Below are 57,671 nucleotides of genomic sequence, written 5' to 3' on the forward strand. Positions count from 1 at the left end.
AGTTAAGCGCATAGTTGTAAAACCAGCGTACACATCCAAACGACTTGGCAAGCAATATCGCTTGCTCACTGGTTGGATAGATTCTGTACTTGTAGGCTTTTAACATTGTACTTACCAAACTATATTGACTATGGTAAGCTAAAGCCTTACTAATGTGAAGTCCCCCTAGAAGGGGGAGGTTTTAAACCCATTTTTCTGATAAATTTAAAGCGGTCAATATCTATGTAGATTAAACATACAGAGTCTTCATCTTCTTTGGAAGTGAGAAGCGCGATCGCATAATCTTTGAACTTCTGAAAATTCGCAACACCTGTGAGTTTATCAAGATGTAAGGAATACTTGTGCTGACTATGCCAAAAACTACGCTGTAAACGCAAACCTATTTGCCGCTCGACTGCTTGACGGTGACAGGTTTCATCTCCTGGTTGTAACCAATCAAGCACAGCAGATTCTTGCTCAATTGTGTCTACCAAAATTACTGTTGGTAAACCTATGGTGCTGTAAAGATATTTGACTTGCTCTAAGTTGTGAAAACTTTTGATGTCAAGTACAAGAATGTCAAAACCTTTTGCCGATAAAGCTAGAGCATCAACTCTAATCCATTCAAACTGGAGAGGCCAATCTTGTGCTTGGGGCAAATCCATCAGACTGCACCAGGCAACTCTAATCACTTGCACCTGTTCAACCATTTATTCTACCTTTGTCAGCCAACATCTTGAAGATAGGTTTACCAAACAAGCAATTATGCTTATATGGGTAACTTAAAGTTTAGCAACCAAATTCAGCATTGACTATGGCTGTGATTACCGTACTATCTACGGATGGAAACGGGAAAAATATCTGTCTGTAAACGTTCGGCTAAGTTTTAAAGCTGGTTATAGGAATTTACTTGTATAAGATTTATTAATAAAATTCGTAGGATTCCTCACAAGTTCCTCAAATTCTTTGCTTATAACATGGTTGATGGAGATGAGTAGCAGTGAAAAAACGCCCTTATCTCCTCGTTAAGTCAAATTTGACCAAGAGAACTTAAGGGTTGTTAATTTTATGAGTAACTACTTGTTTCACGATCCAATTAGTCTGGCAGAGCAAGCAGAAGAATTAGGTAAAAAGGCTGTAAAATTGGGGCTTATTCCTTCTTTTAGCGTTCATTATTACTCGGATAGTCCAGAATTCTTTCTACCTGATGAAAAGACTGCTCTTTCTCTTACGGCACCAGAAGCATACATGAAATTTAAAAAATTAGTTGAAGCTTCTTCCTGTCAAGGATAAATTTATCTTTCTCAACTCCCATAATAAAGCGATCGCGTAACTCTGATTGAGAAGATCGCTTTTTTATTGCGCTTGGGGTGTCAATAGTTAACACTCAACACTCAACACTCAACACTCAGTAGGGGCGGGTTGATGGGAGATATTCATGAATCAGTGAGGATATCTGTGAACCCGCCCCTACAACAGTCAACAGTCAACAGTATTTTGTTCTTAGACTTTTTCCTCTGTAACCAAGGTAAGACTCACCCATTCACCTTTATCGCTATAACTGCGAATCATTCGCTGGCGAAGATTAGGCTTAATTAACCAACCAACTTCTAAAATAAAACTTTGGCGTAAATTTACTTTTAATGGAAAAGTAGCGGAAGCACCATGAGGTAAAAGTAATACCTGCATTTGCTTTTGTGGATCTTGATCGAAATGAATTATCGACCCTTTAATAGTAGCGCTGGAGGTAATTGTATTTTGACCAAAAGACAAAGTTTGGACAAATCGCCCAGCTGCATCTAATTCTAATTTTAAAGTTGTAGGAGTAGTTGTAGGCGATCGCAAATCTGTATAGCTGGTTATTGCTTCACCCCGCCATTCTCCTAATAAATCATTTACCTGTACAGTTGGACTGGATGTGGTTTCAGTACCAGCTAGATGTTCTGGTATCAAGGTAAGTTGACTAAGTTGACCGTTTTTATCAAATAACTGAACTAGTCGCAAACGGCGATTTTCATGAATTAAACCTAATTCTGCACCAAATTCGCTAAATGGTGCAAGTTGGATGGAACCTTGAGAAAATGCTCCATTTTCCAAAAACAGAGTACTCTTACCCAAGGAACTATATTCTAGAACTAAATCTTCTTGTCCTTGACGGCTGACAATCTGGCGAATTGTTTGATTATTGTTCAATTTTTCCAAGGAAACAACGCTTTTGACATCTGCTAACAGTTCACCTTGAGGAGAGAAGCGAATAAATGAACCTTCCCAAGCACCGAGATTTAGCAGTAATCTTTCCCATTGAGATGTCATAATTATTTATCCTTTGTCAGAGACGCGATTAATCGCGCCTGTACAATTGACTGTGGACTATTGACCATTGACTATTGACTATTGACTCTTGACTAACTTTTAGCAAACCGGCGAACAGCAAATAAACTGCCCATTAATCCTACAGTTGCACCAAAGCTTAAGAGAATCAAGGGTAATAGTAAAATTTGTATGGGTGTGAGTTGTAAACCCTTGCTAATAAATTGAATAAACTCCGGTTGGTTAGCTAGGAGGTTATTAATAAACTGTTGAGTGACGCTAATAAAAGACCAAGCGATCGCGCCACCAATTAAGCCAAACGTTATACCCTGGAAAATAAATGGCAAGTAAATCCACGCAGTAGTTGCGCCAACTAATTGCATAATTTCAATTTCTTGCCGACGTGCCATGACAATCAGGCGGATTGTGATGCTGGTGACAGCGATCGCAGTTAAGGTAAGAATAATTGTAATTGTCAAGCTAATCCAGTTCAGACCTTTGTGTAACTGAGCTACCCGTTGAACTACTTCATCAACATACTGGACTGTACTCACTCCCGGTAACTTAGCTAGCTGCGTCGCTAAATTGGGCACAGCTTGAGAATTACGTGCTTTTACCTTGATTTCATCAACGAGGGGATTTCCACCTAATTGTTCGTTAGCGCCTTCAATATCAGAAATTCTCAGTTCGCTAACTAAGTTACTCCAAGCTTGCTCTTTGGTAATAGTTTTCGTGTCTACCACCTCTGGCATATCTGTGATTAGTGGTTCAAGGGTGACAGATGATACACCAGAATCAAGATAAACGGATACTTCCAATTGGCTACCAAACTGATAAAGTAGTTGTTCTAATTGCCAGGAAGTTTGTAAACTCATGCCAAATAAAAATAGTAAGACTGTGACAGTACTTACAGCAGCCCAATTCATCCAACCGCCGCGCAGCAAGCCGAGGAAAGTTTCTTTGAGCAGATAGTCAAATTTAGTTAGAAATTTCCACACAAAATTTTTGGTCAATAATTATTTGTCATTTGTCATTTGTCAATAGTCATTTGTCAATAGTCATTGCTCAGAGACGCGATTCATCGCGTCTGTACAATTGTCCTCCTTGTCCCCCATCCCTTAATCCCTAACCGATTGATAGAATTAGACTAGTAGGAATTTTCACAATCTAGCCCATAAGGAATCATGCCCTCTGAAATTGCTGTCGAGAAAAAAAAGTTAAAAAATCCTCCTTTGCAACTTCACTATTTAGGCGATCGCGTTCTTCGTCAACCAGCAAAGCGCATCACTAAAATAGATGATGAACTGCGTCAGTTGGTACGCGAAATGCTGCAAACCATGTACAGCAAAGATGGGATTGGTTTGGCTGCACCCCAAGTGGGAGTTCATAAACAATTAATTGTCATCGACTTGGAACCAGATAACCCTGCTAACCCACCCCTGGTATTGATTAACCCAACAATTAAACAGGTAAGCAAAGAAATCTGCGTTGCTCAAGAAGGTTGTTTGAGCATTCCCAACGTTTACATGGATGTTAAGCGTCCAGAAACAGTGGAAGTGTCCTATAAAGATGAATATGGGCGTCCTCAAACATTAAAAGCTAAAGACTTACTCGCACGTTGTATTCAGCACGAAATGGATCACCTCAATGGCGTGGTTTTTGTAGATCGCGTAGATAATTCCTTGACTTTGGCACAGGAACTATCTAAAAATGGCTTCTCGTATCAAGCGGTGAAACCTGTAGCATAGGGTGTGTAGTAGTGTATTTAACTCCGAAAAGCGGTTTATTTTTGGCTGGATCTTGTGTAAGTGCGATCGCGGCTGTAGGTTCGATTTTTGAACTCAGTTACGGACAACCAGATTTTGGTGTCACAACCACAACAATTATCCTCATATTAAGCATTCCTCTGACAGGATTATTTTTCTTTGCTGCAGTGAGGGACGCAAAGGATAACATTAAATAAGCATCAGGTACATAAAAAGGTAAAGGGATGGAAGCGTCATCACGAAATTCATCCTTTTGCCTTTTATTTTTCTGCACTTGGATGTCAGAGAAGAGGACAAGGAGCAGGGAGCAGGGGGCAGGGAGCAGGGGGACAAGGGAAGGGGGACTATTGACTATTGACTATTGACTATTGACTATTGACTAAATTTTAAACTGCTATTTCTGGGGTATTTGCTATACTTCTCAGGAAAATATTCAATCCTTGGGATGTTTATTTTAAAATATATTCGTACATTTGTACCATATTGGGTTTAGGTGGTCAATTAAGAAAAGATATGGCTAGAGCAATAGAGAGAATTGATCGGGATATTGCATCGCTGAAAGAAGCGATAAATGCGATCGCAGCAGAACTACAAAAAGCTTACGCTATTTATTTCACCCTTTTAGGTCAAGCCTTGCGCCAGCAGTTAATTCTGGCAACTTACCACCTGTGTACTCAAGGATATCCCGAAAAATTCCTGAGTTTGTCATTAAATCAACGGCACCATTTGCAACAGTCCATCCGCAAGATGGGTAAACAAGCAGCCGAAAATTTACTGACTATTACTAGTAGCCAAGAAGCGCAGCATCCAGTCAGCGAGAATGAAGAAGCAGAAGTAGAAGATACTGATGAACTAGAAGATACTGAGGAATTAGAAGATATCGAGGAAGAAGAAGATACAGAGGATGAAGAGGCTCAAATCCATTCAAAATACCAACTTTCGGTTTTAAAACTGACTGACTCTTCTAACCCGATGGAACTAGTAGCATGGCAACAGAGTGTAGAAAAGTTAACACACCACATAATTAAAAAACTCTCTTATGATGCTAATGCTGTGTTACAACAAGTCAATCTTTTACCCAGAAAGATACCAGAACCAATTTTAGAAGTAGCTGCGGCGGCATCAGAAGCATCTGCCGAAGTTATGCCAGGGCCACCTAATCTATTAAACGTGGTAATTGAAATTGAAAATGAGCAGGATGCAGAAGAACCAAACCTGACAAAAGTTATGGCGATAAACCTCCGTTTAGGAGAAATTGAATTTGCCGATCCGAAACTTTCTTCAGCACGCAAACAGATACGCAACACTCTGCTGCAGTTAAACAAACTAGGACAAGACTATCAAAGAAAGCATCGCGAACGCACCATTGCCGAAGCCGAAGCCGCATGGCGGGCGATTTGGGATGATGAATAATTAGTCATTTGTCATTTGTCATTTTTCATTTTTCATTTGTGAATAGCTAGTGACTAATGCCCAATGCCCAATGCCCCATGCCCCATGCTCCATGCCCAATGCCCAATGCCCAATGCCCCATGACTACTGACAAACCAGATTGGATTAGATTGCAAAAAGCCTTGGCTGTAGAAGCGGAAAGCGGTTTTACAGATTTGATGGGTAGGCAATATCGCTTTAGTGAATTTCTCAGTCTAACTCTGGGTAAATTCCCCATTGGTTTACCCGCAATTGAACGCCGTCGCTGGCAAGAATTGGCGGTGCAATTTGCGAAATATCCCGATTTGGGTTTGGAAGAAAGGCAGCATTTAGTCGCAGAAACTCGCAGGTATCTGTATCAATTACAGCAGGATGATGGCAAGCCGCCAGAAAAAGTAGGGGTAGCGGAGTCACAGCCAAGAAATTATCAATCGAAAAATCAAATTGCCACAACGCCGATTGTGGCTGAAGTGAGTCGGAGACTTGCGCCCAAAATTGACCAAAAACTCAGCGATTTACCCGAAATTGGGATTAGAAGGGCTGATAATTTGGCGCGTCTGGGTTTGTATACTGTGCGTGATTTACTTTACTATTATCCCCGCGACCATATTGACTATGCGCGTCAGGTAAATATCCGCGAGTTACAGGCGGGTGAGACGGTGACGATAGTTGCTACCGTGAAGCGCTGTAACTGTTTTACTAGTCCGAAAAATCAGAAATTATCGATTTTAGAACTGGTACTGAAGGATAACACCGGACAAATCAAAGTTAGTCGCTTTTCGGCGGGTACGCGCTTTACTAGTCGCGGTTGGCAAGAAAGTTTAAAACGCCGCTATCCGGTGGGTGCTGTGCTTGCAGCTTGCGGTTTGGTGAAGGAAAGTAGATATGGTTTGACGCTGGATAACCCAGAATTAGAAGTATTGGCAAATCCCGGCGATGCGATTGATTCTTTGACTATCGGTCGAATCGTGCCGATTTACGCCTTAACTGAGGGTATCGCGGCGAATATGGTGCGACAGGCGGTAATATCGGCTTTACCTGCGGCGGCGAATCTCAAAGATCCCTTACCTAGTGGGTTGAGAGAGAAGTATGGGTTGATGGAATTGAAAGATGCGATCGCTAATATTCACTTTCCCCCAGATAGCGATCGCTTGCAAGTCGCCCGTCGTCGTCTGGTTTTTGATGAATTTTTCTATTTGCAATTGAGTTTACTGCAACGACAATATCAAGCAAGGCAAGTCCAAACCAGTGCTATTCTCGCTCCTAAAGGGCAATTATTAGAAAAATTCTACGAAATACTCCCATTTAAACTCACTGGGGCACAGCAGCGAGTAATTAACGATATTCTCAAAGATTTACAAGAAACTACACCCATGAATCGCTTAGTGCAAGGCGATGTAGGTTCCGGTAAAACTGTGGTAGCTGTGGTAGCTATTTTAGCGGCGATTCAATCAGGTTACCAAGCTGCCTTGATGGCTCCCACGGAAGTTTTAGCAGAACAGCATTACCGCAAGTTAGTCAGTTGGTTTAACTTGCTGCATTTACCAGTAGAATTACTGACAGGCTCCACCAAAACAGTTAAACGGCGACAAATCCATTCCCAGCTAGAAACAGGAGAATTACCTTTATTAGTTGGCACTCACGCCTTAATTCAAGACCCCGTAAACTTTCGCCAATTGGGGTTAGCGGTGATTGACGAACAGCATCGCTTTGGGGTGCAACAACGGGCACGTTTGCAGCAAAAAGGCGAACAACCCCATGTATTAACGATGACAGCTACCCCCATTCCCCGGACATTGGCATTAACCATACATGGGGATATGAATGTGAGTCAAATTGATGAGTTACCACCAGGTAGACAAAAGATACAAACTACCATGCTCACAGGTCAACAGCGCAGCCATGCTTACGACTTGATGCGGCGAGAAATTGTCCAAGGAAGACAGGTATATGTAATTTTACCTTTGGTGGAAGAATCAGAAAAGCTAGATTTACGTTCAGCCGTTGAGGAACATCAAAAATTACAGGAAAGCGTTTTTCCAGATTTTCAAGTCGGCTTGCTACATGGGCGCATGAGTTCCGCCGAGAAAGACGAAGCAATTACCAAATTCCGCGATAACGAAACCCAAATTTTAGTTTCTACCACCGTTGTAGAAGTCGGCGTAGACGTACCCAATGCTACAGTAATGCTAATTGAAAACGCGGAAAGATTTGGTTTATCACAACTGCACCAACTTCGCGGACGGGTGGGAAGGGGTGCGGCGCAGTCCTATTGTTTATTAATGAGTAGTTCTAGAAGTCCCGACGCGCAACAAAGATTGAAAGTGATGGAACAATCCCAAGATGGCTTTTTCATCTCAGAAATGGATATGCGTTTTCGCGGCCCTGGGGAAGTCTTGGGAACTCGGCAATCGGGTGTGCCGGATTTTACCCTAGCAAGTTTGGTGGAAGATGAGGAAGTTTTGCTGTTAGCGCGACAAGCAGCAGAGAAAGTTATTGAGATGGATGCTACTTTAGAACGCTGGATTTTGATGAAGGAAGAATTGAAGTATCGGTATGAGCGATTAATGGGTGGGGCGATTATGACTTAAATTTGCCACTATTAACTCAATTGACGGCGGAATTGGTTAATGCTGATAGATAAGAGTAAGGTAGCAAAGATAAAAAGTGCGATCGCATTCCACCAAAGTACCTCTAAACCCACACCTTTGAGCAAAATTCCCCGCACAATCTCGATATAATGGCGTAGCGGATCTAGTAGAGACAAATACTTAAAGAATTCCGGCATACTTTCAATCGGTGAGATAGCGCCAGAAAGTTGAATCAACGGTAAATTGATAAAAAACGATGTCAGCACAACTTGCTGTTGAGTACGGCAAATTGTCGCCAGCATAATCCCAATACCGATACCAACAAATAAATACAGTCCTGATAAACTCAAAAATAGTAGCGCATTCCCGCGAAAAGGGACGCTAAATACTAATCTGCCGATACTTAAAGCCAAAATTACATCGCCCATTAACAATATAAATAAAGGCACAATTTTCGCCAGTAAAATTTCCCAAGCTTCGGCGGGAGTCATTAATAATTGTTCGAGAGTTCCGGTATCCTTTTCGCGCACAACTGTGACGGAAGAAACCAAAGAACTAATCAGCGTTAAAACTAAACCTAAAACACCGGGGATGAAAAACCAACTGCTGCGTAAACCTGGATTATATAGGAAAGTCGTCTGCGGATTAATTAAGGGAGGGGCTTGATTAGAGGAGAGACGGCGGCTAAATTGATTAATCATTTGATTGAGATAACCTTGAGCAATTCCCGCCGTATTTGCATCGACTGCATCAATTAATATCTGTACCTCACCCGATTTATCTTCCGCTAAATTGCGTTTAAAGTCTGGGGGAATGATTAAACCGGCTGTAATTTTACCTTGGCGTACCTCTTCACCTAAATCTTGGGGACTAAATAGATATTTTTCTAAAGTAAATACCTTATTAACTGTTAAGACAGAAACTAATTCTCGGCTTTCATAGGTATTGGCGTAATCGACCACGCCTAACTTGAGATAATGGACATCGGGATTAAGTGCAAAGCCATAAAGCAGCATTTGCACTGTGGGAGGAATGATTAACAAAACTAAAGTCTCTCGACTCCGTAAGATTTGACGAAATTCCTTAATCGCCAAACTCCAGAATCGACTATTCAAGAGATTTTGAATAAATTTCATAGCTATTACTTTGATGGTAAAGACATCCCCCGCATTTCTCACAAACTGTAGGGGCGGGTTTACAGATATGATTCAATCATCCACGACTATTTGGCTGAACCCGCCCCTACAACTCCTACTTCTCAACGCGAATACAAATAATTCTCTTGACAAGCAAAAATCAAGTATGCAGGTAGGGGCATCGGCATTGCCGTGCCCTGACAATTATCGGGTACGCCAAAATATTTATAAATACCCTCAAATGACAAGCAAAAATTAAGTATACAGGTAGGGGCATCGGCATTGCCGTGCCCTGACGCTCATCGGGTACGCCAAAATATTTATAAATACCCTCAAATGACAAGCAAAAATCAAGTATGCAGGTAGGGGCATCGGCATCACCGTGCCCTGACAATCATCGGGTACGCCAAAATATTTGTATACAGCATATTTCAGCTAAATGAGGTACGCGCTTCAGGGCATGGCAGTGCCAGTGCCCCTACATCCCATTCTTTTCTTAAATTGCAATTACTATTGTGTGAATCGCTCATCGCAGTGATATATATCAGTAAGTGAGCGACTGTGGCAATGTGGATATATAGCGATTCTCATGTAGATGCAATACACAATCGGGCATGGCACTGCTATGCGCCTACGAATGGTTTGTATTTTATCCAATAGAGAATGCTATCGGCACAGCAGAAAAATTCATTTACAGGAAAGCCTAATGGAACGCTCAAAAATAATTGCCATTATTACAGGTGCGATATCGATTATTTTAGCGATCGCATATCTCATCATAGTCCAAATCCTCGACTACCGCGACATGAAACCCGCACCCATTAGCCAACTCAACCAACCACCAGCAATTGTGGCTACTAGTTGGTACTAAAAATTTACTCGTTTCATCTTCCTCAAGATATAAACATCGATCGAGACGCAATTAACTGCGTCTTTTGTCATTTTTGTCAATTGAAATTACTAATGATAACTATTGATTTGTCTCCTAAATTATCCATAGATAAAAATCAATAGTTGTTATTGATTAATTAAATAAAGTCCATCTATAAGAATTAATTAGAGGAGTTATCGATCATTTATTTATTTGAAGTATTTCCTTTTTGCCATAGATAAAGGTAAGCTATTTCTAACAAAATTAAGTAAAAATAAAATTGAAGTATTGGTGATAGCTGGGTTGGTGGGGATCAAAGCTATTTGATTCGTAACCCCAGAGTTGTGCTGGATGTTATAGAGGTAAGTTCATGGCTCAGTTTCTTGTGGAGACTGTGTGGCTAGTTCCGTTATATGCATTAATAGGTGGGCTGTTAGCGGTTCCCTGGTCGCCAGGGATCATTCGCCGCACTGGCCCTAGACCGGCTGGTTATGTCAATTTGGTCATGACATCTCTGGCTTTTTTGCATAGTGCGATCGCATTTATCGCCATTTGGAATCAACCAGCAATAGAAGTATTTATACCTTGGCTGTCTACAGCAGGTTTAAATCTTACCATCGCTTTAGAAATTTCTTCAATTACTGTAGGCGCATTGATTGTAATCACAGGCTTAAATTTCTTAGCGCAAATTTTCGCCATTGGTTACATGGAGATGGATTGGGGTTGGGGACGGTTCTATTCGCTATTAGGACTGTTTGAAGCGGGATTATGTGCCCTAGCTTTGTGTAATAACCTGTTCTTCAGTTATGTAATTCTCGAAGTTCTGACTTTAGGAACTTATTTGCTAGTTGGGTTGTGGTTTAGTCAGCCGTTGGTGGTAACTGGTGCTAGAGATGCTTTCCTCACCAAACGGGTAGGCGACTTATTTCTGCTGATGGGTGTGCTGGGGTTATGGCCTTTAGCGGGGACTTGGAATTATTCAGAATTATCTGAATGGGCAGCAACTGCCAATGTTGACCCCACTGTCATCACCTTGGTAGGTTTAGCCTTAATTGCCGGGCCAATGGGTAAATGCGCTCAATTCCCCCTGCATTTGTGGCTAGATGAGGCGATGGAAGGGCCAGTTCCCAGTACGATTTTGCGGAACTCGGTGGTAGTAGCCAGTGGTGCTTGGGTACTAATTAAACTGCAACCGGTATTAACTTTATCACCTTTCGTTTCCTCAGCTTTGGTAGCAATTGGTGCAGTTACAGCCGTTGGTGCTTCTTTAATTGCGATCGCGCAAATTGACATTAAACGCTGTCAATCCTATTCTGTCAGCGCTTACATGGGCTTAGTGTTTATCGCTGTAGGTACAAGACAAGATGAAGCCGCACTGTTATTAGTACTGGCTAATGCTGTATCAGCCGCACTCTTGGTGATGAGTACTGGCGGTATTATCTGGAACAGCATTACCCAAAATGTTACACAGTTGGGTGGATTATGGTCACGCCGTCCAATATCTGCGATCGCTTTTATTGTGGGAACTTTAGGATTAGTTGGTTTTCCACCTCTAGGCGGCTTTTGGGCGTTGATGGAATTAATTGATGGACTTTGGGGAACTCAACCTGTATTGGTGGGTGTAGTCATAGCTGTGAATGCTTTAACTGCTGTGAGTTTAACCAGAGAATTCGGTTTGATTTTTGCTGGTAAACCTCAACAGATGAGCGAGCGATCGCCTGAAGTACATTGGCCAATGTCTTTTCCGATGGTGATTTTACTAGGCTTTGTGTTACATCTGCCATTAGTGTTACAAAGCTTATCATTACTACCATCTTGGGCAACCTTAAATAAAGATGTTGCACTGTTGTTAATTTGGTCAACAATTTTTGGTTGTGGTATTAGTGGCGTAATTTATTTAGGTAACATTCCTAAACCAGTTCGCCTACCTTGGAAACCTTTACAAGATTTATTCGCCTACGATTTCTACACTCCCAAGCTTTATCGGATGACGATTATTTTCAGCGTCGCTCAAATTTCCAAATTTGCCGATATGTTGGATCGTTTTGTCGTTGATGGCATCGTCAATTTTGTGGGTTTATTCTCACTATTAACTGGTGAGGGATTGAAATACAGTACATCTGGACAAACCCAATTTTATGCTTTCACTGTGCTTTTAGGTGTTGGCGTATTAGGAATGTGGGTAACTTGGCCATTTTGGGGCGTGCAGTTTCTCAATTTGATGTTTTAGTAATTAGGGGCTAGACAGTAGGGACAAAAAAAGAGAGATTTTTTCGTCGGATTATTGATTTAAAAATTACATAGATTCGCTAAAATTTCTCAAATCTAGCCCCAAAAACCTATCTTTGTTGTCACGCGCGATCGTACAATTTTTAAAACCATTAAAATATTCGATGATTTCCATTTGTCGGGGGACAAACCATGAATAAACAATATCGCCAAACCAATGTTTCTCGGAGAAATTTACTGAAACTCGGTGCAGGTGCAGTTGGTGCAGGCCTAGTAACAGCCGGATTAGGTGCAAATTTGGCTGCACCTGAAAAAGCCTCAGCAGTAGATAAAAAAGATATTACTCCTGATGCAGCACTCAAAGAATTATTAGATGGAAATGAGCGATTTGTCAAAGCTAAAAAACGCTACCCAAATCAATCAATAAAACGCTTGCAGGAAGTTGCAAAAGGTCAAAAACCGTTTGCATCAATTCTCGGTTGTGCCGATTCACGAGTACCTTCAGAGATTGTTTTCGATCAAGGTTTAGGCGATTTATTTGTTTGTCGTGTAGCAGGTAATATTGCCCCTCCCGAAGAAATTGGTAGCCTAGAATTTGGTAGCTTAGTTTTAGGCGCTAAAGTAATTATGGTGTTAGGTCATGAAAGATGCGGAGCTGTAGATGCAACTATTAAAGGTGCCTCAGTACCAGGACAAATTGGTAGTTTACTCGAAGCAATTAAACCTGGTGTAGAAAGAGCTAAAGGGCAACCAGGCGATCCATTAGAAAATGCTTGTAAAGCTAATATTTTAGTGCAAGTTGAGAAGCTACAATCATCACCAGTTCTGGCTGAGTTAATCAAAGAGGGTAAACTCAAAATAGTTGGTGGTTATTACGATTTAGATACTGGCAAAGTCAGTTTAGTTAGTTAGGTTTTGGGCGTGGGGCATGGGGCATGGGGCATGGGCAATAGTCAATAGTTATTTCTCCTCTGTCTCTTTGTCTCCCTTGTCCTCCCATCCTTCTCATCTATTTTGACCATTCACATATTTAAGAACTTCTTCTTTTTACTAATTTACCCAAATTGCCATGTTAAGTGTTCTGATTTGGCTCCCGATTTTAGCAGCAGCTATTATAGCGTTAATACCTAAAAATCTGCCTACCAATACTGTGCGGTTAAGCGCATTATACTTTGCTGCAATTGTATTGCTGTGGAATATTTTTATTCTGTTCAAATTTGATATCAGCAATCCAGGGATGCAGTTTCAAGAGAATATTCCTTGGAATGAAACTCTTGGTTTGAGCTATCAATTAGGAGTTGATGGGCTGTCTATTTTGATGTTGGTGTTAAATAGCCTCCTCACCTGGATTGCTATTTACAGTAGCAGCAAAGAAACCCAAAGACCAAGGCTTTTTTACTCCCTCATTTTATTAGTTAGTGGTGGGGTAGCAGGGGCATTTTTAGCACAAAATTTACTGCTGTTCTTCTTGTTCTACGAACTAGAATTAATTCCCTTCTATTTACTAATTTCCATTTGGGGAGGAGAAAAACGCGGTTATGCTGGTATCAAATTCCTAATTTACACTGCTGTTTCTGGGGCTTTAATTTTAGCAACATTCTTGGGTACTGTATGGCTAACTGGTGCTAAAAGTTTCGCCTTAGATGCAGTTTCTACCCAAACTTTATCTGCTGGGTTGCAAATCATTCTCTTAGCAGGAATTATCTTAGGTTTTGGCATCAAAATTCCCTTGGTTCCCTTCCATACTTGGTTACCTGATGCTTATGTTGAAGCTTCTGCACCAATTGCGATTCTTTTGGGTGGCGTGTTAGCTAAACTGGGAACCTACGGATTGTTACGATTTGGTATGGGGATGTTTCCCCAAGCTTGGAGTATTTTCGCACCGACATTGGCAATTTGGGGTGCGGTGAGTGCAATATATGGGGCTGTAGTAGCGATCGCGCAAAAAGATATCAAGCGCATGGTAGCATACAGTTCTATTGGTCACATGGGTTATATCTTGCTAGCTGGTGCTGCGAGTAATCCCCTGGCGTTAGTTGGTGCTGTCGCCCAAATGTTTAGTCACGGTTTAATTCTCGCTATCTTGTTCCATTTGGTGGGAGTTGTGGAAACCAAAGTTGGAACTCGCGAGTTAGATAAACTCAATGGTTTAATGAGTCCGATTCGGGGTTTACCGTTAATTAGTGCCTTGCTAGTATTAAGTGGAATGGCGAGTGCTGGTATTCCCGGTTTAACAGGTTTCGTGGCTGAATTTATCGTTTTCCAAGGAAGTTTCTCAGCGTTTCCTATCCCCACAATTTTGTGTGTAGTTGCTAGTGGTTTAACTGCGGTTTATTTCGTCATTCTGCTTAACCGCACCTGCTTTGGTAAACTCGACAATAATTTAGCCTACTATCCCAAAGTGGAATGGTTTGAGAAAACACCTGCGTTAATTTTGGCAGTTTTAATCATCTTTTTGGGAGTTCAACCTACTTGGTTAGTGCGTTGGAGTGAACCCACAACTACAGCAATGGTAGCTGCAATTCCCCCAATGGAAAGAACCGTTAACTCAGAAATCGCTTTGAAACCATAACTCTTATCTTCTTTGCGCCTTTGCGCCTTTGCGTGAGATTTATTTTGATAAATGAACCGCAGAGACGCAGAGTACACAGAGAGAAGAGAGAATTTTATCAAATGATTTAGGATTGCTATCAGGAGTTATGCACCAAGATTAGGAGGAAGGATGAATTTGAAATTAATTCCCAGTGCTTTAGTAGGATTTCGCTTTTTAATTTCTCCCTTCCTCCTCTGGGATGCTGTTGATGGTGAAACTAGTATTTGGTTCATTGTTGGTTTTGTCGCCGCCTTTCTCTCGGATATTTTTGATGGCATAATTGCCCGCAGACTTGGTGTGAGTACTGCCGAATTAAGACAAGCTGATAGCTGGGCTGATGTTTGTCTTTTTAGTTGCATATTTGTGAGTGCTTGGTTAGTACATAAAGAAGTTTTAATTGCTTATCGAATACCTTTACTCACAGTAGTTTTTGCCCAGGTGATATGGTGGATAGTTAATTTAGTTAAATATGGTAAACCTGCTAGCTATCACACCTATTCGGCTAAGTTTTGGGGTATCACTCTGGCAATTGCGATTATTTCTTTATTTGGCTTTAATTATGCAGGAATTTCTCTTTGGCTAACTTGTATTGCTGGTTTGATTTACAGTATCGAAGAAATAGCCATGACAATGATTCTGCCAGTGTGGACACACGATGTTTTAAGCATTTTTCACGCTCTAAAATTACGCGAACAATTATTAATACAACCAGACGAAATTGGATCATAGTCATCACAAATGACAAATGACAAATGACAAATGACAGCCTTCACCAAAAATATTACAACTCAAGCAGGATTATTAAATGACAGCAACTTTTGATAAAGCTACTAAATTACCTCCCTCAAACCATGAATTTGCCGAAGTAATTCATCGCCTAGAAGCTGGCGGTTCCATGTTACCTGATACGCCAGAAAATTTGATGCAAATTATCGGCTTGTATAAGGCTTATGCTGTGCCGATGGATTTTTACTGGCGGGATTTACTTTATATTGCCGAACAAGAATTTTTAAATCCGTTTCCTTTCTTTAAATACTTCTTGCCTAAAGAGTATTTAGACCGTCATAATCATTATGCTGGTGATGATGCCGATTTAAGAATTTGGCGGGGACAAGCTACAGCCCATCCTGAGTTATTAGCATTTATTGAAAAAGGTGAAACTGGGAACATGCCTAGATTATTTCACCATTTATTCCACGATCGCATTAACATGGAATTTGCTGAGGCTTGTATGCGGGCTATGCTTTGGCATCGTCAGATGTACGCGCCAGTAAACCAGTTTGACGCTTACCTGGATTCGGAAGAATATAAAGCTAACGCCGATAGGGCAATTAAAGCTTACTTCAAAGGTAACCCGGTAATGTTGGGGCTACATAAGCTGTTCCCGGATATGTTCATCGAACAATGTCGCCAGATGTCTTACTATGCTAACCTGGGTTTATTCTGGGAAGTCATGGCACCCGTGTTCTTTGAAATGTCGGATATCTACGACGAAGGCGGGTTTAAAGGTGTCCCCGATGCAATGAACTTTTTGGTAAATGGAATTTTTGCGATCGCCGGTCGTCCCATCTATCATCATGTATATATAGATGGCGAATGCTACGAAATCATTCCCAAATCTAAGGGTTTCACTTGGTTATACGAAGCCGCATTACCTTATGTAGAAGCAGTTTTCTACCGTACCGCACCTTTTAGAGGCACAAAATCTTATAATGCACAAGCAGGTCAAGTACCTGACGATCAAAAAGACTTCCACTATGGCATTCTTTACGCTGATGTGTTTCCTGTAGGTACAGCCGGTATTCCACCCACATTGTTGATGCAAGATATGTTACACTTCTTGCCTCAATATCTGCTTGATTATTACAAACAATATTGTCGTGGCGAGGAAGATATGTTGATTCAGTTAGGAATTAGTTTCCAACGGTCAATGTATAATGTAACATCGGCGGTAATTCAAGCATTACGCACTGCACTGTTATATCCTTTAGATGACACCAATCCCAAGCATTTACAAGCAAACCGGGAGTTTTTTGAAGCGCAGTTAAGCCGCTTTACCCGTGCTGATTACAATATGCGAGATGCGGCGCGGTTACGCAGTATTCAAAGTCAAGATTACAGGTAATATCAATTCAAAATTCAAAATTCAAAATTCAAAATTACGGAAGTAATTTTTTGGTAGGGTGTGTTATGCCGTAGGCTAACGCACCTTATATTTTTGTGAATGCGAAATTAATATTAATTTATAGCAGTTTTCACCTATTTGAAGCACATCTGTGGTAGTAGGGGCACGGCATCCACAATCTTTTCATATATACAATAATTTTACTGATGCCGTGCCCCTACAGCGTGGTCTATTTACAGGAAGATGGTGTAAATAGGATTTGCGGCGTACCAATATATTTTAGAGGGCATGGCAGTGCCAGTGCCCCTACAGTCTTTCGCATTCTTTTTTTAAATTGGTATAGCTTCCGGGAACCCGGAATCAACTTCAGGGTTCCCGGAATCAACTTCAGGGTTCCCGGAATTAACTTCAGGGTTGACGTTTCCGTGTTTCGCGTAGTCTGAATTAACTTCAGGGTTCCCGGAATTAACTTCAGGGTTGACGTTTCCGTGTTTCGCGTAGTCTGAATTAACTTCAGGGTTCCCGGAATTAACTTCAGGGTTGATGTTTTCGTGTTTCGCGTAGCCTGAATCAACTTCCGGGTTTCTGTTTGCGTGTTTCCCGTCAGCTGTACTTACAGCATATTTCAGGTAAATGAGGTATGCGCTTCGGGGCATGGCAGTGCCAATGCCCCTACAATCAACTATAAATCAATTCAAAATTCAAAATTCAAAATTCAAAATTAAAGACAGCCACCCACAAGGGGTGGGGTTTCTACCTAGGGACATCCAATTTTTTAAATACCCAATGAATCAATTCAAAATTCAAAATTCAAAATTCAAAATTAAAGACAGCCACCCACAAGGGGGAGCCAGTCTCGTGGGCGGGTGTCCCGACTTGAGAGAACTGGCGTTGGGGTTTCTACCTACCTTGCGAAACAAGGATTTTTTCGCCCACTAGGGGCGAGGTTTTAAACCTAACTTTTTCCAATAAATCTGTACCTCACCAAGTAGCAATTTGCTGTATGTTTTCTGTTGGTGCGTTGCGCTGCGCGACAACACTTTAACTACTTGAGAGATAATTGCCCGTCAAGATGGCGAAATAGAAATAACCAAATTGGTAGGGAACTGTTAATGGCAATTAATCTGATTAAATGACCTGTGGTGACAACCTCTACATTATGATTTAAGACTAGGGAGACAAGAATCATTTCTGCTGCACCGCCTGGCGCTGTTACCAATAGACAAGTTAACCAATCCCAAGAAGTTAATTGCATAGCTAGGATAGCAGCGATCGCACCAGCGATCAAAGTCATGATGACAGACAAAACCGCATAGACTATGGTGCGTTTCCCAAAGCTGGGTTTTTCTCCCCAATATTCACCGATGGTAATTCCTAACAACATTTGCCCAATTATATTGATAAATGATGGTGGGGTAAAGTGAATGTCTTGGACAAACGGTAGCAAATTAATTATCGGGTTAAACCCTATCCCAATTAATAAAGCGCCAAAAAAATCCCCGGCGGGGATTTTAAATAATATCGATAGATAAACAATTAATCCGATTATTCCCAATACTAACAGCAGTAATCCTAATTGAGAGATATCAAAATTAAATAAATTACTTGGAGTGGGAATTATTGACGGATTCCAAGCATTACCAACTGTCGTTCTGACAATAAAAGGAATCAGCAAAACTACAGTTGTGACACGCAAAGCTTGGACTAATGCAACTAGGGTAACATTTTTGTTATAGTCAGCAGCAATAGAAGCCATTACTCCCACACCACCGGGAACTGTCGCCAGCATTGATGTTAATAAATTCGTTTGGCTGAGGCGGGAATAAATGTAGCCAATAACAGTACCACAAATTAACAGAAAAAAGGTTAATAAAACAAAAATGGGAATACCATTAGCTACAGTAGCTAAATCGCTGTAATTAGTTGAGGCTCCAACTGTTAATCCTACCAATGCCATGCCAATTTTTCTAGCGGTGCGGTTAGGTTTGGGAGAATATTGATAGAAAATCCGGCATCCCTGCAACACTACAGTACCCGCCGCAACTCCGCCAAATAACCAAGCCATTCCGCCTAAATGCAATTTAGTTAAACAGAAACCAAAGGGCACGGCTAAAAGCATTTCTAAAAATACGATCGCTAGTTGCTTGATAAATGGATTTTGAACAGCAACAGCAGGATTTTCCGTGGTCGATTCCTCTACAATGGGAAGAATACTCAAGGTATGATTCATTGATAAAGCGCTTTTCTCATTAGTTTAACTATGCACATAAGCTAATGCGATCGCGCAATACCCCAGACAGGATATAAATTTAAAATTTCCTATCAATGATAAAGGATGTATGTATAGCACATTGAGCCTCAGTACAATCGCCGACAATTTATAAAAATTTTGCAGACGACAATATTATAGTAGGGACACAACCTAAGTTATGTCCCTACCAACAAACTGTATTTTTTTCCAGAGTCTAATTGTTGATTACTTCAGCTATCAAGGCGGATTTGAGAAATTAGTCTTCATCAAGTGCTGGGAAAGCTTCTTCAAATTGCCATAACTCATCTTTGTGTGCCATAAACCAAATCCGAGTTTCTGGTGTCAATTTACTCCAAATATTTTCCACAGGAACATGGGGAGATGCATAGCGATACTCTTCTCCCAAAGATTTGAGATTATCTGCTACGTCAAGAGGAATCCCAAAATCGCGCCAGTCAACTTTTATATTTCTACCAGAAAGTCCGGCTGCGGGGTCAAAAATTAATTGTGCAGTTCTGATTAAATCAGCAAAATGGTTTGGTTTCAGTCCGATGATTTGCTGAATTTGGGAAGATTCATTATGCTGTTGAGACATTGTCGCTGGAGTGGTGAAGATATATGGTAGGTAGAACTTACCGCCAGAGATTTTTATCCCAATTCTCTGATTTTAATCTCCAGCCACTCAGGCAAATGGTTTAGGTTGGACAAGTCGTGATTTTTAAAACGTAGCGCCGCTACATACAGTATATTTCAGATAAATGAAGTACGCGCTTTGGGGCATGGCAGTATATTCTAGAGGGCTAGGCACTGCCCATTGGTGTGAACTTAAGGGAACTCCAAAAAATAAATTATGCCAAATTGTAGGGGCGGGGTAACCCCCATTGGTGTCAACTTAAGCTCAAAACTTTTCTCTATCTCGTTTCCAGCCTCCGGCTGGAAATGCGTATTGCGAGGCTCCGCCTCGTCTTCTGAATAAATTGAGGCAGAGCCTCAGGATCATCGCTCCCACGCAGAGCATGGGAGCCAGTTAAATCGAGTCTTGGCAAGAGTTTCGCGTTAAGTTGACACCAATGGGCAGTGCCTTGTCCCTACTGAGGTTGGCTAAATCTACTATTTAATGCCACAGTTATTCATTGATCAATAAAAACGGTAACAGCCGCAACGGCTATTAACATTTCGTCATTTTTATCGTTAAGAGAGGGAATTGCTCGTCCCTGCACTACCATGCCTCCAGATTCTACAGTCAGAGTTTTGCGCCCAAAGGGAAGCACAGCTAATACTTCCTCTGAGTTGACTTGTTCTGGGTATGGTACTGCTACTTGTACTTCTACAATCATCTCATTGGGGTCGGTTAAACCTGCTACTTCCCAAACTCCAGGTAAAGCATTATGAGCGATCGCATTTCTTACCGCTCTGGCTGCTGCTACTGTTGGTTCTTGTCCATGTTGATCAATTCCCATCCCCATCTCAATTATCAACCGTTTTTTGACCATTGATATTTCCCAAGCTCATTTACAGTATATTTTCAGATAAAGTATCCGGGTAAAAGTCAACTTAACGCAAAACCCAGTTACCGCAAGGAACTGAAGTTCCTTGCTCATAGCCAAAGTCATCTCAAGATGACTAAATATCCTCAAAATCTTGAGTCTACTTCAGTAGGGGCGGGTTCACAAATATGCTCCAATAATTCACGACTATCTCACTTAACCCGCCCCTACTTGGGCTATGAGCCTGAGAATTTATTCTCAGGCGGGCAACAAAGCTAAGACAGAGGCTATTTTTAGCTTAAGTTAATACCCATGCCCAATGCCCAATGCCCAATGCCCAATGCCCCATGCCTAATCGCCGTCAATTCCTCACAAACTTCGGACTTGCTACCTTAGCGACTCAATTACAACCGTTAACTGCTCAAGGTAAACTCTCTCCCCAGACTATGCTTAAGCCCCCACGCTTGCAAACAGGCGATACTGTAGGCTTAATTGCCCCTGCGGCTGTTGTGGATGCAAAACATGTAGAAACAGCACAGCGCAACTTTGCAGATTTAGGTTTAAAAGTCAAGTTAGGCAAACATATTTTAGATCGTTATGGTTATTTAGCAGGGAAAGATAGCGATCGCGCTTTTGACATAAACTCTATGTTTACCGATAAATCTGTAAAAGCGATTGTTGCGATGCGAGGCGGTTGGGGTTGTAATCGCCTTTTACCTTTACTCAACTATACTAATATCCGCTCCCATCCCAAAATTTTGATGGGCTACAGCGATATTACTTCTTTATTATTAGCTATTAACGCTCGTAGTCGCATTATTACTTTTCACGGCCCGGTGGCTATCTCTACCTGGAATCAGTTTACCCTAGATTACCTTCACCGTCTTCTGTTTACCGGGGAAGCAGTGACAATGCAAAACCCCATTACCAATACTTGGCAATTTTCGCCCATTGCACCGGGGAAAGCTCAAGGTAAACTTGTCGGCGGTAATTTATCGGTACTAGCCGCAATGGTAGGTTCGCCTTATCTTCCGGCGTGGAACCAAACCATTCTTTTTTTGGAAGACATCGGTGAAGATATCTATCGTATAGACCGAATGCTCACTCAGTTAAAAAATGCTGGTATACTACATCGCATTGCTGGCTTGATTTTTGGACAATGTACTAATTGTAGTCTAGGCGATGAACCAAATTTTACTTTAATGCAAGTATTACAAGACCACATTGGCCCCTTAGGTATTCCTGCTTGGTATGGTGCGGCAATCGGTCATATTCCAGATAAATTTACTTTGCCAGTTGGTGTCAATGTGGAAATTAATGCCAATGTTGGCACAATTGAGATGTTAGAACCAGCCGTTGCTTAGGGAACGCCAAAAAATGAAAAACTCCATCCCCTTGTGGGTGAAGTTTTTGGGCATGGGGCATGGGGCATGGGGCATGGGGCATGGCGAAGAAATCACCAATGACATGATGTTTAGGGAACTCCAAAAAATAAATTATGCCAAATTGTAGGGGCGGGGTAACCCATTGGTGTCAACTTAACGTCAAACCCTTATCCTACCTTGCTCCCATGCTCTGCGTGGGAGCGATGATCGTGAGGCTCCGCCTCAATTTATCAACTTCCGAGGCGGAGCCTCGCAATACGCATTTCCAGCCGGAGGCTGGAAACGAGATAGAGAAAGGCTTTGAGCTTACAGCAGTTTTCACCTATTTGAACCACATCTATCGTAGGGAACACCGACAATCTTTTGGTACATACAATAATTTTACTGATGCCGTGCCCCTACAGCGTGGTCTATTTACCTGAAAATAGCTGTAAGTTGACACCTATGGGGGTAACCCCGCCCCTATGAGTTGCGGGTTTGGTAAGTTAATGATTGGAATATTTTTTTATTTGGAAGTCCCTTATTAAAAACTTATTGACTCAATATCAATACTTATACCAATTTGAAAAATGATGGCGACAGATGGAAATCTGAAATGCTTATCCAATAGATGTTTCACAATCCAAAATCTAAAATCTAAAATCCAAAATGGTATTACAGCATATTTCAGGTAAATGAGGTAGGCGCTTCGGGGCATGGCAGTGCCAGTGCCCCTACAATCAACGAATTAATTGCCTCTATTGTAAATCAAGGCTTTTACGTCATTTTTGCGTAAGTCCTGTATCTAACCCAGGACTAATCACTAATGACTATTGTACAGACAAGGGTTATCGTGTCTCTAATGACCATCTTTTCCAGAGAAATTTAACTTTACATTATAAAAAACCTAGATAAATTCATAAAAACTTTATTTATTAGGTAAAAATAAGTGCATTCCCCATTGTTTGGTTAAATTAGACAAAAAAACTAGCCATTTTGGCTAGATTATTTGGCAATATGAATTATGCTAGATATAAGCGAGCATAAAACAATACTTGCTAAACAATATTTGTGCAAATTAATTTAGCTAACAAAATCTCAAAAAGAAACTAAATATCAAATAATTTATTTGTAGAAATAAATTTGTCCTATTGATGTGTAAATACTAGCTTTTGGTGATTCATCAAGTTGTCAAATATATAGTTAAATCACTTATTTAATTATAAATAGGTGAAAAATTAACTGCATATATATATGCCTGAGTTGTGGCGATTAAGCCACATCTTAAAAGTGGTGCAGCAAATTAAAATGAGAAGGATTGTTTTATGACCAACATAAACTTAGCTAAAGTCTGGTTTAGTAATAATTCTGATATCCTCAATCCACGTGAGGCAATATACAATCCCAAATCCTCTTATGTAGATACTTTTGGTGGCGACGATAAAATCACTGGTACTGCTAATGTAAATCGTGGTTTTGAAGTTTATAGCTTTGTTGGAGCTAAAGCTAGCAGAGGACAATTCGCGATCGCTTCTGCTGAATTGAGAGGTAAGGCTGATGTTGAAGTCTATGGGATTCAAAACGAAGGAACTATCAATACAAACACTGGCTTAGATGTCATTAAAGGTAGTGCCAAGGCTAACATTAGCGCCACAGCAGAGTCAGTATCTCAAGCCATAGCTTTTGCCAGGAAAGCAGATGCTGTAGCCATCACCAATGCTTTTGCCTCTATTAACATCAAAGCTACTGCTGAAGGAATTGATAACTCCTGGGCTACTATTTACACTGGTAAGGATAGCGATAGCATAATTGGGGATGCTGAAGGCTCAGTCTCAGCGATCGCATTAGCTACCGCAGTGGCGATAGCTGAAGCTCCCATCTCTAACGGAGTCACAGCTTTTGCCAAAGCAATAGCCACAAGTTTAGCCAAAGCCAGCATTACAGCCACCGGGATAAATAATAGTCGGGGTGAAATTAGCACTGGTGACGGTAACGATACCATTAATGCTACTGCAACTTCTAGCGCAGGTGCTTTTGCAGGTACTATTAGTGCTGCTATAGCAAATGCTACTGGTGAGAATAAAGCTTTAGCTGAGGCTATTGTATCTGCTACCGCTAAGGCCACTGATAAAGCGATCGCTATCAACAACAGTGGCGGCAAAATTGATACCGGGGATGGAGACGATAAAATTACTGCCAAGGCTACTGGCTCTGACTCTTATGGTATATTTGGTGGTAGTATAAATACAGGTCACGGAAACGACAGTGTTATCGCCTCTAGTTTCGGTGGTGGAGTTAACATTAACTTGGGTGCAGGTAACGACTTTGTTAAAGGTTTCGGTGCAGCTAAAATAGATGGTGGTAAAGGTTGGGATACACTCGACTTATCTGACTACAAGATCAACGATTTTCAGATTAAGTTTGGTGGTATTTTTGGCTTTAGCCTCAACAATAGTGTCAGTTTTCAACTTGATGGCGTTACCTTAAATACTACTGGCTTTGAGCAATTTAACTTTGCTGATGCTAGTTACAATGCCCTTGGATTAAGGTTTGCTTAATTTCTCACGCTTAATGCTTTCATCGAGAATTTAAAACTTCTCGGATTTTTGGAACTCCCTTATTTTTAAGATATTGATGTTGGCCGTTAAATCTTAACAGCCAACAATTATTATGGGTGCTTTTATTGTCAATTAATTTTGGATTTTAAATTTTAGATTTTGGATTGATGCTACAGATAAATCTAGGGGCTTTTACCATCAAATAAATATTTAGGACTGACGCACCGAACACAAAAACCCTCACAAGGGTGGTCAAATCAGGTTTTTGGACTATGGACTATTGACCATTGACAAAAAGCATGAAAAATATCTGACATTGCGTAAGTCCTAATATTAGTCAATTAATTTTGGCTTTAGGGTTGGAGAGCAAAATTCTCTCAATCCAAAATCTCAAAGGGAAAATCTAAAATTCGCTAATTTGCCTTGGGAATTTATTTCCCGAAGGAATTCGCCTGCTGCAAACCAACTTAGATTTTAAGTTTTGCATTTTCAAGCCAAAATTTAAAATCTGAAATTTGGTGCAAATTCATGCTGTAAATCAATATAAAGGATAATTTTATGACAGCCTTAAACTTAAACAGAATCAGGTTTAGCAATAACTCGGATGTTGTTAATCCAAATAGAGCAATATACAATCCCCGATTTGCTTATGTAAATACATTAAACGGAGATGATAGAATCATCGGTACTTCTAGCATTAGCGCTGATTTTGGTTTAGGAGTTTATGTTGAGCTAGAAACAGGAAAAAGTAAGGGGAGATCCTTGGAAGTTCCCAATGCTAAAGCTGCTATTTCTACCTATGGGATTAAAAATGAAGGAGTGATTCATACCAATGATGGTAACGATGTAGTTAGAGGTAGAGCAATAGCAAATATCGGTGTAATTGCAGAAACAGTATCTCAAGCGATAGCTATTGCAGAAAAACGAGATGCAACAGCCATCGCTAGTGCTTTTGCATCCCTTAATGTCAATGCTAATGTTAACGGAATTGATAACTCATGGGGGGGAATTTACACAGGTAAAGGCGATGACTCTGTCAGTGGTGATACTGAAGGTTCTATCAGTGCAGTAGCCATAGCTACTGTAGATGCTACAAGTATCGTAGAAGTTATCTGCAAAACCCCAGCTTCTGACACTCTGACAGCTTTCGCCAAAGCAGTAGCCACAAGTTTAGCCACAGGAAGCATCACCGCCACGGGGATTAAGAATACTAGCGGAACAATTTTCACTGGTAAGGGTGATGATACCCTCACTGCGAGTGCTACTACTAGTACTGCTGGCTTTGCCGCAACTTATAGTTCGGCTTTCGCGAATGCAACATCAGATAATCAAGCTTTAGCCTTTGCTGTTGCTAAAGCTAGTACTGAAGTTAATGATAAAGCGATCGCTATTGACAACAATAGGGGCTGGATTGCTACTGGTCGCGGAGACGATATTATAGAAGCTACTGCTAAAGCTTATAAAACCGCGATCGCCATTGACAACAATCGCGGCTCAATTAATACCGGGCTTGGTAACGATAAAATCATTGCCAAAGCTACAGGAGACAACAGTTACGGCATATTTGGCGGCACTATTGATACAGGTAGAGGAAACGATACCTTAATTGCCTCTAGTTTAGGCGGTGGCGTACAGATAAACTTAGGAGAAGGTGACGACTTTTTACAAGGATTTGGTCAGGCTATAATTGATGGTGGCAGAGGTTTCGATACAATCAGCTTTGACGCTTACAACATTGGAAATTTTGAGATTAGTTTTGGCATTTATAATAGACAGAATAGTGTAATTTTTCAACTAGATGGCATCAGCGCGATCGCCACTGGTTTTGAGCAATTTAATTTTGCTAATGGCAGTTACAGCTACAATGATTTAATCTCTAACAATAGAGCTAATACTTAATCCTTTCTTTAATTGGCAATGATTTTGAGGAATAAAATCCTCACTACTAAATAATATCCCCAACTTGTTTAAGAAGTCGGGGATATGACAGCATATTTCCAATTAGTGAGTTACAAATTATCGTTGATTGTAGGGGCACTGGCACTGCCATGCCCCCAAGGGCGTACTCATTTACCTGAATGGGGATTACCCTGTTGCCTGTTCCCTGTTGCCCGTTCCCTGTTCCCTATTAACTGATATTTACTGCCTTAAGAGTCGTGGAAAAATAAGTTAAACAATTTAATATTTGTAGTGCGGGCATCTTGCCCGCGCGAACAAGATGCTCGCACTACTTATTTTTACTTGATGCTTTAAACTTACTTTACTTATTGGGAGCATCCCAATTTTGACGCAATACCCTCAAGGGTATTGCTATACCAACAAAGCCTGCCTTCGCAGGCTAAAAGTTTGATAGCCTGCGAAGTCAGGCTTCGTATTTCTAGCCCCACCCTTATAGGGTGAGGGCGTTTTTGCACATTTGGGATGCTCCCTACTTATTAGCTTTACTTTCTTGAATTACATGAAAAATTGATGGCAGTAAAGAAACAACAATAATCAAGCCGATAATCGGTAACAAGTATTTATCTACTTGTTCTGGTGGTAAAGATTTACCTAAAAAGAATCCTAAGCAAGTAATTCCAAATGTCCAGATAAAACCACCAACCAAGTTATAAGACATAAATGTCCGATAATGCATTGAACCAACACCCGCCACAATTGGCGCAAAAGTGCGGACAATGGGGACAAACCGAGCTAAAACAATAGTTTTCTTCCCATGTTTGTTGTAAAACTTTTGGGTTTTAACAATATGTTTTTTATGAAATAACCATGAATCTTCTTTACTAAATAATTTTCTGCCAAATCTAAAGCCGGTAGCATAACCAACATTATCACCAAGGACAGCACAGATAAAAGCACCAATAATTAAAATCCAAATATTTAGTAAATGTTGAGACGCGACAAAGCCAGCAGTAAACAACAAGCTATCACCAGGAAGGAAAAAACCAATCAGCAAACCAGACTCAGCAAAGATAATTCCCCACACACCAAAATAGCCCAGTGATTTAATGATTTCTGGTAAATCGAAATGCATAGAATATCGAACCTTTCCAGCAGAAACATACAACATCTTAGCCTTAGGCTATTTTGGGAAACGCAAACTAATATTAAGATTACGTGAATATATTCCGTAAGTTTGCGGTAAGGGGTGGAAAATGCAGAGATATCTCAGAGTGCTAAAGCTATTTTGGAGTACTGCGATCGCAGCTGAGTTGGAATATCGCATTAACTTTATTGTTGCTACCATCACCAGCTTAGGGAATCTCGCAGGTAGTCTGTTTGGGTTATTCTTGTTTTACAGCACTGGCTACAATTTTGCAGGCTGGTCATGGGATGCTGCTTTAATTGTGCTAGGAATTTTTACGCTACTTCAAGGTTTTTCTTCTACCTTCCTCGCACCCAACTTAAATAATATAGTCCGCCACGTACAAGAAGGAACTTTAGACTTTGTTCTCCTCAAACCTATCCGCAGTCAATTTTGGCTTTCTACCCACACCCTGTCACCTTGGGGACTACCCGACTTAATTTTTGGTGGCGCGATAATTGGCTATGCTGGTAAACGCCTGGGCTTGAATATCAATAACTATTTAGTTAGTGCAGTACCTTTATTATTAGGTTTGGTAATTCTTTACAGCCTGTGGTTTATGCTAGGCGCGACTAGCATTTGGTTTGTGAAAATATACAACGTTACCGAAGTTTTACGGGGTTTATTAGAAGCTGGCAGATACCCCATCGCTGCTTATCCTGCTGCTTATCGCTTTTTCTTTACCTTTGTTGTGCCAGTAGCTTTTTTAACTACAATCCCAGCAGAAGCTATGTTAGGACGAGGACAAATTACCTGGTTAATCGGTGGCATAATCTTGGCATTAGCACTATTTTTGCTTTCCACTTGGTTTTGGCGGTTCGCCTTGCGTTTTTATACCAGCGCTTCAAGCTAGCTCCTCATGAGAAAAACCCACAACCAAACATGAAAATCTCTATTCTCGGTACGCGCTTCGGGGCATGGCAGTGCCAATGCCCCTACAATCAACGATTATCTGTACCTCGCCAATCTGCAATTCGCTGTAAATCACACACTCACTCCCCTAGCCCCTCAAGATTATTTTTCACCCAAGTTTTAAAATTACGCATAGCTTGACTTCTGCCAATAGTTAAACACTGCTGAACATAGTCATTGACTAATTCAATAATAGGGATACCAGGAAAATTAGGACTAGATTGAGACTTAATATATTTACCTGCTTGCAGCAAATTAATTTCTAATCCTTGCTGTGTATATCGCCACAGTTCAGGAACTCCCAAAAGCTCATAATTTTCAAATCTGGTGCGGGATGTAATATCAATTTCAATCGCTAAATCTGGTGGGGGATCTACATTTAAATCAATCCGATTTTTGCCAATTACAACAGCTTGATTTTGAATATAAAAACTCGTATCTGGTTCTACAGCTTGCTGCATTCGCTCATTTTTCAGTGTTGTAGAACCAAAAGGTTCAAAATCTATTTGGAGTTTATCTAATAAAAGTTTGACTAAATCACCAATAAATTCTTTATCTTTTTCATGTTCGGGTAGCGGCACCATAATTTCTAACCAACCATGACTATAAGAAATGCGTGCAGCACGGCGTTCTCCCATCTCTGCTAAAATATTTTCTAATTGTTGCCAACTTACATCTTTAAGCAGCATTTGTTGACCTGGTTTGACGATAATTTGTTGCAGTTCTAAAAGCATATCGCCTCAGCAAATGGGTGTAGATATTATTTTAAATGCTGCGATACCAATTCTCTGTGAGGCTGCACATTAACGCCCTCACCCTAGAAGGGTGGGGCTACACAAACAAAGCCTGCAAAGGCAGGCTAATTATATGCATCTTCATAGAAAATTGGTATGAGCTAAATTTCGGTTTTTGTGTAAATATTACAGAATATTCTCTGTTGAATATAATAAAAGCTCGCGATCGCCGATTCGCATTTCTTTTCTTTTTAAGAAATGTAAAATAATAAAAATATTTTTAATCCAAGATTAATAACTATTAAATAAGCAGATTGACACTGAAGTTTTGCATAGTAACTCTTAACCGTGCCTTACTAATTTATTAAAAAATAATTTTTATTGTCTTGATTACTGCTGTTTTTCCCCAAAAATTCTCAATGAACTTATCAAGACGTAATTTCTTTAAACTCGCTGGTGCGAGTGCTATTGGCGTGACTATGGTTTCTCCTCTAGAAGCATTCTATGCCAGAGTAGCTAGCGGTCACATACCCAAAGGTAGGGGTTTTGGTGCATTGGAACCAAAGTTTCCTGAGAACGTATCTGAACTCAAAGACTTAGTAATTGATGGTATCAATTTAAGTTCACAACCTTTATTGAAACTTCCCCCTGGATTTAAATACCGTGCGCTCTCAATTAAAACTCAACAAATGAGCGATGGTTTTGCTGTACCTGCAGGTCATGATGGTATGGCAGCGTTTCCCGGAAAAGGCAAGACTACAATTCTAGTGCGCAATCATGAGTTAGGTACTAGTTCTCCAAATCCAGTTTCTGGCTCAATAAAATACTCAAACGAAGCACAAGGTGGAACAACGACAATTGTTATTGGGCGTAACGGTGAAGTAATCAAACAGTTTAGTTCTTTAGCAGGAACAATTCGTAACTGTGCTGGAGGCCCCACACCTTGGGATAGCTGGATTAGCTGTGAGGAAACTTTCTCTACCACTGTTGGTGGTACAAAAAAACATGGTTACAATTTTGAAGTAGTTGCCAATGCTAACAGTGGTTTAGTAACCCCAGTTCCCTTGGTAGATATGGGACGCTTTAGCCATGAAGCTGTGGCTGTAGACCCAAAAACTCATTATATTTACGAAACTGAAGACCGAAGTGATAGCTGCTTCTATCGGTTTGTACCTAAAGTTAGACCGAAAAAGCCAGGTGACTTAGCACGGGGTGGAACTCTGTACGCTTTGAAAATCAAAGCTTATCCCAACGGCGTAGATACAAGTAATATTAATACTCAGCTAATTCCCGTTGGTAAAGAACTGCCAGTAGAGTGGGTGAAAATTGACGATCCAGATCCCATTGAAGAAAGCAAAGCTAAAGGTTTGGGAGTGCGCTACGAAGCCCAGCGTAAAGGAGCAGCAATTTTCTTTAGAGGTGAAGGCGCTTGGTATGGTAAAGGGCTAATTTACTTTATTTCTACTCAAGGTGGCCCCAAAGCTGTTGATTCTAGGGATCGCGGTAACGGTCAAATTTGGGTATACAATCCTCGTAAAGAAACACTGACTTTGCTGATTGAAGCATCTCCAACCGGTGATGTGCTCGATGAGCCAGATAATGTTACAGTTTCTCCCTTTGGCGATCTGTTCTTATGTGAAGATGGTGGCGGAGACAGCCAATATGTTGTGGGTGTAAACGAAGAGGGCGAAATTTATCAGTTTGCCTTCAATAACTTAAATGATAGTGAATTTGCCGGTGCTTGCTTCTCACCCGATGGTAAAACTTTGTTTGTGAATATTCAAAGTCCGGGAATTACCTATGCAATTTCGGGCCCTTGGAAGAAAAGACGCGCCTGGGATTTCTAGGCTAGGGGCTAGGGCGTGTTTTCAAACCCCAAACGCCTTCAGGCTAAAGCCTGAGGCTATATTAACAAAGCCCACGCAGGTGGGCTAAAAAGCCTTATTTCTCGTAGTCCGCGCAGGCGGACTTGGTAGAGCTAGCCGCACCCTTGTAGGGTGACGGCGACTTTGAAAACACGCCCTAGGGGCTAGGAAAGAGAGATTTTCATGTTTGGTTGTGAGATTTTCTCGTGATTAGCTAGCTTGAAAGATATATTGCTCTCTTATCCTCCTTGTCCCCCTTGTCCTCCTTGTCCTCCTTCGCTTCCCTTCCCAAGCGCGATCGCACTCACCTCTTTAGCAGCATTTCCGGTAAAATCAAGATCCGAAAGACTGAGGATCGGGAGAAACTAGGGTGCCTACACTCGGCGTAAACATTGACCACATTGCGACAATTCGACAAGCACGGCGAACGGTGGAACCTGACCCCGTAGCGGCGGCGGTGCTGGCAGAATTAGGCGGTGCGGATGGGATTACAGTGCATCTACGGGAAGATAGAAGACATATCCAAGATAGGGATGTGCGGCTTTTGCGGCAAACAGTCAGAACCCATTTAAATTTAGAAATGGCCGCTACAGCAGAAATGGTAGCGATCGCTCTCGATATTAAACCTGATTATGTAACTTTAGTACCCGAAAAACGCGAGGAAGTTACAACAGAAGGTGGTCTAGATATTGTCGGGCAAATTGCTAAGATAGAAGAAATAGTTGATAAATTGCAAAGTGGTGGCATTCCAGTTAGCCTATTTATCGACGCCGAACCGTCACAAATTGCAGCATCAGCTCAAGTAAAAGCAAAGTTCATTGAATTGCATACTGGGCAATATGCTGAGGCTGTCGATGAAGCTAGCCGCAAGCAAGAGTTAGCTGTATTAGCTAAGGGGTGCGAGCAAGCGATTCAAGCAGGATTGCGAGTAAATGCTGGTCACGGTCTTACCTACTGGAATGTTTATCCTGTGGCTAGTCTTCCGGGAATGGAAGAACTCAACATCGGTCATACCATCATCTCACGTGCAGCTTTAGTTGGTTTAGAAAGAGCCGTGCGAGAGATGAAACTAGCAATCCGGGGAGAATTGTAAAGCTGTTGACGGTTGACTGTTGACTGTTGACAGACTTAAAAGCCTTTTATTGTTAGGGTTTTATCTTAGCTGGATGTCCTATCTATTTGGCTACAGCTATAGATGGTTAATTTAGTTAATAGCTCAGAGGGGTCAATAACTGCGTAATCCGTGGAAATTTGGGAGCAAATCTTCAGTAAGACTTCTATGAGCGCAACACAATCTAACAGTCTGCCACTTTGGGTACAGGATCGAGATAAAGTTATTGAAGGAAGTACTGATGCCCAATGGCGCTATCAGACACCTCCTGATTATTCTCGGTCTAACGAGAATTTAGCTAAAGAAAGTACAACCCATCACTTAGAAGGTAGCCTGGAAGCGATCGTGCAAAACCTGGTAAGAACCTTTGAAATGGAAGTGTCTTTCAAAAGTAACCCACAACAGTGGTTATCTGTTGTTAACGACAAGTTTCGTGTAAGTACTAACGGAGGTCAAGAATACACAGCTACAGAGTTATCAGCCAAAGGTACTTACAATTTATTTATGGCTGATTCAGAGCATTATCAAGCGTCGGCGGAAAGCTTTGAATCATCACATCAAATCTTCCATTCCACATTTCCTCAAGGCTTTCCTTGGGAAGTTTTGGAAGTGTATTCCGGCCCGCCAACTGTGACATTCAAGTGGCGACACTGGGGACATTTTCAAGGTGCATATAAAGACTATGCGCCGACTGGAGAGACAGTAGAAATTATCGGTATCAGCGTTGCTAGAGTTACCGATGACTTGCGCATAACTTCCTTGGAACACTACTTTGACAATACGCTGTTTTTAGATAAACTAACAGCTGGCGGTAAACTCCCAAGTAGTAACAAAGCAAGTACTTGTCCCTTCAGTTCTTGGTTTAAAAAAGTCAAGAAGAGTTAAAATAATTCGTAATTGATAATTCGTAATTCGTAATTAAAGTTGGTTAGGGCTTACGCATCAACTAGGGAATGTAGAGACAATTTATCAATTACCTCTACAGTCAATTCAGACTTTTACCTAATTGTTGCGTAAGTTCTGTTTGTTTCCATGAGCGATCGCCAAATCGCCGGCAATAAAGCCACCTGCAAACCCAGGTGAATTCAAGCTAAAAATTACGAATTACGAATTCCGAACTACGAATTAGCGATCGGTTAATTTTTCCAGGTACAGTTTATATACTGTAGTTGGCAGAAATCGTTAGTAACCACGGGATGAAAATGCAAACATATTATTACGTTTTAGCAAGTCAACAATTCTTGGTACATGAAGAACCTATCGAAGAAGTTCTCAAAGAACGTACCCGTCACTATCACGAACAAGAAAAAGAAATTGATTTTTGGTTGGTAAAACAACCAGCTTTTTTAGAAGCACCAGAAATGGCAGCAATTAAAGCTAAATGTCCGCAACCAGCAGCAGCGATTATTTCTACTAATTCGCAGTTTATTACCTGGCTAAAATTGCGCTTAGAGTATGTAATTGTGGGAGAATTCTCTGCGCCTTCAAATACTATTCCTAATCCGATAGGATCTCTGGCTACAGTATCATAGAATACTTAGGGCATGGGGCATGGGGCATGGGGCATGGGGTATTGGGCATTTGTCATTTGTCATTTGTCATTTGTCATTTGTCAAAACAGAGGCGATTCATCGCGTCTCTACAATTGTAAATTTTCCTGACTGTCCCCCCTGCTTCCTCTGCTTCCTCTGCCCCCTCTGCCCTCTCTGCTCTCATCCCAAGGAACAAAATTTCAGTTGATGAAATCTTTAAAAAAATCTTCTTGTATGTCTTTTACTGTCGTGCAGAGATTTGCAAATTTACCACATACTTTAGTGTTTGCGATCGCTGGATTGATGGGTGGTATAAGTTCTGTTACCGCTCAACCGGCGATTCCTGTGTGTCAAGCACCTGAACCTGGTGAGTATCTGTTATTGATAGTTAGTCCCACAGCAAATAGTCAAAAGCAATTACGCGATGCTTTACCTGCGGAAATTAAAACTACTACCTGTCAATATTTAACAGATACAGTGACGCGCATTGGCGGATTTTACAAAATTGATGATGCTCAACGATGGGCAAGATACATCAATAATATTGTTGGTTTAACTGGGATTATCACCACTAAACCACCAGATACTCAACCAGTGCCAGCAGTCAGCTATAATCCTCAATCTTTAGGGGAAGGTTATGCTGTATTGGTTGATTATTTCAATCGTCCAGAACTGGTCTCTAATGTACAACAAGTTGTTGGCGGTGATGTAGGATTTGTTTCCTACGGACAACGCCCTTACTTGCTGGCAGTGTATACCACTAACCAAAAAGAAGCCTATAACACATTGCAACAGCTTAATAATAGCGGCTTTGTCGCCTATGTCGTAGATAGCCGCAAGGTGATGCTACTACGCTCAAATGTGCGATCGCAGTGATGGTTAGTTGTCAACAAAGTAATAGACAACAAAATTTCTGAATTTTGAATTTTGAATTTTGAATTTTGAATTTTGAATTTTAAATTGTTTGCTCCTCTACACTTTTGCATCAGAGACTAGTAACTAAAAAAGACCGTGCTAACCAAGTAATGGTTATACCCAACGCTGAACCAGCGATAACTTGAACTGGTGTGTGTCCCAGCAATTCTTTTAAGCGGTCTTGGGTAAAATCATGTTTATCATCAAATAATTCATCAATCATTTGATTAAGAATCCGAGCTTGTTTACCAGCAGCTTGGCGCACTCCCGCCGCATCATACATAACAATGATGGCAAAAACTGTGGCTAGGGCAAAATCAGGAGATGCCCAGCCGAGAGTTTCGCCCACACCGGTAGCCAAAGATGTAACTAGCGCCGAGTGCGCACTTGGCATACCGCCAGTAGTGACTAATACACGTACATTGAGTTTGCGATTTTTAAATAGCTCGATGACGAGCTTCAGAGATTGAGCAATTAAACAAGCTACCAGAGCAACCAGCAGCACCCGGTTGTCTAAGATGTTGCCTATGTTCTGCATGGTATTTTGGTGAAGTTAGTAAATATTAGCAGCAGTTATTTATTTTGGAAACTACAAGATGCAACCCCAAAAATCAATTGATCGTCGCTACTTTCCAGTCAAAATCCCCTAAGTGATGATATTTAATCACAAGTTATACCAATTCTCCAAAATTCAGCACCAAATACAAAGTCTGGAAGCCTTGTTACATCTGGCTTTCTTAATTTTGAATTTTGAATTTTGAATTTTGAATTTTGAATTAGTATTAGTTACCCTACGGGCGACTAAGTGGGTAGAATCCAAAATCGGGATGAATTCCCCGTAGGGGTTGACTTAGTTACTGCGATTGACAATAAAATGAGCGATCGCTTTTAAAGCTTGAGCTTTGTCTCCAAAAGAATCTAATTCTGCACAAGCGGCTTCAATTAGCTGTTGGGCTTTAATCCGGGATTCGTCAATTCCCCACAAGCTAGGATAAGTGACTTTCTGCGCTTTTAAATCTTTACCTGCGGTTTTACCTAATTCTTCTTGAGTGGCGGTGATATCTAAAATATCGTCGATAATTTGGAATGCCAGACCAATATTCTGGGCATACCGAGTCAATTTTTGTAAATCTTCCGCCGATACTCCCGATAAAATTCCCCCACAAACTACACAAGCTTCTAACAGTGCAGCAGTTTTGTGATTATGAATAAAATTCAAAGTTTCTAGGGAAATATCGGCTTTACCTTCCGATTGTAAATCTACTACTTGACCGCCAACCAAGCCAGCAGCACCTAAAGCCCTACCCAGACGGGCGACAACATGCAATACCCTATCTCTAGGCACGCTTTGGGGTGTTTGAGTAGCAACAAACTCAAAAGCGTAAGCTAATAATCCATCACCAGCTAAAATTGCAATATCTTCACCATAAATTTTGTGATTTGTCAACTTACCGCGACGATAATCGTCATTGTCCATCGCTGGTAAATCATCGTGAATCAAAGACATGGTGTGAATCATTTCCACAGCGCAAGCGGTTGGCATAGCCATTTCAATCGTACCGCCAGTCATTTCGCAGGTAGCAAGGCAGAGGATGGGACGTACACGCTTACCGCCAGCTAACAGAGAGTAGCGCATAGATTCATAGATTGTTTCGGGATAGACGACAGGAATCGACCGATCCAAAGCAATTTCGCAAAGCTGTTGTCGCTCTTTGAGATAAGCTGATAGGTTAAACTTGTCTGTCTGGGGCGTTTTTTTAAACTTATCAGTTGCTACCATTCTTAAAATTCCTGAAACTTTGGTATTTTTGTCATATACGTCACAATTTTAAGGGGCTTTGGTGCTGAAAACGCGAGTAATTATGAGTTAAGAATTAGTAACATTCACTCATAATTTATAATTCAGCATTGGCAATTCCTAGCCGCCTTAAATAGCTGGCAAATGTGTTTTGCAACAACATAGCAACAGTCATCGGCCCAACACCGCCAGGAACGGGGGTGAGAAACTCTGCTACGCCAGCTGTGGATTCCCCATCAACATCGCCGACTAAACGACTTTTGCCACTGGGATCTGCGATCCGATTCATCCCCACATCTACCACAACCGCGCCCGGTTTCACCATTTCTGCGGTAATCAATCCGGGAATTCCCACGGCTGCAATGAGAATATCGGCATTTTGGGTGATGGATTTGAGATCGTGCGATCGCGAGTGAGCAATAGTTACCGTAGCATTGGCTTCGAGCAGCATCAACGCCATTGGCTTACCCACCAAAATACTACGTCCTACGACGACTGCTTGCTTTCCTTGTAAAGGAATTTTATATTCCGCCAACAATCGCATCACGCCAGCCGGGGTACAACTGCGTAAACCCGCTTCTTGACGTACCAGTCGCCCTAAATTCACCGGATGTAAGCCGTCAGCATCTTTATCTGGATCGATTTGATTCAGCAAGCTCACAGAATCCAAATGTTGGGGTAGGGGTAACTGTACAAGAATCCCATCTACCTGCGGATCTTGATTGAGTGCCGCAATGACATCTTCTAGTTCCCCTTGAGTAGTTTCTGTAGGGAAATGCTTACCAAAAGAAGCAATCCCCACCTTAGCGCAAGCTCGCTCTTTATTGCGCACGTAAGCAGCCGATGCGGGATTATCGCCAACCATTAATACAGCTAATCCCGGAGGACGCCCAAGTTGGGGTTGTAACTCTGTAATCCGTTCCTTAAGTTTTAGCTGAATTTTTTCAGCTAAAGCTTTACCATCAAGAAGTTTGGCAGTTTTAGTTTCCATGAGAATTCCCAGAAAAATCGCCTTAAATCCAAAATCCAACATCTAGCCGACTGTAGCGGAGTCAACAGTCATCCATAAAATGTGTCTATTGACTATGATGGTCTTGCTATTTTATGGCGTAGCGTGGTGTGAAGTACTCCGGCTTGCTTCGCTGAAGCCGGAGCTTCAAAAGAAACAACCATCAACATTTCGCGTCTCATTCGCCGTTGCTCTGTTGGGCGTACCCATTGCTGAGTACCCGGAACTGAATCCGGTCTAAGTCTTACACAGCGTCTCTGGTATTGCTACCTTTATCTCCTCATGGGGAGAACCCGCGCAGCCACCCTGCTTCCCAAGGCAGTTTATTGCTTTTCCGTACACGTCTGTATGGCTTATCTTTTACCGCAGGACGCAACCTTGCGAACCAGTGACCGAGGTCTTTCCCCTTTTCTCACGCTCTTAGACTTGGTAAGCGTCGAGCCGCTACTGTGACCGTTTGTTATGAGCCGTGTGGGTGGGTCAACAACCATTTATATACTAACATATAAAGACATACATTGTACGTCTTTATATGAAAACTGGAAGACTAAATCTGCGACTTTCTGAAAACAGGTTGAACAAGTTGCGACTTTATGCACAGAACAAAGAAAAAACGGTCACGCAGCTTATTGAAGATTGGATCGATAAATTACCAAGCCAAAAAACTGGCGACTCCTCAACGACCCCTCTCCCTAATCAACCTGACGGTTGATATCGGTCGGGGGTCAATCCTCGCCGCCCGCTCCCTATCCCCACCCTGCTACGCTGAGGGTGGGGACTTCCGCGAACTGTTAAACAGCAAAATCATACTGCCTTATTTTCTCAGATTGACTGCATTATGGGGAGCAGGAGGGGGCAGGGAAGGGGGACAAGGGGGGCAAGGAGGACAAGGAGGACAATTGTACAGACAAGGGTTCATCGCGTCTCTGTTAATGACAAATGACCAATGACAAATGACTAAACAAAACTTTTCGCTAACTCATAGTATTTTGCCCTACCGCCTAGCATTGTTATTGCTATTGGTATGGGGACTTTTTAGTTGTGGTAACGTCTCACAACCGGGCTTTCAGGTGGGGAATTTCCGCATTGGGAGTAATATCACCCCTATAAGCGAAATTCAGCCAGTACAAGCCGATAAGGCTACAGTTTACGTTCAAGGTAAAGTGGAAAGGCAAGTTCCCCTTTTGCAGCGCTGGGCTTATCAAATCGATGACTCTACTGGCAAAATTTGGGTGATTACTAGTCAAAATAAATTGAAACTAGGAGAACAAGCTGTTGTTAAAGGCAAAGTTAAGTATCAAAGCATACCTTTGGCTGGTAAGGAATTGGGAGAAATATATATTGAGGAGGATTCTTAGTAATGTTGATGGTTGACTGTTGACTGTTGACTGGGGGTGAATATTTACTGATAATTTTTGTGTTATTTATTACGGAAATATCTAATTAAATAAAACTTTATGAGTAATGAAAAAGTGCAGGTAGCGATCGCAATTCTCCACCAAAACGATCAATTTCTCATGCAATTGCGAGACAACATCCCGACTATTCTTTACCCTGGTTACTGGGCGCTGTTTGGCGGACATATCGAGTCGGGAGAAACGCCAGAGATTGCCGTCAAACGAGAAATTTTAGAAGAAATTGGTTATGATTTCTCTGAATTCACCCCATTTGCCTGTTATTGGGATGATAAAATCATCCGCCATGTTTTTCATGCCCCACTCTTGGTAGGTTTAGAACAACTGGTTTTAAATGAAGGCTGGGACATGGGTTTATTGACATCCAAAGATATTCACCAAGGTAATTGTTACTCAAAAAATGCTGGTGAAATTAGACCTTTAGGGCCGATGCATCAGCGAATTATGCTGGATTTTATTGATAGTCAATAGTCAACAGTCAATAGTCAACAGTCAATAGTCAACAGTCAACAGTCAACAGTCAACAGTCAACAGTCAACAGTCAACAGTCAACAGTCAACAGTCAACAGTCAACAGTCAATAGTCAACAGTCAACAGTCAACAGTCAACAGTCAACAGTCAACAGTCAACAGTTCCCCCTTGTGTGGAGTTACCAATGCAATCAGTAAACAAACTACCGCGATGGTTAAATATAGGCTTGGCGTTTCCCATCGCCATTCTCAATGGTTGGCTATTGCTTCAGGTTGTACAGTATTTTCAACCGCTAGTTAGTATTATTGTGGCTGCTGTCTTGCTAGCGTTTGTGTTGAATTATCCCATTCAGTTTTTGCAGGAACGGGGGGTGAAACGCAATCTGGCGATTGTCGTCGTGTTACTTTTGACTGTGATCGTACTTGTGGGTTTAGGTGTCACTTTAGTACCGCTAATCATACAACAGCTGAATGAATTAGCTAATATTCTGCCTTCTTGGATTGATTCTGCCGGCGAACAAATCCAGGCTTTACAAAGCTGGGCGGCTACACAACAACTACCGATTAATTTGGCTGGTTTGGCTACCCAAGCTTTAGAACGATTATCGAATCAGCTACAATCCTTTACGGGGAGAATTCTCAGTGTTGCCGTTGATACTATCGGGGTTGTAGTCAATGTATTGTTGACAGTGGTGCTGACTGTTTACATGGTACTAAATGGCGATCGCCTTTGGGATGGAATTTTTATGTGGTTTCCGCCGCATATCGGCCCGAAGGTGCGGGAATTAATCAGGGAGGATTTTCATAATTATTTCATTGGTCAGGCAACATTAGGTGCTGTTTTAGCATCGGTAATGACATTGGCATTTTTCGCACTTCAAGTTCCCTTAGCTTTACTTTTTGGCATTGGTATTGGCTTATTCTCACTCTTTCCCTTTGGTACGGGAATCGGTATTACTATAGTTAGTTTTTTAGTAGCATTGCAAAATATTTGGTTAGGGGTAGAAGTATTAGGTATAGCTGTAGCTATAGATCAAGTAAATGCCAATTTTGTTGCGCCGAGAATTTTGGGTAATTTGACTGGTTTAAATCCTGTATGGGTAGTAATTTCTTTATTAATTGGCGCTAAATTGGGAGGAGTTTTAGGGTTATTAATTGCTATACCTATTGCCAGTTTGATTAAAGATATTGTTGATAGCTGGCGTGATGGAGCATTTAGTCAAATTATTGTATCTAATGACAATATTAAGCCTCATGCTACTGTAGAAGTGGGAGACTAGTACCGCAGGGCGGAATTCAAAAGTCAAAAGTCAAAAGTCAACAGTTAACAGTCAACAGTCAACAGTCAACAGTCAAAGCTATGAAAAGTTGTTTTGTTGAGTATATTTCTAGCAGGTAATATACTGACACAACAAGAGCTATATGATTAATTTTTGTACCTCATACAGCAGATTGCAAGTTGGTAAGTTACAGATAATCGTTGATTGTAGGGGCACTGGCACTGCCATGCCCCAAAGCGTGTACCTCATTTACTCTATTTTTATTAATCAATACAGTTCAGTTAAGAATAATTGTAGGTTGGGTAGAGCGAAAGCGAAACCCAACAAAGCCGCTTTGATGTTGGGTTTCGTTCCTCAACCCAACCTACGTCTACCACCAGGGAGCAAGATGCTCCCACTACTTTTAAAACTATGGTTCTCAAAATAGATATGGTTAAGGTACAGATAATCGTTGATTGTAGGGGCACTGGCACTGCCATGCCCCAAAGCGCGTACCTCATTTACTGTATTCTTATTAATAACAATCAAGGCGGATGGGAATTGTAATTATAAACTCTGTACCTCTGCCTAAACCAGATACAAATTGTAGTTGCCCGCTATGTTTATCTACGATAATTTGATAACTAATAGATAAACTTAATCCCGTACCCTTACCGATACTTTTAGTTGTAAAGAAAGGGTCAAATAATCGCTTTTGAATATCTTTAGGAATACCTAAACCATTATCGATAATCCGAATAGTTATATAATTCTCATTTTGTAGTTCAGTCTGAATTTTAATTAAGGGTTCTTTGACGAATGAATTTGCTGAATAACTACTCGATTCTGATTTATTAAAATTATGATAAATCGCGTCTATAGCATTGGTTATGATGCTCATAAATACCTGATTGAGTAACCCAGGATAGCATTCAACTAATGGAAGTTTTGCATAGTCTTTAACAACGCTAACTATTTGACATGTTTCTGGATTTTTTAAGCGACTTTGTAAGAGTAATAGAGTACTATCAATACCTTCATGAATATCAACTATTTTTTGTTCAGATTCATCTAGACGGGAGAAATTGCGTAAAGCGAGAACGATTTCTTGAATGCGTTCAGTACCGACTTTCATCGACTTTAAGAGATGCACAAAATCAGCAGTTAAAAATTCTAGCTCCATATCCGCGATCGCATCTTGAATTTCTGCTGCTGGTTCGGGATAATACTGTTGGTATAGACTAACTAAGTCAAGTAAGTCCTGACTGTAGTTGAGAGCGTGAACTAAGTTACCGGCAATAAAACTGACAGGATTATTAATTTCGTGGGCAATACCTGCAACAAGTTGCCCTAAAGCCGCCATTTTATCATTTTGCAGTAATCTGGTATAGTTATTTTTTAAGTTACGAAAGCCGGCTTTAGCTATTCTCGATTGTTCTTCTACTTGTTCTAGTTGCGCTAGGGTTAATACCTGAATTTGAGAGTAGGCTAAAAGTAATTGGTGGAAATCTAAAAGTTTATAGTTACCTAATTTGGGTTTGACTACTATCGGTTCATAAGCTAATTGCGATGGACGCTGTAATGCAATTTGAATTGCTTCAATGATGGGTGTTTCTTCAGCAATGAGACACACATCTAAGTCGAGAAATTTCAGCAGAGTTTCTGTAGGACGTTTGGCAAAAAGTGCAAAACTATAAGGGCGACTCATGTGTTCAAAAAATCTTTGGCGAGAAATCATTCCTACATATTCTTGATTGTCAGTCAAAATGATTCCCGGTAGTAAAGGCTGTTGTTCAAATACGGTATTGATAACCTTGGCTGGATGGCTGACTTCAACGTAAACTGACCATAGTGGTAATTCTTGCAAATTTGATTCTAATTGCAAATTGAGTTCATTACCATTCTTTATGGTATCCATAGTCAGCATACTTTCAATCCTTTACTGTTGAAATAAGATTTTTGGTAGCACCCAGGTAACGCGCAGTAGTAATTGTCAAATTAAGAAAAAGTTACCACTTTATATTTCCCTTTTGATTGGCAAATATCACATCATTGGGAAAATTCTACCTATTTAGATAAATGTTGTATTGTTTTCAGGATAGGTAATTTATCTATTTGAATAATTAGGGAAGAAACCGCATTTCCCACAAGCTGTAGGGGCGGGTTAAGCAATATTTTCGTAGGTAATTGAGCATATCTGTGAACCCGCCCCTACTTGGCTGGTGCGGCGCTTGTTGACAACACACCCTACAAGTATGAATTACAAATTACTAAAAATTCAGGTAACAGGGAAGAAACCGCATTTCCCACAAGCTGTAGGGGCGGGTTAAGCAATATTTTCGTGGGTAATTGAGCATATCTGTGAACCCGCCCTTACTTGGCTATCGCCATTCGCCCAAAAATGTAAACGCCGCCCAATAATTAGGATTACGCCATTTTTCTTGCTCCCACATTTTTAATTGCGTCGCCCGCAATGCTTGAGAAGCTGATTTATTTTGCTGCCACATTTGCTTGTAAAATTCTTGCATAAACTCAGATGTGCCTTTATCATCAACTTTCCATAAAGACACTAGTAAGCTTTCTGCACCTGCATACATTAATCCCCTTGTCAAACCTACCAAGCCTTCGCCTTGAATTTCTTTGCCTAATCCGGTTTCGCAAGCACTCAAAACAATTAAATCTGCTGGGTAATCAAGGTTAAATAAGTCTGCTAATCGCAGATATCCGCGAATATCTTTACCTTGTTCGTTTACCAAAGAAAGTACAATTCCTGATAATTCTGGGTTAGCATCGTTCACAAAGCCGTGAGTAGCAAAGTGTAAAATTCGGAATTGATTGAGATTGCTGCTGGTAGCTGCGGTGTAATTTGCGGCAAAATCTAAAAGTTGTACACCTTTGGATTTTGGTACTAGTTTAAATATTGTCTCGGCTTCTGTGCGCGTACCTAAAAGTCGCGTCCAGCCTTGGCGATTGAGGCTATCGGCGGAACGCTTGAGGGCGGAGCGTTCTAGCTCTAAATCTAGGGAATCTTGCTTTTGCAGTTGTTTATTTTGGGCGCTGGTAATTCTTGTATCGGTAGCGTTGTATACTGGGTCAGCGAGGATAGCTAAGGCTTGGGGTGCTTGTGGACGATTGGCGAGTTGTTGGCGTTGAATGGCAATGGTAGATGCGGAAGGTAAGCTGACAATTTCGTGATTTACTAGTAAAGGTTGGTAATTGAAGCTCTGATCGTCAAGTGAGGTACAAGAACGAAATAAACCTCTATCAGTTTCACAGGAATTTTTTGGTTGATTTTGTTGTTGTGGTGTGGAGCTTGGTTGAAAATTTAAATCAGCTAACGCCGCAAAGGGAATATATTGCAAAGCACCATCGGCGACAATTACTAAGCGTTTTTTGCCTAATTTATCTTTGACAGGTGAGAGAATCTGTTGACTGAGTTCTGTTGCGGCGACATCAATTTTACGGTTTTTAATCCCAGTGCAGGGATTTTCTTTGTTAGTGACAGAAGGCGGTTTAGAGGTATTTTCGCTAATTAAACAAAATAAATTGATGGCGCTTTTTTCTATCTCTTGTTTTTTAGGAAGTTCGTAAGTGTCGAGGGAATTGGGAGAAACTACCCATAAAAAACTGCGATCGCTACCTAAGGAATATTGTAATAGTAGGGTATCTTTATCGAGTTGTTGCTGAATTTGGGCTAAATTTAGAGGTTGGGGATATTTGAGGTTAGCGTATTGTGGGCTAGTTTGGCGGATTTTGGTTTCTAGTTCTTTTTGTTGGCGGAGAAGTTCGTCAATTTCTGCTTGTAATTTCTCGGCGTTGGTTTTAAAAATTGGGTTGTTAATTTTTTCGCTGTTAACTATTTCAAAGCGGACTTTTTCTTTACCATCAATTAAGGCTTGTATGCGGCGTTCTTCGGCTAAAAGTTCGGGGTTTGCACCTTTGCGGATATTGGCGCGGGCTTCGGTTAATAGTTCTACTAATCCTCTGGCGCGAGATGCTTCGCTTGTTTCGATGGCTTGGGCATTGTATCCTTTTGATGGGTCTTTTTTGTGCAGTTCCATCAATAGGTCGATTTTGAATTTATAGTAATTTTGGACTGTGGCGAAGTAGGAAGTACGTAAGTCTGAGTTTTTAACGTTGCTGCGGATATTTTCGATGATTTGGATTGCGGCTTCGATGTTGGTAAGTGCGGCGTTGAGGTTTCCTAGTTTGCGTTGATTGATAGCGATTAGGTAAAGTGCATCTGCTTCGCCTGTTTTATCTTTTAACTCACGCCGTATTTTCAGTTCTTCATTGAGTGTATTTATCGCTTGCTGATAATTGTTTTGTCGTCCATAAATTATACTGATATCGCCTAATATTCGCGCTTCTCGAATGCGTAAGCCGGCTTTGCGATAATGTAACAAAATTTTTTGAGAGATATCTAATGATTTTGTGTACTCGCCTTTTGCTCGATATACACTACTAAGAATACTGAGAGAAACTTCTTCTTGAAAAGAGTTTTGGCGTGATAGTGCTAATGCACGATTAGCAAAATCCAATGCCTTATTGTAATTTTTTAAATATATATGTGTTCTCGCCAATCCATGAAGTATGCTGATTTCAGATCGATAATCATCTTTGCTTAATAGTGATAGCGCTTGATTATAAAATTGAAGTGATTCATCGTATTTATTTTGTGTTTGATAAACGATACTAATAAACAATAAAGTCCGAATTTGTCCAGTATTATCTGGTAGACGATTGTATATTTCTAAGGCTTTTTTATAAGTATCAATACTTGATTTATAGTCACCTAGAGATTGTTGAAGTAGTGCAATTTTCCCAAGGGTACGAGCTTCCATTCTAGGATTTGGTATTGAACTTGAGATTTTCAAAGCATTATTATACTCATTTAATGCTAATTGGTAATCACCTTGCGATGCATAAATATCAGCTTTTGCATCAAAAGTTGAAGCTTGCCCATCCTTATCGTTCACCTGAAGAGTAAGCGCTTCATCTAGAGACTCTAGTGCTTTTTGATAATCTCCTGAAAAAGTTGTGTGAAGATTAGCAATCACAAGAATAATGGTTGATTCTAAATATGTATTACCAGCTTGCTGATAAAGCTTTCTAGCTTGTTGATGGTAATAAATTGCTGTTTTATAATCTCCCTTTGAAGCATATAAAAAACCAATATCTGTTAGAGTACTAGCTTTGTCAGATAATTGAGATCCTGCCTGTTGATGCAGTTTTAACGCTTCTTTTAAAGATTTTAGAGCATTTTCAAAGTTTCCTAATTGACCTTGAAGATAGCCAATGTCACTCATTAATATAGCTTGTTTTTTTAAATCTTTTCTTTGGCGTTGGATTTTTAAGGCTTGATTATAATAATTAATAGCTATTATATTTTCACCTGCCATTGAGTATATAAAGCCAATACTATAAAGCGTGTCTGCCTCTCCAGATAAATCTTTTAGTGTTTCTCGATAAATTTTTAGTGCCTTGTTTAATAAATCTAGAGCCTCTTTTGTATTTCCTAATTTATGCTGAACATTAGCAAGTCCTTTATAAGTCATTGCTAGTTCATTAATTTGTTTATTTTTTAGAAATATTGACGTTGCCTGTTGGAAATAATTAAGTGCTTTTTCTGGCTCATCAGTATTAGTGTAAACAGCACCAATAGCAACAAAAACTTTTGCTAACAAAATATTATTTTTAATTTCGCGGGAAATTTCTAATGCTTGATTAAAATATATTAAAGCATTTTTACGATCATCAATATAATTGTAGGCAGTGCCAATAAAAAATAATATCTCAAATTCATCTTGGAGCAATCTTAATTCCTGAACAATTTTTAAAGCCTGCTGATATTTATTTATCGCCTGTTGATATCCTTCTTTAGTTCCCTTCTTCTGTAACTCCTGTGCTTCTCCAACTAGCTTTACACCCTGTTGGTATAACTTTTGTTGTTCTGCATTCAAGGGAACTGACGGCGTAGGCGCTGGTTGCTGGGCAATTTTTAACCCATGACTCCCCAAACTAGCGGCTGTTGACTCGGATAATAAAAGCAGGGCGAAAAATAAAGCCGCAGCGCGAGATGCTAACCCAGGAAGTTTTTTATGCTTTTTCATGAGGATTTATACTGATTTTGGATACAAATCAATATAGTTCTCGGCGGTGTGGGGTTATGCAGGTTTACGGAAATTTTAAGATAATACGCTGTAGGGGCACGGCATCCATAATCTCTCGGCAATACAGAAGTTTTATCGGTGCCGTGCCCCTACTTGTTGGATCGTTGATTTTTTGGTATTGTCTATCTGGTTTTATAAGAAATTTCATATAAAATGACAGATGAACAAGATATTATCGAGGTTCCTTTACGCCCAATTGTTTGGATGGGGGACTCTCGTAAAAATATCCGTGAGTTTCCCGAACAAGTGCGTGCATCAGTAGGCTATGCATTGCAATTGGTGCAAGCAGGCGAAACCCCAATAGATGCTAAACCGTTTAAAGGTATTGGTAGCGGTGTATATGAAATCGTCAAACGCTATGATACGGATACTTACAGAGCAGTTTACGCTGTAAAGATTGGAGAAAAAATTTATGTACTGCACGCTTTTCAAAAGAAATCAAAACGGGGGATTAAAACCCCACAGTCGGACATTGATTTGATTAAAAAACGCTATCAAGACGCGCTGGAAAGAGAGAAACAAGCATGACAGAAGAAACCGTTTTTGAAGAAAGCTGTGGTAACGTATTTGCTGATCTTGGTCTGGAAGATGCCGATGAACTTTTTACCCGTGGTAAAATCGGCATTGTGGTACTGCGTCTGTTGAAACAACGCAACCTCAAGCAACGGGAAATCAGTAAACTGTTAGGAATTCCCCAGCCAGAAGTATCTCATTTAATGAAGGGCGAGTTTCAACGCTTCAGTGAGGGTAAACTCCTGATTTTCCTCAAGCGACTTGATACGGAAATTACTTTACATCTTCGCCCACGAAATCCAGAAAACCAAGCTGCTGAAACTGTGATATCGCTGTAAATCGGCACAATAAAAGCTTGAGTGATACTTACTGTGACGGTTTACGCCTACGCATTTGCTATTTTTGATTCTACAATTGCTATTTCGGCAGTTGCATTTTCTATTTTCGATAATACAATAGCCACTTTCGATAATACAATAGCCGCTTTTGATAATACAATAGCCGCTTTTGATACTACAATAGCCGCTTTCGATATTACAATAGCCGCTTTTGATACTACAATAGCCGCTTTCGATACTACAATAGCCGCTTTTGATACTACAATAGCCACTTTCGATAATACAATAGCCGCTTTTGATACTACAATAGCCGCTTTCGATATTACAATAGCGGCTTTTGATAATACAATAGCCGCTTTCGATACTACAATAGCCGCTTTCGATAATACAATAGCCACTTTCGATACTACAATAGCCGCTTTCGACATTACAATAGCCACTTTTGATAATGAAATAGCCGCTTTTGCGATCGCAAGTTGGGCTATGGTTATACATCGGCGGTAAAATGTGATGCCGATTTAATTAATGATGTGATGTGTGGATTGTCGCAAAGGGCGGGGAAACCCCGCCCCTACGGGATGATTATTTTTTTAATTGGTATTACCCATGCCCAATGCCCTATGCCCCATGCCCAAAAACACGCTATCATCGGATATTGTGGCATCTCCCTGCGTAACTTCTAGGATTTATGACCGCTTCTGACGACGATATCCAGCCAACGGAACCCAGTAACTCGACTACGCCGCATTCGGATACGCGATTAGTAGACCGCAGTAAGCTGAGTAAGATGTATCAGCATTATGTGGAGGTGAAGGATAAGTATCCTCATGCGCTGTTGCTGTATCGGGTGGGAGATTTTTTTGAAACTTTTTTTCAAGATGCGGTGACTGTTTCGCGGGAACTGGAATTAGTTCTGACTAGCAAACATGGCGGTGAAGTGGGACGGGTGGCGATGACTGGTGTGCCGCACCATGCTTGGGAACGCTACACTACTCAACTGGTGGAAAAAGGTTATGCTGTGGTAATTTGCGACCAAGTAGAAGATGCTTCGGAAGCTGTGGGTTTGGTGCGTCGGGAAGTCACCCGCATCCTTACACCGGGGACTTTGCTGGAAGAAGGAATGCTCAAGGCAAGTCGCAATAATTACTTAGCTGCTGTGGTAATTGCGGCTAATCATTGGGGTTTGGCTTATGCAGATATCTCAACTGGGGAATTTCTCACAACTCAAGGTAGTGATTTAGAACACCTGACGCAAGAATTAATGCGGTTACAGCCTTCCGAGGTGCTGTTTCCCACCAACGCGCCGGATTTAGGTATTTTACTGCGTCCTGGGGAAACTTCGCCCAATTTACCCCAATGTTTACCGCCAGCTTTTTGTTATTGTTTGCGATCGCAATCTTCATTTTCTCAAGGTGAAGCTAGAAGTAGATTATTGCAGAAATATAAACTGCGATCGCTAGAAGGTTTGGGTTGCGAACATCTTCCCCTCGCTGTACGTGCGGCTGGCGGGCTGTTGGAATATCTTGAAGATACCCAAAAAGAAAACCAAGTACCCCTGCAATTATTACGCAGCTATACCGTCACCGATTATTTAATCGTAGACCATCAAACCCGCCGTAATTTAGAAATTACGCAAACTGTCCGCGATGGAACTTTTCACGGTTCCCTACTTTGGGCTTTGGATAGAACTAGCACTGCAATGGGCGGGCGGGCGTTACGGCGCTGGCTATTGCAACCATTAATTGATATTAAAGGTATTCGCGCCAGACAAGATACCATTCAAGAATTAGTAGAAAATACCGCCTTACGGCAAGAATTGCGCCAGTTACTCAAGCAAATTTACGACTTAGAAAGGTTAACAGGTAGGGCTGGTTCGGGAACAGCAAACGCCAAAGATTTAATGGCTTTAGCAGATTCTCTTTCGCGTTTACCAGAATTAGCGGAATTAGTAGTAGAAGCCAATTCGCCTTTTCTCAAAGCCTTACAAAAAGTACAGCCTGTATTAGAAGAATTAGCCGCAAAAATCCACGCCCATATAGTAGAAGCACCACCCATACATATTAAAGAAGGCGGTTTAATTCGGGCTGGCGTAAATAATTTATTAGATGAAAGCAAAGCCACCGTCGAAGCGGATCAACAATGGATTGCTAATTTAGAAGTAGATGAGCGAGCCAAAACAGGTATCCCTAACCTCAAGGTAGGATTTAATAAAACCTTTGGTTACTATATTAGTATTTCTCGTACCAAAGCCGACCAAGTACCCGCCAACTACATCCGCAAGCAAACCCTGACGAATGAAGAACGGTATATTACCCCAGAATTAAAAGAACGGGAAGCCAGAATTCTCTCAGCCCGCGATGATTTAAATCAATTAGAATATGAGATTTTTGTCGCCTTGCGGGAGGAAGTCGGCGCACAAGCAGAAATCATCCGCAACTTGTCACGGGCGGTAGCAGCAGCCGATGTCTTGTGTGGTTTAGCTGAGTTAGCAGTCAATCAAGGTTATTGTCGCCCGGAAATTGTACCCGGAAGAGAAATAGAAATTGTCGAAGGAAGACACCCAGTAGTCGAACAATCCTTACCTGCTGGCTTCTTCGTCCCCAATTCTACACAATTAGGTCAACAGTCAACAGTCAACAGTCAACAGTCAACAGTCAATAGTCAACAGTCAATAGTCAACAGTCAACAGTCAACAGTCAACAGTCAACAGTCAACAGTCAACCCCGACTTAATTATTCTTACCGGGCCAAATGCGAGTGGTAAAAGTTGTTATTTGCGTCAGGTGGGATTAATACAGTTAATGGCGCAGACGGGGAGTTTTGTGCCGGCGAGATTTGCTAAATTGGGAGTATGCGATCGCATTTTTACCCGTGTCGGTGCAGTTGATGATTTAGCCACAGGTCAATCTACATTTATGGTAGAGATGAACGAAACCGCAAATATTCTCAACCATGCAACCACCAGGTCTTTAGTATTATTAGATGAAATTGGCAGAGGAACAGCCACCTTTGACGGACTTTCTATAGCTTGGGCGGTAGCGGAATATTTAGCTACAGATATCAAAGCCAGAACAATTTTTGCTACCCATTACCACGAATTAAACGAACTCGCGGGAATGTTAACCAATGTTGCGAATTATCAAGTAACAGTTAAAGAACTACCAGATCAAATTATCTTTTTACACCAAGTTCAACCAGGCGGTGCAGATAAATCCTACGGAATCGAAGCCGGAAGACTAGCCGGTTTACCTGCGGTAGTAATTAAACGGGCAAAACAAGTCATGGGGCAGATAGAGAAACATAGTAAAATTGCGATCGGTTTACGGGAAAATTTATAGGGGCATTGGGCATGGGGCATTGGGCATGGGAAGAGAGAAATACAATCTCTGATTTTCTCTGCGCCTCTGCGTCCTCTGCGGTGCAAAAATAATTTATCCCAATTTAACCAAAGAATGCGACAGATTGTAGGGGCACGGCATCAGTAAAATTATTGTATGTACCAAAAGATTGTCTGTGCCGTGCCCCTACGATAGATGAGGTTCAAATAGGTGAAAACTGCTGTAATTGAACCGCCAAGACGCCAAGAACGCCAAGAATTCCTAGAGTGTGCGTAAATCCTTGTCGCAAATATTATTTCATATTGGTATTATTTAACCACAGAGAACACAGAGAACACAGAGATAATACCTAGCAAAAGCTTATATGTTAGACAATGCCCACCCTACATATACTATTTCTTCTCTCTGCGTCCTTGGCGTCTTCTCTGCGAGACGCTGCGCGTTGGCGGAAGCCTCTCGCAGAGAAGGCGGTTCAAAAATCATACCAATTTCCAAAAACAATCCCACAAATGAGGTAGGACACAATAATCTTGTGCCCTAAATCATATCTATCGCCTTTATCCTACACCTCTACCTTTTCACCGGCAAAAAACTCCGGCGTATTGTGATAAAGAACCGCATCAATCCGACAACCTTGATAAGCTAAAACATATAACTCCTTCAAGTCCTTCATTAGCGGATAGCGGGGATTTGCACCGGTACATTGATCGTCAAATGCTTGTTCCGCCATTTCTTCCACCTTGGCGTAGAACTCCTTATCTTCATCACCCAACGCCTGTTTAATCGTCGCCGGAATCTCAACTTGCTGTTTGAGATTTTCAATCGCCGCAATCAATAATTCCACTTTTTCGTCGGCTGTATTTCCCCCCAAACGCAGATGGTCGGCTATTTGCGCATACCTATCTTTAGCATTAGGATATTTATATTGGGGAAATATTGCTTGCTTGAAGGGAATATCTGTGGCGTTGTAGCGGATAACGTGGGAAATCATCAAAGCGTTAGCTAAACCGTGGGGAACATGGAAAGTAGCACCGAGTTTGTGTGCCATTGAGTGACAAATACCCAAGAAAGCATTGGCAAAAGCCATACCTGCAATTGTCGCTGCATAATGTACCTTTTCCCTAGCTTTGAGATCTTTAGCACCATTTTGGTAAGCACTGGGTAAATATTTAAACAATAATCTAATTGCTTGCAGTGCTAAACCGTCTGTAAACTCGGTTGCCATTACGGATACGTAGGCTTCTAAGGCATGAGTTAATGCATCAATACCACCATAAGCCGTGAGTTTTTTCGGCATATTTAAGGTGAGTTCCGGATCGGCGATCGCAATATTCGGAGTTAGGGCATAATCTGCTAAGGGATATTTCACGCCAACTCTGTCATCTGTCACCACAGCAAAGGGTGTCACTTCTGAACCAGTCCCCGAAGTTGTGGGAATCGCTACCATGATGGCTTTTTGTCCCAAAGGCGGTAATTCATAAACCCGCTTGCGGATATCCATAAACCGCATCGCCAAGCCTTCAAATTCAATATCTGGCTGTTCGTACATCAACCACATAACTTTAGCCGCATCCATTGGCGAACCGCCACCAATGGCAATAATCACATCTGGTTGATAGCTTCTGAGTAAAGCTAATCCTTTATTTACATTTGATAATGTGGGATCTGGTTCGACATCGTGGAATACGTCATGTTTAACGCCAATTTCGTCTAAAACTTGGGTAACTTTATCGACAATTCCTAAATCAAATAATGGTTTATCTGTAACAATAAAAGCTCGTTCCTTACCTTCCAAATCGCGCAAAGCTACAGGTAAACAACCATATTTGAAATAGATTTTTGGCGGAACGCGGAACCATAACATATTTTGTCGCCGTTGCGATACCGTTTTGATATTTACTAAGTGATGGGGTGTGACGTTATCAGAAATTGTATTTCCGCCCCAAGTACCGCAACCTAATGTTAAAGATGGGTCAAGTTTAAAGTTATATAAATCGCCAATCGCCCCTTGAGAAGATGGAGTGTTAATTAAAACTCTCCCGGTTTTCATCCGGTTTTCAAAATAGGCAATATCATCCAAATTATCAGGATTTGTATACAATACCGAAGTATGTCCCAAACCGCCGAATTCGATTAATTTATCGGCTTTATCTACAGCATCATGAAAATCTGCGGCGCGATACATTGCCAAGATAGGCGATAATTTTTCATAAGCAAAAGGTTCGCTATCGCCTATATTTTCAACTTCACCAATTAAGACTTTATGAATCTTTTGTGTTGTCAGGTTATCATCTTTTGGCAGAGAAATTCCGGCTAAATTCGCTAAAGTTTCTACCGACTGTCCCACAATTGCCGGATTTAATCTGCCATCTTTCAAAATTATATTACCCAGCTTTTGTCTTTCCTCATCATTGAGAAAATATGCACCCCGGCTGATAAATTCCTGTTTAACTTTTTCGTAAACTTCATCAACCACAACAACTGATTGTTCCGAAGCGCAAATCATGCCGTTGTCAAAGGTTTTACTTAATAAAATTGAACTCACAGCCATTTGAATATGGGCGCTACTATCAATTATGGCGGGAGTATTACCCGCACCCACACCTAACGATGGATGTCCTGAAGAATAAGCAGCGCGTACCATTCCCGGCCCGCCAGTTGCTAAAATTAATTTAACTTCTGGATGCTGCATTAAAGCTTTCGATAATTCCACAGTTGGCTCATCAATCCAACCAATAATATCTTCTGGCGCACCAGCAGCAATTGCGGCTTTGAGGACAATTTGAGCGGCTGCAATAGTGCAATTTTTTGATTTGGGATGGGGTGAAAAGATAATGGCATTTCTGGTTTTTAAAGCAATTAAGGCTTTAAAAATTGTCGTTGCTGTCGGGTTAGTTACCGGGACAATTCCCGCCACAATCCCTACAGGCTCAGAAATTTTTTGAATGCCAAATGAATTATCTTCTTCAATCACCCCGCAGGTTTTTTCATGTTTGTATTTATTGTAAATAAATTCTGAAGCAAAGTGATTTTTAATCACCTTATCTTCTACAATCCCCATCCCTGTCTCTGTAACTGCTAATTTGGCTAGGGGAATTCGTTCGGCGTTAGCTGCTAATGCAGCCTTTTTAAAGATGACATCAACTTGTTCTTGAGAGTAATTAGCGTATTTCGCCTGTGCTGCTTTTACCCGTTGTACAAGTAATTCTAATTCTTCGATATTCGTAACTTTCATATATGTATCCTGCTGCGGAATTTACTACAGATATTTCACTCGTGCGCCATTAATTCTCAAAAACTTAAATCGCAAATATTCCTCGACTGCGAAAGATATCCAACACTGCTTGTACTTGTTCTGGAGATGGTGGTTGAGTATCTCTCAATAAATATTCAAATCCTAGTTCCTGCCATTTGTATTCACCCATTTTATGAAATGGTAAAACTTCTAATCTTTCTACATTAGTGAATGGGGCAATAAAATCAGCTAACCCGTTAACATTTTCTTGGTCATCGGTTAAACCGGGAACTAACACAAATCGAATCCAAGTAGGCTTATGAATGACATTGAGATATTTAGCCAAAGCTAATGTGGGTTCAATGCTGCGACCTGTAACTTTAGTATAAGTATCAGGGTCAAAAGATTTAATGTCAAGCAAAACTAAATCGGCAAATTCGAGTACAGATTTAGCGGATTCTAACTCACAAAAACCAGAAGTATCTAATGCTGTATGAATTCCTAATTCTTGACAGCGTTTAAAAATTTCGCGAACAAATCCCGGCTGCATTAATGGTTCTCCGCCAGTGATTGTCACACCACCACCAGAAGATTTCATATAGGATCTATACTTCTGAATTTCTGTGACTAATTCGTCAACGCTGGTTTGTTTACCATGTTCTAGATAGCGACAATCAGCATTACTGCAATAAAGACAGCGTAGCGGACAACCAGATGTGAAAATTACAAATCGAATACCAGGCCCGTCAACTGTCCCACAACTTTCTACTGAATGAATGTAACCGGAATTAATAATTGCTGGAAATATATGGCTATTGTCTCGCGTGTGATGTTCTATGGGAAAATGCGGGAATTTTAGATTGTGCATAAATTTCACCTCAGTTGACATTAGCTATCAACCTGTCTTTTGACTCTCACCTATGAGTTATAGATAACAATTGTGAGGAACTTGTGGGGATATCGTGGTGTAAACAATCAATTTCTTAAATTAAATTTAGCTTTTAGCGATCCCCGTTAGATATATATCTAAATGATTTCATCGTGAGAATTTTCAGTCATGGTAGGGGCATTGGCACTGCCATGCCCTCTAGAATATATTGATGTGCTGCTAAAGGCTTTGTTGCTCAAGATCTTCGATCCCCCTAAATCCCCCTTAAAAAGGGGGACTTTGAATCTTTTCCCCCCTTTTTTAAGGGGGGTTAGGGGGGATCGAAAGTTTATGGGGTGAAGAGAGAGAACCCCAAATACTTACCCTGTGTGCTTCTGAGCTTAAGTTGACACCAATGGGCACCGACAATCTTTTGGTACATATAATAATTTTACTGGTGTTCCCTACGACAGATGTGGTTCAAATAGGTGAAAACTGCTGTAAATTGGTATTATTTCGCCTCGCCAATTAACGTAAACGCCGCCCAAGCGCTGGGATTTGGATGCTGTTTCATCGTCACCAACATCGCTTGACGCAAAGCCCAAGCTTTATCTGGATTCTTTTGTAACTGGCGGTAAAATTCCCCCATTAATAATGCGGAAGGACTATCGGGAATTGACCATAATGTAACAATGACACTGGGCGCACCGGCAGAAATTAAGGCGCGAGATAAACCAATGACACCATCACCTGTGAGTTTACCTTGTCCCGTATCGCAAGCACTTAAAACAACTAATTCGGCGTTAATTTTTAAATCTAAAATTTCATTCGCAGTTAGCAAGCCGTTATCTTTACCATCTGGGGCGAGAGCAACAGCACCGGGGACACCTAAACCTTTAAAATCGTCAAGTAAACCGTGGGTAGCTAGATGAATAAACCTTGCTTGGGGTAATTTTTGAATCAATGCGGCTTTGGTTGCTTCTTTACCTGTGATGGCTTTGGTGTTTAACAGTTGGGCGATTTCTTTTGCTTCTTTTTCCGCACCTGGTAACGGAGTTAATTGTTGTGGTGTTTCACCAATTTTAGGGGGAACGCTGGGCATGATAGGATTACCCAAAACTAGGGCTTGATTACCGGAAACTTTCTGCCGTTGTTTGCTAGTTAAATCTAAAACTTGAATTGCTGGGGCAGTGAGGATAGTGTGTTTTTCAATTAAATATTTACCTTGTTCATCTTGTAAAGCGGCGAAGGGAACAAGAAATAAAGATGATTGCGGTATAAATGTAACTCGCTCATCAGGATTTTTGGGTAGCAAGTCAGCAATGGGATTAATTAGTAGTTGGTGAAGTCGTTGAAATCGTTGTTTTGCTAGGCTAGGATTGGGTTTGTAACTGGACTCAAAAATACCCCGACCTCTGACACCGATTGACTCGCGGCTGTTGGTGACTAATTGGGCTAAAGTTGTATTTTCTTTTTGCCATAAAGGTTTCAGGTCAGCTTTGCGGAAGGTAATTTCACCCGTGGGTTTGATTACCCAAATGTAGAGTTCTGATTCTTTGGTTTCTTGTTTACCCTGAATTTTGAATTCATCATAAATAATTGAATATTCAACGACAGTAGCATTTTGTGATTTGGCTATTTGTTTAATCTCAGCAATATTGGGCGGAGTGGGGAATTGTTTTTTGGGGTTAGCAGATAACCGAGCAGCAAGTAACTCCACAAATGCTCGTCCTCGTCCCCGTTCAGATATTTCTAAAGCAGCATCAGTTTTATTTTGGGCAATGAGGACTTTTTGTAAAGTGTGATAGGTACTCCTTTGCGTTTCAAAAATTGAGACTTTCTCACCATCCTTTAAGTCTCGACTTCGGAGAGATTCTTTAGCTTTCATGCTTGCAATTAGGGTACTCTCTGCTAAAGTGAGATTGCCTTGTTTGTAGTAAGCAAATCCTAGATTGTTCAGTGCATTACCCTCACTTTGACGGTCTTGAATTGAGCGTGCGATCGCCAAGCTTTGTTGATGGTAGTCAATGGCTTTAGGGTAGTCTCCCAAGTAACCGTAGGCATTACCGAGATTTCCCAGTGCTTTACCCTCATCTTGACGGTTTTTGATTTTCCGTGCGATCGCCAAGCTTTGTTGTAGGTAGTCAATGGCTTTAGGGTAGTCTCCCAAGTAACCGTAGGCATTACCGAGATTTCCCAGTGCTTTACCCTCATCTTGACGGTCTTGAATTGAGCGTGCTAGAGCCAAGCTTTGTTGTAAGTAGTCAATGGCTTTAGGGTAGTCTCCCAAGTAACCGTAGGCATTACCGAGATTTCCCAGTGCTTTACCCTCACTTTGACGGTCTTGAATTGAGCGTGCTAGAGCCAACACTTGTTGATAGTAATCAATAGCTTTTTTGTAGTTTCCTAAGGAA

General features: G+C 41.0%; 47 protein-coding genes (1 of these 47 running past the window's edge). 27 read left to right on the top strand and 20 right to left on the bottom strand.

The window, feature by feature from the left end:
• Together H6G08_RS12870 and H6G08_RS12875 are read right to left on the bottom strand one after the other, a co-directional pair.
• Nucleotides 1-106 (bottom strand): helix-turn-helix domain-containing protein (locus tag H6G08_RS12870; protein WP_190542762.1); only part of this gene is annotated, 106 nt, incomplete at its 3' end.
• A gap of 43 nt (nucleotides 107-149) precedes the next feature.
• Entirely contained in the window at nucleotides 150-689 is a 540-nt protein-coding gene (locus H6G08_RS12875; protein WP_190555600.1) for a GGDEF domain-containing protein, read from the bottom strand.
• A 358-nt stretch (nucleotides 690-1,047) separates the two neighbouring features.
• On the opposite strand from H6G08_RS12875, the gene H6G08_RS12880 reads away from it, so the two are divergent.
• Entirely contained in the window at nucleotides 1,048-1,272 is a 225-nt protein-coding gene (locus H6G08_RS12880) for a hypothetical protein (protein WP_190542767.1), read from the top strand.
• Between the two features lie 210 nt (nucleotides 1,273-1,482).
• On the opposite strand, the gene H6G08_RS12885 is transcribed toward H6G08_RS12880, so the two are convergent.
• Together H6G08_RS12885 and H6G08_RS12890 are read right to left on the bottom strand one after the other, a co-directional pair.
• The gene (locus H6G08_RS12885; RefSeq protein ID WP_190542769.1) at nucleotides 1,483-2,292 is read right to left on the bottom strand and encodes a DUF3598 family protein; all 810 of its coding nucleotides are present in this window, start codon (nucleotides 2,290-2,292) and stop codon (nucleotides 1,483-1,485) included.
• Between the two features lie 92 nt (nucleotides 2,293-2,384).
• Nucleotides 2,385-3,287: a cell division protein FtsX gene (locus tag H6G08_RS12890; protein ID WP_190543008.1), complete on the bottom strand. Its 903-nt coding sequence runs from the start codon at nucleotides 3,285-3,287 to the stop codon at nucleotides 2,385-2,387.
• A gap of 186 nt (nucleotides 3,288-3,473) precedes the next feature.
• Between H6G08_RS12890 and def the strand changes: the two genes are divergently transcribed.
• From def to recG, 4 genes are all read left to right on the top strand, one after another.
• Nucleotides 3,474-4,037 (top strand): peptide deformylase, encoded by a 564-nt coding sequence (gene def, locus H6G08_RS12895; RefSeq protein ID WP_190542772.1) that lies wholly within the window; start codon nucleotides 3,474-3,476, stop codon nucleotides 4,035-4,037.
• Nucleotides 4,038-4,048: 11 nt separating this feature from the next.
• The gene (locus H6G08_RS12900; protein ID WP_190542775.1) at nucleotides 4,049-4,252 is read left to right on the top strand and encodes a hypothetical protein; all 204 of its coding nucleotides are present in this window, start codon (nucleotides 4,049-4,051) and stop codon (nucleotides 4,250-4,252) included.
• Between the two features lie 316 nt (nucleotides 4,253-4,568).
• Nucleotides 4,569-5,468: a hypothetical protein gene (locus H6G08_RS12905; RefSeq protein ID WP_190542778.1), complete on the top strand. Its 900-nt coding sequence runs from the start codon at nucleotides 4,569-4,571 to the stop codon at nucleotides 5,466-5,468.
• Nucleotides 5,469-5,587: 119 nt separating this feature from the next.
• Nucleotides 5,588-8,077: an ATP-dependent DNA helicase RecG gene (gene recG / locus H6G08_RS12910; RefSeq protein WP_190543011.1), complete on the top strand. Its 2,490-nt coding sequence runs from the start codon at nucleotides 5,588-5,590 to the stop codon at nucleotides 8,075-8,077.
• A gap of 11 nt (nucleotides 8,078-8,088) precedes the next feature.
• On the opposite strand, the gene H6G08_RS12915 is transcribed toward recG, so the two are convergent.
• Nucleotides 8,089-9,213, bottom strand: coding sequence for an ABC transporter permease (locus H6G08_RS12915; RefSeq protein ID WP_190542780.1), 1,125 nt, complete (start codon nucleotides 9,211-9,213; stop codon nucleotides 8,089-8,091).
• A 706-nt stretch (nucleotides 9,214-9,919) separates the two neighbouring features.
• Here H6G08_RS12915 and H6G08_RS12920 point away from each other — a divergent pair.
• The 6 genes from H6G08_RS12920 (at nucleotide 9,920) to cupA (ending at nucleotide 17,031) form a co-directional block, all read left to right on the top strand.
• Complete coding sequence (locus H6G08_RS12920) at nucleotides 9,920-10,084, top strand: hypothetical protein (RefSeq protein ID WP_190542782.1); 165 nt, start codon at nucleotides 9,920-9,922, stop codon at nucleotides 10,082-10,084.
• A 370-nt stretch (nucleotides 10,085-10,454) separates the two neighbouring features.
• On the top strand, nucleotides 10,455-12,314 hold the full coding sequence (locus tag H6G08_RS12925; RefSeq protein WP_190542785.1) for an NAD(P)H-quinone oxidoreductase subunit F: 1,860 nt from the start codon (nucleotides 10,455-10,457) through the stop codon (nucleotides 12,312-12,314).
• A gap of 191 nt (nucleotides 12,315-12,505) precedes the next feature.
• Nucleotides 12,506-13,225, top strand: coding sequence for a carbonic anhydrase (locus tag H6G08_RS12930; RefSeq protein ID WP_190542787.1), 720 nt, complete (start codon nucleotides 12,506-12,508; stop codon nucleotides 13,223-13,225).
• 157 nt (nucleotides 13,226-13,382) lie between these two features.
• Nucleotides 13,383-14,885, top strand: coding sequence for an NADH-quinone oxidoreductase subunit M (locus H6G08_RS12935; RefSeq protein ID WP_190542790.1), 1,503 nt, complete (start codon nucleotides 13,383-13,385; stop codon nucleotides 14,883-14,885).
• A gap of 150 nt (nucleotides 14,886-15,035) precedes the next feature.
• Nucleotides 15,036-15,635, top strand: coding sequence for a CDP-alcohol phosphatidyltransferase family protein (locus H6G08_RS12940; protein ID WP_190542792.1), 600 nt, complete (start codon nucleotides 15,036-15,038; stop codon nucleotides 15,633-15,635).
• A 76-nt stretch (nucleotides 15,636-15,711) separates the two neighbouring features.
• Complete coding sequence (cupA, locus tag H6G08_RS12945) at nucleotides 15,712-17,031, top strand: CO2 hydration protein CupA (RefSeq protein ID WP_190542794.1); 1,320 nt, start codon at nucleotides 15,712-15,714, stop codon at nucleotides 17,029-17,031.
• Between the two features lie 329 nt (nucleotides 17,032-17,360).
• Here cupA and H6G08_RS12950 read toward each other — a convergent pair whose 3' ends face one another.
• The 4 genes from H6G08_RS12950 to H6G08_RS12965 form a co-directional block, all read right to left on the bottom strand.
• On the bottom strand, nucleotides 17,361-17,687 hold the full coding sequence (locus tag H6G08_RS12950) for a hypothetical protein (protein ID WP_190542797.1): 327 nt from the start codon (nucleotides 17,685-17,687) through the stop codon (nucleotides 17,361-17,363).
• 389 nt (nucleotides 17,688-18,076) lie between these two features.
• A complete protein-coding gene (locus H6G08_RS12955; protein ID WP_190542800.1) occupies nucleotides 18,077-19,261 on the bottom strand; it encodes an AbrB family protein in 1,185 nt (394 codons plus the stop codon).
• Nucleotides 19,262-19,538: 277 nt separating this feature from the next.
• A complete protein-coding gene (locus H6G08_RS12960; protein WP_190542803.1) occupies nucleotides 19,539-19,877 on the bottom strand; it encodes a hypothetical protein in 339 nt (112 codons plus the stop codon).
• A 535-nt stretch (nucleotides 19,878-20,412) separates the two neighbouring features.
• Nucleotides 20,413-20,775, bottom strand: a complete 363-nt coding sequence (locus H6G08_RS12965; RefSeq protein ID WP_190542806.1) for a Lin0512 family protein — start codon at nucleotides 20,773-20,775, stop codon at nucleotides 20,413-20,415.
• A 320-nt stretch (nucleotides 20,776-21,095) separates the two neighbouring features.
• Here H6G08_RS12965 and H6G08_RS12970 point away from each other — a divergent pair, with 320 nt between their 5' ends.
• Complete coding sequence (locus tag H6G08_RS12970; RefSeq protein ID WP_242046145.1) at nucleotides 21,096-22,133, top strand: S66 peptidase family protein; 1,038 nt, start codon at nucleotides 21,096-21,098, stop codon at nucleotides 22,131-22,133.
• Here the strand turns inward: H6G08_RS12970 and H6G08_RS38165 are convergent.
• A complete protein-coding gene (locus tag H6G08_RS38165) occupies nucleotides 22,113-22,238 on the bottom strand; it encodes a hypothetical protein (RefSeq protein ID WP_277877824.1) in 126 nt (41 codons plus the stop codon). The two genes, H6G08_RS12970 and H6G08_RS38165, sit on opposite strands and share 21 nt — an antisense overlap.
• Nucleotides 22,239-23,458: 1,220 nt before the next feature.
• On the opposite strand from H6G08_RS38165, the gene H6G08_RS12975 reads away from it, so the two are divergent.
• Both H6G08_RS12975 and H6G08_RS12980 read left to right on the top strand, forming a co-directional pair.
• Complete coding sequence (locus tag H6G08_RS12975) at nucleotides 23,459-24,691, top strand: hypothetical protein (protein ID WP_190542809.1); 1,233 nt, start codon at nucleotides 23,459-23,461, stop codon at nucleotides 24,689-24,691.
• A gap of 558 nt (nucleotides 24,692-25,249) precedes the next feature.
• Entirely contained in the window at nucleotides 25,250-26,590 is a 1,341-nt protein-coding gene (locus H6G08_RS12980; protein WP_199322558.1) for a hypothetical protein, read from the top strand.
• Between the two features lie 529 nt (nucleotides 26,591-27,119).
• Here the strand turns inward: H6G08_RS12980 and H6G08_RS12985 are convergent.
• Entirely contained in the window at nucleotides 27,120-27,722 is a 603-nt protein-coding gene (locus tag H6G08_RS12985; protein ID WP_190542812.1) for a DedA family protein, read from the bottom strand.
• 121 nt (nucleotides 27,723-27,843) lie between these two features.
• On the opposite strand from H6G08_RS12985, the gene H6G08_RS12990 reads away from it, so the two are divergent.
• Nucleotides 27,844-28,626, top strand: coding sequence for an ABC transporter permease (locus H6G08_RS12990; protein ID WP_190542814.1), 783 nt, complete (start codon nucleotides 27,844-27,846; stop codon nucleotides 28,624-28,626).
• Nucleotides 28,627-28,765: 139 nt separating this feature from the next.
• On the opposite strand, the gene H6G08_RS12995 is transcribed toward H6G08_RS12990, so the two are convergent.
• Nucleotides 28,766-29,419 (bottom strand): Uma2 family endonuclease, encoded by a 654-nt coding sequence (locus H6G08_RS12995; RefSeq protein WP_190542817.1) that lies wholly within the window; start codon nucleotides 29,417-29,419, stop codon nucleotides 28,766-28,768.
• A 419-nt stretch (nucleotides 29,420-29,838) separates the two neighbouring features.
• Here H6G08_RS12995 and H6G08_RS13000 point away from each other — a divergent pair, with 419 nt between their 5' ends.
• The 5 genes from H6G08_RS13000 (at nucleotide 29,839) to H6G08_RS13020 (ending at nucleotide 34,803) form a co-directional block, all read left to right on the top strand.
• Entirely contained in the window at nucleotides 29,839-31,266 is a 1,428-nt protein-coding gene (locus H6G08_RS13000; protein ID WP_190542820.1) for an alkaline phosphatase PhoX, read from the top strand.
• A gap of 388 nt (nucleotides 31,267-31,654) precedes the next feature.
• Complete coding sequence (locus tag H6G08_RS13005) at nucleotides 31,655-32,377, top strand: pyridoxine 5'-phosphate synthase (RefSeq protein WP_190542823.1); 723 nt, start codon at nucleotides 31,655-31,657, stop codon at nucleotides 32,375-32,377.
• A gap of 186 nt (nucleotides 32,378-32,563) precedes the next feature.
• Nucleotides 32,564-33,280: a nuclear transport factor 2 family protein gene (locus H6G08_RS13010; RefSeq protein WP_190542826.1), complete on the top strand. Its 717-nt coding sequence runs from the start codon at nucleotides 32,564-32,566 to the stop codon at nucleotides 33,278-33,280.
• A 317-nt stretch (nucleotides 33,281-33,597) separates the two neighbouring features.
• Complete coding sequence (locus tag H6G08_RS13015) at nucleotides 33,598-33,927, top strand: MgPME-cyclase complex family protein (RefSeq protein ID WP_096647619.1); 330 nt, start codon at nucleotides 33,598-33,600, stop codon at nucleotides 33,925-33,927.
• Nucleotides 33,928-34,161: 234 nt separating this feature from the next.
• Nucleotides 34,162-34,803: a hypothetical protein gene (locus H6G08_RS13020; protein WP_190542829.1), complete on the top strand. Its 642-nt coding sequence runs from the start codon at nucleotides 34,162-34,164 to the stop codon at nucleotides 34,801-34,803.
• Nucleotides 34,804-34,912: 109 nt separating this feature from the next.
• Here the strand turns inward: H6G08_RS13020 and H6G08_RS13025 are convergent, their stop codons facing one another.
• From H6G08_RS13025 to folD, 3 genes are all read right to left on the bottom strand, one after another.
• Nucleotides 34,913-35,380, bottom strand: a complete 468-nt coding sequence (locus H6G08_RS13025) for a divergent PAP2 family protein (protein WP_190542832.1) — start codon at nucleotides 35,378-35,380, stop codon at nucleotides 34,913-34,915.
• 312 nt (nucleotides 35,381-35,692) lie between these two features.
• Nucleotides 35,693-36,622, bottom strand: a complete 930-nt coding sequence (gene crtE / locus H6G08_RS13030) for a geranylgeranyl diphosphate synthase CrtE (protein ID WP_190542835.1) — start codon at nucleotides 36,620-36,622, stop codon at nucleotides 35,693-35,695.
• Nucleotides 36,623-36,737: 115 nt separating this feature from the next.
• The gene (gene folD / locus H6G08_RS13035) at nucleotides 36,738-37,631 is read right to left on the bottom strand and encodes a bifunctional methylenetetrahydrofolate dehydrogenase/methenyltetrahydrofolate cyclohydrolase FolD (RefSeq protein WP_190542838.1); all 894 of its coding nucleotides are present in this window, start codon (nucleotides 37,629-37,631) and stop codon (nucleotides 36,738-36,740) included.
• 971 nt (nucleotides 37,632-38,602) lie between these two features.
• Here folD and H6G08_RS13040 point away from each other — a divergent pair.
• The 3 genes from H6G08_RS13040 (at nucleotide 38,603) to H6G08_RS13050 (ending at nucleotide 40,814) form a co-directional block, all read left to right on the top strand.
• Entirely contained in the window at nucleotides 38,603-39,007 is a 405-nt protein-coding gene (locus tag H6G08_RS13040) for a hypothetical protein (protein ID WP_190542841.1), read from the top strand.
• 99 nt (nucleotides 39,008-39,106) lie between these two features.
• Nucleotides 39,107-39,535, top strand: a complete 429-nt coding sequence (locus H6G08_RS13045; protein WP_190542844.1) for an NUDIX hydrolase — start codon at nucleotides 39,107-39,109, stop codon at nucleotides 39,533-39,535.
• A gap of 184 nt (nucleotides 39,536-39,719) precedes the next feature.
• The gene (locus H6G08_RS13050; RefSeq protein WP_190542847.1) at nucleotides 39,720-40,814 is read left to right on the top strand and encodes an AI-2E family transporter; all 1,095 of its coding nucleotides are present in this window, start codon (nucleotides 39,720-39,722) and stop codon (nucleotides 40,812-40,814) included.
• Nucleotides 40,815-41,328: 514 nt separating this feature from the next.
• Here the strand turns inward: H6G08_RS13050 and H6G08_RS13055 are convergent.
• On the bottom strand, nucleotides 41,329-42,720 hold the full coding sequence (locus tag H6G08_RS13055) for a sensor histidine kinase (RefSeq protein WP_190542850.1): 1,392 nt from the start codon (nucleotides 42,718-42,720) through the stop codon (nucleotides 41,329-41,331).
• Nucleotides 42,721-43,174: 454 nt separating this feature from the next.
• Nucleotides 43,175-46,906, bottom strand: coding sequence for a CHAT domain-containing protein (locus tag H6G08_RS13060; protein WP_190542853.1), 3,732 nt, complete (start codon nucleotides 46,904-46,906; stop codon nucleotides 43,175-43,177).
• A 213-nt stretch (nucleotides 46,907-47,119) separates the two neighbouring features.
• Between H6G08_RS13060 and H6G08_RS13065 the strand changes: the two genes are divergently transcribed.
• From H6G08_RS13065 to mutS, 4 genes are all read left to right on the top strand, one after another.
• A complete protein-coding gene (locus H6G08_RS13065; RefSeq protein ID WP_190542856.1) occupies nucleotides 47,120-47,494 on the top strand; it encodes a type II toxin-antitoxin system RelE/ParE family toxin in 375 nt (124 codons plus the stop codon).
• Nucleotides 47,491-47,817, top strand: coding sequence for a helix-turn-helix domain-containing protein (locus H6G08_RS13070; protein WP_190542859.1), 327 nt, complete (start codon nucleotides 47,491-47,493; stop codon nucleotides 47,815-47,817). Before H6G08_RS13065 ends, H6G08_RS13070 begins: the two co-directional genes overlap by 4 nt.
• Nucleotides 47,818-47,850: 33 nt before the next feature.
• Nucleotides 47,851-48,321 carry a hypothetical protein gene (locus tag H6G08_RS13075; RefSeq protein ID WP_190542862.1) on the top strand — a complete coding sequence of 157 codons (471 nt, stop codon included), beginning with the start codon at nucleotides 47,851-47,853 and terminating at the stop codon, nucleotides 48,319-48,321.
• A gap of 184 nt (nucleotides 48,322-48,505) precedes the next feature.
• Complete coding sequence (gene mutS, locus H6G08_RS13080) at nucleotides 48,506-51,154, top strand: DNA mismatch repair protein MutS (RefSeq protein WP_190542865.1); 2,649 nt, start codon at nucleotides 48,506-48,508, stop codon at nucleotides 51,152-51,154.
• A gap of 562 nt (nucleotides 51,155-51,716) precedes the next feature.
• On the opposite strand, the gene adhE is transcribed toward mutS, so the two are convergent.
• From adhE to H6G08_RS13095, 3 genes are all read right to left on the bottom strand, one after another.
• The gene (adhE, locus tag H6G08_RS13085) at nucleotides 51,717-54,389 is read right to left on the bottom strand and encodes a bifunctional acetaldehyde-CoA/alcohol dehydrogenase (RefSeq protein WP_190542868.1); all 2,673 of its coding nucleotides are present in this window, start codon (nucleotides 54,387-54,389) and stop codon (nucleotides 51,717-51,719) included.
• A 64-nt stretch (nucleotides 54,390-54,453) separates the two neighbouring features.
• Nucleotides 54,454-55,257: a pyruvate formate-lyase-activating protein gene (gene pflA, locus H6G08_RS13090; protein ID WP_190542871.1), complete on the bottom strand. Its 804-nt coding sequence runs from the start codon at nucleotides 55,255-55,257 to the stop codon at nucleotides 54,454-54,456.
• Nucleotides 55,258-55,768: 511 nt separating this feature from the next.
• Nucleotides 55,769-57,671, bottom strand: partial view of a CHAT domain-containing protein gene (locus H6G08_RS13095; RefSeq protein WP_190542875.1) — the 3' portion only. 413 nt of this gene lie beyond the right edge of the window; only the last 1,903 of its 2,316 coding nucleotides appear in the window; its start codon lies off the right edge, out of view; it ends in the stop codon at nucleotides 55,769-55,771.

The organism is Calothrix anomala FACHB-343 (assembly GCF_014696435.1).
GTDB lineage: Bacteria > Cyanobacteriota > Cyanobacteriia > Cyanobacteriales > Nostocaceae > Aulosira > Aulosira anomala_A.

Bases quoted from the DNA above. Each gene is read 5' to 3' on its own strand.
- H6G08_RS12875 (WP_190555600.1), bottom strand. From the start codon at position 689: ATGGTTGAACAGGTGCAAGTGATTAGAGTTGCCTGGTGCAGTCTGATG.
- H6G08_RS12880 (WP_190542767.1), top strand. From the start codon at position 1,048: ATGAGTAACTACTTGTTTCACGATCCAATTAGTCTGGCAGAGCAAGCA.
- H6G08_RS12885 (WP_190542769.1), bottom strand. From the start codon at position 2,292: ATGACATCTCAATGGGAAAGATTACTGCTAAATCTCGGTGCTTGGGAA.
- def (WP_190542772.1), top strand. From the start codon at position 3,474: ATGCCCTCTGAAATTGCTGTCGAGAAAAAAAAGTTAAAAAATCCTCCT.
- H6G08_RS12905 (WP_190542778.1), top strand. From the start codon at position 4,569: ATGGCTAGAGCAATAGAGAGAATTGATCGGGATATTGCATCGCTGAAA.
- recG (WP_190543011.1), top strand. From the start codon at position 5,588: ATGACTACTGACAAACCAGATTGGATTAGATTGCAAAAAGCCTTGGCT.
- H6G08_RS12915 (WP_190542780.1), bottom strand. From the start codon at position 9,213: ATGAAATTTATTCAAAATCTCTTGAATAGTCGATTCTGGAGTTTGGCG.
- H6G08_RS12920 (WP_190542782.1), top strand. From the start codon at position 9,920: ATGGAACGCTCAAAAATAATTGCCATTATTACAGGTGCGATATCGATT.
- H6G08_RS12925 (WP_190542785.1), top strand. From the start codon at position 10,455: ATGGCTCAGTTTCTTGTGGAGACTGTGTGGCTAGTTCCGTTATATGCA.
- H6G08_RS12930 (WP_190542787.1), top strand. From the start codon at position 12,506: ATGAATAAACAATATCGCCAAACCAATGTTTCTCGGAGAAATTTACTG.
- H6G08_RS12935 (WP_190542790.1), top strand. From the start codon at position 13,383: ATGTTAAGTGTTCTGATTTGGCTCCCGATTTTAGCAGCAGCTATTATA.
- H6G08_RS12940 (WP_190542792.1), top strand. From the start codon at position 15,036: ATGAATTTGAAATTAATTCCCAGTGCTTTAGTAGGATTTCGCTTTTTA.
- cupA (WP_190542794.1), top strand. From the start codon at position 15,712: ATGACAGCAACTTTTGATAAAGCTACTAAATTACCTCCCTCAAACCAT.
- H6G08_RS12950 (WP_190542797.1), bottom strand. From the start codon at position 17,687: ATGCCCCGAAGCGCATACCTCATTTACCTGAAATATGCTGTAAGTACA.
- H6G08_RS12955 (WP_190542800.1), bottom strand. From the start codon at position 19,261: ATGAATCATACCTTGAGTATTCTTCCCATTGTAGAGGAATCGACCACG.
- H6G08_RS12960 (WP_190542803.1), bottom strand. From the start codon at position 19,877: ATGTCTCAACAGCATAATGAATCTTCCCAAATTCAGCAAATCATCGGA.
- H6G08_RS12965 (WP_190542806.1), bottom strand. From the start codon at position 20,775: ATGGTCAAAAAACGGTTGATAATTGAGATGGGGATGGGAATTGATCAA.
- H6G08_RS12970 (WP_242046145.1), top strand. From the start codon at position 21,096: ATGCCCAATGCCCAATGCCCCATGCCTAATCGCCGTCAATTCCTCACA.
- H6G08_RS38165 (WP_277877824.1), bottom strand. From the start codon at position 22,238: ATGTCATTGGTGATTTCTTCGCCATGCCCCATGCCCCATGCCCCATGC.
- H6G08_RS12975 (WP_190542809.1), top strand. From the start codon at position 23,459: ATGACCAACATAAACTTAGCTAAAGTCTGGTTTAGTAATAATTCTGAT.
- H6G08_RS12980 (WP_199322558.1), top strand. From the start codon at position 25,250: ATGACAGCCTTAAACTTAAACAGAATCAGGTTTAGCAATAACTCGGAT.
- H6G08_RS12985 (WP_190542812.1), bottom strand. From the start codon at position 27,722: ATGCATTTCGATTTACCAGAAATCATTAAATCACTGGGCTATTTTGGT.
- H6G08_RS12990 (WP_190542814.1), top strand. From the start codon at position 27,844: ATGCAGAGATATCTCAGAGTGCTAAAGCTATTTTGGAGTACTGCGATC.
- H6G08_RS12995 (WP_190542817.1), bottom strand. From the start codon at position 29,419: ATGCTTTTAGAACTGCAACAAATTATCGTCAAACCAGGTCAACAAATG.
- H6G08_RS13000 (WP_190542820.1), top strand. From the start codon at position 29,839: ATGAACTTATCAAGACGTAATTTCTTTAAACTCGCTGGTGCGAGTGCT.
- H6G08_RS13010 (WP_190542826.1), top strand. From the start codon at position 32,564: ATGAGCGCAACACAATCTAACAGTCTGCCACTTTGGGTACAGGATCGA.
- H6G08_RS13015 (WP_096647619.1), top strand. From the start codon at position 33,598: ATGCAAACATATTATTACGTTTTAGCAAGTCAACAATTCTTGGTACAT.
- H6G08_RS13020 (WP_190542829.1), top strand. From the start codon at position 34,162: ATGTCTTTTACTGTCGTGCAGAGATTTGCAAATTTACCACATACTTTA.
- H6G08_RS13025 (WP_190542832.1), bottom strand. From the start codon at position 35,380: ATGCAGAACATAGGCAACATCTTAGACAACCGGGTGCTGCTGGTTGCT.
- crtE (WP_190542835.1), bottom strand. From the start codon at position 36,622: ATGGTAGCAACTGATAAGTTTAAAAAAACGCCCCAGACAGACAAGTTT.
- folD (WP_190542838.1), bottom strand. From the start codon at position 37,631: ATGGAAACTAAAACTGCCAAACTTCTTGATGGTAAAGCTTTAGCTGAA.
- H6G08_RS13040 (WP_190542841.1), top strand. From the start codon at position 38,603: ATGACTAAACAAAACTTTTCGCTAACTCATAGTATTTTGCCCTACCGC.
- H6G08_RS13045 (WP_190542844.1), top strand. From the start codon at position 39,107: ATGAGTAATGAAAAAGTGCAGGTAGCGATCGCAATTCTCCACCAAAAC.
- H6G08_RS13050 (WP_190542847.1), top strand. From the start codon at position 39,720: ATGCAATCAGTAAACAAACTACCGCGATGGTTAAATATAGGCTTGGCG.
- H6G08_RS13055 (WP_190542850.1), bottom strand. From the start codon at position 42,720: ATGCTGACTATGGATACCATAAAGAATGGTAATGAACTCAATTTGCAA.
- H6G08_RS13060 (WP_190542853.1), bottom strand. From the start codon at position 46,906: ATGAAAAAGCATAAAAAACTTCCTGGGTTAGCATCTCGCGCTGCGGCT.
- H6G08_RS13065 (WP_190542856.1), top strand. From the start codon at position 47,120: ATGACAGATGAACAAGATATTATCGAGGTTCCTTTACGCCCAATTGTT.
- H6G08_RS13070 (WP_190542859.1), top strand. From the start codon at position 47,491: ATGACAGAAGAAACCGTTTTTGAAGAAAGCTGTGGTAACGTATTTGCT.
- mutS (WP_190542865.1), top strand. From the start codon at position 48,506: ATGACCGCTTCTGACGACGATATCCAGCCAACGGAACCCAGTAACTCG.
- adhE (WP_190542868.1), bottom strand. From the start codon at position 54,389: ATGAAAGTTACGAATATCGAAGAATTAGAATTACTTGTACAACGGGTA.
- pflA (WP_190542871.1), bottom strand. From the start codon at position 55,257: ATGCACAATCTAAAATTCCCGCATTTTCCCATAGAACATCACACGCGA.